This window comes from Candidatus Bipolaricaulota bacterium (assembly GCA_021159055.1).
Classification (GTDB): Bacteria; Bipolaricaulota; Bipolaricaulia; order UBA7950; family UBA9294; genus S016-54.
The window spans coordinates 1-44,299 of record JAGGSO010000091.1 but is presented as its reverse complement, the minus strand read 5'-3'; the positions used below and the strand labels follow the sequence as shown (position 1 = coordinate 44,299).

The window sequence follows — 44,299 nt, the reverse complement described above, 5'->3', positions numbered from 1 at the left end:
GCTAACCGTAGTATAGCACGAATCACTCCTTCTGTCAAGAGGCCGATCTTGGTGCACCAAGAACGACTGCTTGACAACCAGAGGAACGCGTGCTAAAGTTATGTCGCTATGGCGTATACATTGCAGTTAAGGAGCTGTGTTTGGGGACACTGATCCTTCCATCTGCCTGACCTGCCTCTTCGTCCCTCCGTTCGAGCCCTGGTGGCGTCGCTGATTCCTTTTCGCGGTTCATCAGATCAAATTCAATCCTGAATGAGAAAGGAGACGTCACTATGCAGAGAATATTTAATTTAGACCAACATGAGCTTCCTACCAGATGGTATAATGTGCTTGCCGACCTCGACCGGCCGCTCGATCCGCCGCTCGACCCGCGGACCCAGGAGCCGCTCTCGCCCGAGGCGCTCACCGCGCTCTTTGCCAAGACGTGCGTGGAGCAGGAGGTAGCGACCGATCGGTTCATCGACATCCCGGCTGAGGTGCAGGAGATCTACCGGCTGTGGCGGCCGACCCCGGTCTATCGGGCGCTGAACCTGGAGCGGGCACTCGCCACCCCGGCTCACATCTACTACAAGTACGAGGGAGCGAGTCCGACCGGCTCCCACAAGACGAACACCGCGGTCGCCCAGGCGTACTACAACAAGGTCGAGGGGACGAAGCGCCTCACCACCGAGACCGGGGCCGGGCAATGGGGGAGCGCCCTGGCGTTCGCCTGCCAGGCACTCGGGATCGATCTGACCGTGTTCATGGTCAGGATCTCCTACGATCAGAAGCCGTACCGGAAGGCGATGATCGAGACCTACGGTGGTCAGATCGTCCCGTCCCCGTCCGACCGAACGAACGCCGGACGAGCGGTGCTGGAGAAGGATCCGGATTCCCCAGGCTCGCTCGGGATCGCGATCTCCGAGGCGATCGAGGAGGCGATGGCGACCGGGGCGAAGTACTCGCTCGGGAGCGTCCTCAACCACGTGCTCCTTCACCAGACGGTGATCGGGCAGGAGGCGCTCGCCCAGATGGAACAGGCCGGCGAATATCCGGATGCAGTCGTCGGCTGCGTCGGCGGAGGATCGAACTTCGGCGGATTGATGCTTCCCTTCCTGTACGATTCTCAAAAACGTGGGCGAAAGGTGGAGTTCGTCGCCGTCGAGCCGACCGCCTGCCCGACGATCACCAAGGGGGAGGTTCGCTACGATTACGGCGACACCGCCAAGATGACGCCCATGCTGCGGATGCACACCCTCGGGCATGAGTTCGTCCCGCCTCCGATCCACGCCGGCGGGCTCCGCTACCACGGGATGGCCCCGATCATCACCCGGTTGGTGGAGGACGGGCTCATCCGTCCGGTGGCGTACGACCAGGTGGACGTGTTCAGCGACGCGGTCACGTTTGCGCGGCTCGAGGGGATCATCCCCGCCCCGGAGACGGCGCACGCGGTGCACGCGGCGATGGAGCTCGCCCGCGATGCGGCCCGCCGCGACGAGAAACGGGTGATCCTGATCGGCTTCTCCGGTCACGGCCACTTCGACATGGCGGCATACACCGCCTATCTCGCTGGTCGATTGGTGCGCACGAGCTGACTTTCCGCGGCCGGGTGGGTCTCCACCCGGCCGTTCCGTTCAGGCAGAGGGAATCTCCAGCTTGTGCTCAATCGCCTCCAGCCCGCGCGCTGCGAGCGAGACGAGCCCGAGGTAGATCAGCCCCACGACCAGGAACGCGTCGAAGAACCGGAACGTCTTGTAGGCGATCAACCTCCCCTCCCCGGTGAGCTCGATCACCGTGACGAGGTAGGCGAGGGAGGAGTACTTGATCAGGTAGATGAACTCGTTCGTCGAGCCGGGGAGGGCGCGGCGCACCATCTGGGGGATGATGACGAACGCGATCGTCTTGAGCCGTCCCATCCCGAGCGCGCGTGCCGCCTCCCACTGCCCGTGCGGGATGGACAAGAGCGCCCCGCGCATGTACTCGGAGTGATACGCACCGCTGCACAGGCTGAACCCGGCGATCGCGGCCGCGAGCGGAGAGAGGACGATCCCCGCATGGGGCAGCCCGTAATAGATGACAAACAGCTGCAGCAGGAGGGGCGTCCCGCGGAAGAGTATCTGGTAAGTGTAGGCAAACGGGGCGAGCAACGGGCCGCCGTAGACTTCCGCCAAGGCGACGCAGATTCCGATCAAGAACCCGGCCGGAGCGGCGGTGACGACCAGCTCCATGGTGACCCCCAGCCCGGAGAGGAGCTGGGGGAAGAAGCGCACGATTTCGTTCACTCCGGCCTCCTGCGGCGTGCTCCACTCATCCCCGGGATGCGGATCGCCCGTTCCGCCCCGCGGAAGACGAGGATCCCGCCGTAGGTGAGAAAGAGGTAGATCGCTCCCACCGTCCCGTAGATCGGGAGGACGGCGTAGGTGCGCACGGCGATGAACTTCCCCTGGGTGAAGAGCTCCACCACCCCTACAACAAACGCCAAGGCGGTGTCCTTGAGCAGGATCGAGTACTCGTTGGCAAGACCGGGAAGGGAGAAGTAGGCCGCTTGGGGGATGACGATGTAGCGCACCGCCTGTCCTCCAGTGAGTCCGATGGCCCGTGCTGCCTCCACCTGCCCCCGTGCCACCGCAAGCAGACTGCCACGATAGATCTGGGATTGGTAGGCGCCGCTCCGCAGCCCAAGCGCGAGGAGGACGGCGAGGGTGGGGGAGAGGTGAACACCAGGGAAGCTCCCGATCCCGAAGTAGAAGAGGAAGAGGAGGACCAACGCCGGAAACCCGCGGAAGACCCGATCGTAGACCGCGAGCACCGGGCGGGACCAGCGTGGGCCGTAGACGTGAAGGAGCGCGAGGGGAACGCCGATCCCAAACCCGATCCCGAGGCAGGCTCCGACCAGTTCCGCCGTCACCCGCGCCCCGCGCAGGAGGGCAGGGAGGGAGTCACGGATCAGTTGCAGGATATTGAGATCCATCGTGAAGTGGGCGGGGGGAGGAATCTCCTCCCTCCCGCCCGCAGGCGGATCACCCGCCGATCAACCACTTCTGCACCAACTTGTCCCACTCCGGGGACGCCTTGAGCCGGCGCAGTCCCTCGTTCAGGAGGGAGAGGAGCTTCGTGTCCCCCTTCCGCACGGCGTAGCCGTAGATCTCGCCGGTCTCGATCGTCCCCACTACCGCGGCTCTCTTCCCGGCGATCGCGGACCGCGCCGTCGGCTCGTCCATCACCACAGCGTCGATCCGACCGATGAGGAGATCCTCCAACGCGAGGAGGAAGTTGTCGTACAGCTTGAGCTTGATGCCGACCCCGGCGTCGATCAGGTTCTCGGTCAGCCAGTCCTGCGACGTGGTCCCGCGCTGCACCCCGATCGTCCGCCCGGGGGCGACGGCGGAGAAGATGTTGTACTGGGGGACGAGAGCGCCATCATCCCCTTTTACCTCTCGCACCACGACCGCGAGGTTGATCCGCCAGTATGGGTCGGTGAAATCGACCTGCTTTTGCCTCTCCGGGGTGATCGTCATCCCGGAGGCGATCAGGTCGATGTTCCCTGCCTTCAGCGTCGGGATGATCGCGTCCCAATCGACCGGCACGATCTTCACCTCGAACCCCATCTCGTTGGCGATCCATTGGATGGCCTCCACGTCGAACCCGGTCGGGTTCCCGTTCTTATCGATGTACGAGAACGGGGGAAACGCCGCGTCGATTCCGTCAACGTACACCGGCTTGTCCCCGCCGAATCCCGCTACGCATACGCCCATCACCAATACCGCAACCAGCACAAAGCGCTGAATAAGCATACTAACCTCCTAAGTTATTAAGTTATAGTTTTGCCTACGATCCAATCGGACCGAGACAGCGCAAGAAAGAAAAGTCTGAAATGGGTTTAGCTTAGATGGCCCCGGACCGGGGCGTGATGGGCGTGGAAGTGGACGGAAAGGATGATACGGGTGAAGCCGGTTCCTCTACTGCACGAGATCGTCTGCATGACGACCACCTCCACAATTTGAGATGCCCCTACTGTAGCAGCGGCGGATCGAATTGTCAAGTATGCGGGTGGAAGCGATGGTCGGAGCCGCCGCCGCGTACGGTCTCGACCGCGTGGGGAAGGGCGGGAAGGATGACCTCCAATCCCTCCGCCACCGCCTTCGGACTCCCGGGCAGGTTGATGATCAACGTCCGCCCCCTGATCCCAGCGGTGGCGCGGGAGAGGAGCGCGTGCGGGGTTATCCTGAACCCCTCCATCCGCATCGCCTCGGGGAACCCCGGCGTCTCGCGCTCGATCACATCCTTGGTCGCCTCCGGGGTGATGTCACGTGGTCCGAATCCAGTCCCGCCGGTTGTCAGAATCAGATCGAGTCTCTTCTCGTCGCACCACTCGATGAGCTTGTCCGCTATCTCTTCCCGCTCGTCCGGGACGAGCCCCTCGGCCTCCACCACGGCGTCGAGCTGCTCAAGCACCAGCCGCTTGATCGTCGGCCCGCTCTCATCGGCCCGCTCCCCGCGGAACGAACGGTCACTGACGGTGAGGATACCGACTCTGATCTTCATCACAGGCTCCCGAGCAGGATCACGCGCACCCGCGCTCCTTGATCGGCGCGGTCCCAGTCTTCGGGGATCACCGCCAGGCCGTCCGCCTTGACCATCGACGATAGGATCCCCGAGCCCTGATCCCCGGTGAGGTGCGCCACGTATTCTCCATCCCGGTCTTCGAGCCGCACCCGCACGTAGTGGCGGCGGGAGTCCTTTTGGGGGATCTCATCGGCGAGCCGGGCCCATATCACAATCGGATCGAGGTTGCGTGCCCCGAGGAGGCTCAGGATCGCCGGGCGGGCGAACATCTCGAACGAGACCATCGTCGACACCGGATTCCCCGGCGTCCCAATCACCGGGACCTCTCTTCCGTTGAAGTTCAGGTATCCGAACGCGAGCGGCTTTCCCGGCTTCATCCGCACCCGCCAGAACTCGATCCTCCCCTCGGCGGCGAGGACCTTCTTCACCACGTCGAAGTCCCCGACTGACACCCCGCCGGAGACGAGGAGGAGATCGACCCCCTGTTCGAGGCCCTTCCGCAGCTTCTCCGCGATCTCCCGTTCCCGGTCGCGGGCGATCCCGAGCATCACCGGGATCCCCCCGTATCTTTGCACCTGGGCCGCGTTGGAATAGGTGTTCGCGTTCCTGATCTTCCCCGGGGTGAGGGAATCGTCGATCCCGACGAGCTCGTCCCCGGTGGCGAGGATCCCCACCCGCGGGCGGCGGGTGACGGCGATCTCCCGGCACCCGAGCGCGGCGAGCATCCCGATCTCCGGTGGGCGGAGGATCGTACCCCGCGGGATGACGGTCTCCCCGGCCCGCACGTCCTCCCCTGCCGGCCGGACGTCTTTGCCGACCGGGACCGCGGTCATGATCTCCACGTAATCCCCGTCCTGCTTAGTCTGTTCGAACCGGACGACCGCGTCCGCTCCCGTGGGGATCGGGGCGCCGGTCATGATCCGGATCGCCGTCCCCGGGACGACCTCCTTGTCCGCGACGTAACCGGCGGCAAGATCGGCGATCACCCGCAGACGGACGGGGTTATCCGGGCTCGCCCCGATGGTATCCGCCGCCCGAACGGCGTAGCCGTCCATCGCCGTGTTCGCGTGCGGTGGAATATCGTACCCAGCAATCACATCCTCGGCCGTCACCCTCCCGAGCCCGTCCGTGATTCGGACGGGCTCCGCCGGTAACGGGCGAATCCGGGCGAGGATTCGGGCCCGCGCCTCCTCCACGCTCAGCATCGGGTAGATCCCGGTCACATCTCCGACTTCCATCTTATTCCCCTTTCTCCCACCTCTTTCTTCCAGATGGGGACTGTCTGTTTCAGCCGGTCGATCGCGTAGCCGAGGGCGGAGAACACCCCGCTTCGATGAGCGGCGCATACCCCGATCACCACCGCGATCTCCCCCACCGCAAGTTTCCCGATCCGGTGCACGATCGCCACCTGGCGGATCTCCGGCCACCGGTGTTTCACCTCGGTTATGATACCGCGCAGCGCCTCCTCGGCCATCTCGGTGTAGGCCTCGTACTCCAGGTGCGAGATCCTCTCCCCGTTCTCCTCGCCCCGCACCACCCCGACAAAGGTCGCCACCGCTCCGATTTCGGGGTGGGTGAGCAGGGAGACGATCTCATCGGGATCGATCGGGGACTCCGTTATCCTGATATGGTCATCCATCATCCACCTCCCACCGGAGGGAGGAACGCGACTTCATCGCCGTCGTGCAGGATCCTCGCCCCGTCAACGAGTCGGCGGTTCACCGCCGGCTTGGCGTGGGGGAGGTGAGCCGCCAGCCCCGGATGATCGCGCTCCAGGCGGGAGATCAGTCCGGAGATGGTGGTCCCGTCCGCGAGGTTGAGATCAAGCTCGCTCGTTCCCGCCGCCTCGCGCAACGCGGCGAACAGCAGCACCGTGACCTTCATCCCTCCTCCTCGAGCACGAGCTCCCCGCTCTTCCCCCCGCTCTTGCGCACCAGGCGGATATCGGTGATGCGCATCGTCCGCTCGACCGCCTTCGCCATGTCGTAGATCGTGAGCGCCGCTGTCGCAACCGCGGTGAGGGCCTCCATCTCCACTCCTGTCTTGCCCACGCACTTGGCGCGGGCTTCGATCTCGATGACCCCGGCGTCGGGGCGCGCGTCAAGCCGTACGTCGACATCGGTCAGAGGAAGGGGATGGCAGAGCGGGATCAGCTCCCCGGTTCGCTTCGCTGCCATGATCCCGGCGAGCTGAGCCGTGGTGAGGACGTTCCCCTTTTCGATCTTTCCTTCCGTGATCATCCGACAGGTCGCGGGGGACATCTCGATCCTCCCCCGCGCTACCGCCTCCCGCACGGTGTCGCCCTTGCCGCTCACATCGACCATCCGTACCCGTCCGGCATCGTCCAGGTGGGTCAGCCTGCGTTCATCCATCTCAACCTCCGATCTCGGACATCGCTCGATCGCGGGGAAAGTCGCGCACCATCCCGTGGGCATACGGCTTGCGCTTGATCCCCTCCTTCAGGAGCGCGGAAAGCTCCTCTTCGTCCGCTCCGGCGCGGAGCGGTCCCTTGAGATCGATCTCGACCGGGGAGAGGAGGCACGGGCGCAGCTTCCCGTCCGCGGTGATCCGCATCCGGTTGCACCGATCGCAGAACGGGGCGCTCAACGCGGTTATCAGACCGATCTCCCCTGCCGCCCCGGGTATTCGATAGACGCGCGCCGGGCCCTCGGCGCGCACCTCTACGAGCGGGCCGAACCGCTCCTCGATCCTCGCTTTGATCTCATCCCCGGGGACGAACTTGCCGGCGAATCCGGCGGGCACGCCCCCGATCGGCATCCACTCGATGAACCGCACGGTCAATCCCTCCAACGATTTTCCCGCCAGGTCGGCGATCTCATCGTCATTTATCCCGCGCATTACCACCGTGTTCAACTTCACCGGCGAGAGCCCCGTCCCCTGCGCCGCGCGGATCCCGGCCAGGGTCTCCTCCAGGTTTCCCACGCGGGTGATCTTTCTGAACCGATCCGCCCGCAGCGAGTCGAGGCTGATGTTCACCCGGGCAAGCCCGGCGGCGGCCAGGGCCTCCGCGTAGCGGGAAAGGAGCGCCCCGTTCGTTGTCATCACAATTTCATCGATTCCCGGGATCCGGTGGAGCTCCCGGACGAGCTCGACGATCCCCTCCCGCACGAGCGGTTCTCCCCCGGTGAGGCGGACCTTCCTTATCCCGATGCCAGCGGCGGCACGCGCGATCCGCACGATCTCCTCGTACCGCAGGATCTCGGCGTGGGGACGCCACGGCACGCCGGAGGCGGGCATGCAGTAGATGCAGCGGAGATTGCACCGGTCGGTGACCGAGATGCGCAGGTAGGTGATCCTCCTTCCAAACCGGTCGATGTTTTCCATCATTCCCCCTTAGAAGACGTGCACCGCCGACGCCTTGAACGATATGTATACCTCCATCCCGGCGTTCAGGTCCATTTGAGCGATCGACTGGCGGGTGACGGCGCAGATGAATTCCGGCGGCACATTCACCCGCACGTAGGAGATCATCCCCCGATCGACGATCTCGGTGATCCGCCCGCGGAACGAGTTTCTCGCGCTCGATTGAAGCGGGGCACGCGAGATCAGGATGTCCTCCGGCCGGACCGCGGCGTGCACCGGACCTCTGAGATCAGTTACGACGGAAACGGCTGTCCCATCGATGATGAACCTCGCTTCCCCACCTTCTCCCGCGATTACTTTCCCGGCGAATACGTTGCGCGCTCCCACGAACCGGGCGACGAACGGCGAATTGGGCCGCCGGAAGATCTCATGGACCGTCCCCGCTTGTACGATCCTCCCTCCCTCCATGACCGCGATCCGATCTCCGAGCGAGACCGCCTCCTCGAAGTCGTGTGTCACGTGCACGGTGGTCGGAGAGATCTCGCGGTGGATCCGGGCGAGCACCCGCTGCAGCTCCTCGCGGTGCTGGGGATCGAGCGCGGACAGGGGTTCGTCGAGGAGCAGCGCACGTGGGGAGACGACCAGGGCGCGGGCGAGGGCGACGCGCTGTTTCTCCCCGCCGCTGAGCCCGGCGATCGCCCGGGGGAGAAGGTCTTCGATCCCGATGAGACGCGCCATCGCTCTGACCCGGCGGTCGATCTCCGGTCTCTTCACCCGGCGGAGCCGCAGCCCGAACGCGATGTTCCCGAACGCGGAGAGGTGTGGAAACAGGGCGTAGTCCTGATACACGAACCCGATGCTCCGTTTCTCCGGCGGGAGGTGCGTCACGTCCTCCCCGGACAGGATGATCTTCCCTTGCCGCACCCGCCGTATCCCGGCGATCGCCTCCAGCAGGATCGTCTTCCCCGCTCCGGTCGGCCCGAGGATGACGAGGTACTCACCGCCGCTGGCGGAGAGATCGATCCCGTCGAGCCTGAACTCGCCCGCCTTAACCTCGAGACCCAGTACCGACAGCTCTCCGGCCCTCATTTCTTCCTCCTTCCCGCTACAGCCCGCAGCCCGACGAACACCACGAGCGAGGAGAGGATCACCCACACCGCCACCGGCCGGGCGTAGTTGAGGCCGTACGACTCGAACCTCTCGTAGAGGAGGACCGGAGCGACCATCGGGTGGTAGGCGAGGATCACGACCGCCCCGAACTCGCTCAGGCCCCGTGCCCACATGAGGATCGTCCCGGAGAGGATGCTCCGACGGGAGAGGGGGAGCGCCACCTTCCAGAACGCGGTCCACGGCCCGGCTCCCAGGGTGCGCGCCACCCGCTCCAGCCGCGGGTCGACCGCAGCAAACCCGTCGCGGGCGGCGTTCACCAAGAACGGCATGCTGACGAACAGCATCGCGATCACGATCCCGGGGACCGATGATACGAACCGCACTCCGATCGCCGCGAACGCCTTCCCCAGCGCCCCTGAACGGCCGAACACCATGAGAAGCGCGATTCCGACCGCGGTGTGGGGAACGACGATCGGAAGATCGATCAGCCCTTCGACCAGGCTCTTGCCCGGGAAGTCATGGCGGGCGAGGAGATAAGCGAGCGGAACCCCGGTCAGGATCGCGATGGCGGTGGCGATCGCCGAGGCATAGAACGTCAGCCCGATCGCGCCCCGCACCTGGGGGTCGAGTATCGTCTCCCATAGGGAGCGGGGAGAGGTGGAGAAGATCGTCCTGGCAAGCGGCCATAGGATGAACAGGAGCAGGGCTCCACCGAGGACGGCAAAGCCCGCTTTCATCCCCATCGATCGCATCGTTATCCCTCCGGCGCGGTGAGCGCGCGGAGCGCCGGCGGCACCTTGTCCCATCCGCGTTCTGCCACTGCGGGCACGATCGGCGGCTGGCCGAGCTCGGAGAGGATCCTTTGTCCCGGCGGGCCGATGACGAACGCGACGAACTCCGCTGCCAACGCCGGATGCGGGGCGTTCTTTGGGATGGTCATTCCGTAGACGATTGGCTTGCCGATCTTGGTGATCGTGGTTCCTGGTGCCTCTCCGCTGATGGGTACTTTCGCCTCGGCGTAGAAGTCGGCGTACTCCGCCCGGCTCAGGTCTATTTCGTCCGGGAGTTCTACGAACTTAAGTCCGTGTTGTACCGCCACCGAACGGTACTCGAACGCGTAGTCCATGTCCCCGGATTGAAGGAGAGCGATCAGCTCCACCGATTTTGGGCGCACGTTCCCCGGCGGACAATGATCAACCAGCTTCTGATAGAGTCCGGGAATCTGATAGTGTTTCTCCGCGAGCTGCCAGACCATCAGCGTGCGGTAGCCGCATGGATCGACGTCGGGATCCGAGTGCCCGTATATCACGCCCGGACGGGTGAGAACCTCGTACCAATTATCCGGTCTGATCTCATCGGCGTACGCCGACCTGTCGGTGTAGGCGATCACCATGGTGTTGCGGGCGAACTCGATGTTCCAGTCCGCGAACTCCGGGATCAACAGCTCGTCGATCACCGTGTAATCGGCCGACATGACGATGTCAGCAAGCCGGCCCAATTCGCTCACCTTGCGGGCGACGGTACGGCTCCCCGATCCCTCCGCGGCGAATCTAACCCCGGGATGCGACTCCTGGAACGCGCTCATCAGCCGGTTAAGCGGAACGGTGAGGCTGCCGGCGTGGAAGATGACGAGCGGTCCTGTGTTTGCCTGAGGGAACGAGACCTGAAACGACGCGAGAATCAACGCTCCGATGAGGAGCACCGTGTGGAGCTTCATGAAACCTCCTTTCCGAATACGGGAGGCGCAGCCGTTTCCCGCTACACCCTATCGCCTGCCTCCCATAGGCCCTATGCCCGTAGGGTCGACAGGTCGGAGATGTCCAAATAATACATGACGAAAAGCGACAAATAAAGATTCTGAAGCCGCTTGCCAAGCGGAACGGCGCTAGTTAAAACAGCGGCGTTCGGTATCTCTCAATCGCGGGTGCTCCATCCCCGCCAGACGACCGAGCGACCGGTGCCGATCCCGACTCCGGCGAACAGGAGCGTGATCAGAAACCACAGCCCCGCCGCCTGCCAGTAGTTGAGCGGCTTGAACAGCCCGAGGTGCCCGACGACGATGCTGTTCCACAGCATCTCGATCACCCAGCTGAAGAAGAAAAACGCGGCGATCCCACCGCCGGCGATGAACCTGCCCAATGTACGCATTTGCCTCACCTCCTCGTTCAAAAGTCCCAATCCGGATGTGGAACCGGAAGCCTGAGGACGCGATCGAGCCCTTTGATCAGCTCCTCCGGCCCGGCGAACTCATCGCTCACTGCCAAACCGCTTGCGGGAAGGACCCCGAACCACCCCCGCGTGAACGCCCCTACCGACGCCTGCAGTACCGGAAGGCCGGGGGCCTGGCCCGGATGGACGGTCGACTCCGGGCCGAGATGGACCACGTACTTTCCCCCGATCCCGCGCCACGGGGCATCGGGCGGGAGGTAATCGGTGATCGGATCGGAAAGCTCGAGGTTGAACTCGATCTTCTCCGGGATCCTGACCGCCCCGATGCATGCGTCAAGATCGAGGATCCGCACCTGCCAGTATGCGGTGGCGTTCGCCCGCGCCTCGAACCTCCCACCCCGGGTGAGCTGCCGCAGCCGGAACGGTCGGTCGATGAAGTCCTGCAGCTGCACCCCGGGAGGCTCGACCATCCGCACCGCCGGAATCTGATCCGACAGCGTCTTGATAAGCGCGAGGAGCTCACGCAGCTCCTCTCCACTTCGGTACGCCATCCACTGGACCGCGTACGGCCCGCTCTCCGGGCTCTCCGTCGACATCCACAGATGATGGGTCAACGCTCCGGACTCATCCGCGTACCCGAGCCCGAACCCGTTCTTCCCCCACACCATCTCCCCCCGCGTGAATCCAGGTGGGGTGATGTTGCATCCCCCGTGTCGCCGCAGGCGTGCGAGGCGATTTTCGTGGATCCTCTCCCAGTCATCCGGGCCGAGGCGAAGCGGGACACGGGGAGGAGCCGGTACCCGCAGGGCAGCGGGATCGAAGGTGAACGAGTGTTCGTAGGATCCGGTCCCAAACCCGAACCGCTCGTAATACCCCTGGTCGAACATTCCCAGGCCGCATACCGCTGCGCCGTCCTCGGCGGCGCGGGCGATCGCGTGTGCGACGAGCCGTGCCGTGAGGCCGCGGTGCCGGGCGATCCGACTCGTCGTCACCCCAGCGATCCCGGAGAACGGGAGATCACGGTCGAGGTAGAGGATCGTTCCGGTAAGGGTCGCGACGTGCGATTCCACACTCCCGGCCAGCTCCCCCACCCAGCTGCGCGCGACGGCCAGGAGCGCCTGCAGGCCCTCCTCCTCCCGCTTCTCCCCGCGAAACCATCCGACCTCGCTCCAGATCCGCTTTACGGCCTCGAAGTCGCGGGCTGGGTCGTACTCCCTGATGTCGGTCATCGCATGTAGATTCCGCCGTTGATGTTGATCGTCTCCCCGGTGATGTAGCCCGCCTCCTCGGAACAGAGGAACCCAACGAGAGCGGCGATCTCCTCCGGCTGAGCGGCACGACGGGCCGGAATCTTGGAATAGATCTGATCGCCCTTCTCGTCGAGCGTCCTCGCCGTCATGTCGGTGTAGGTGTACCCGGGCGAAACCGCGTTCACCGTGATGTTGGGGGCGAGTTCCAACGCGAGCGACTTGGTCAGCCCGATCAACCCGGACTTGGCCGCGGCATAGTGCGCCCCGTGGTCCGATCCGGTCATCGCCCGCAGGGAGCAGATGTTGACGATCCTCCCCCACGGCTCGCTCTTCAAGTAGGGAAGGGCGGCCTTCACCGTGTAGAACGCGGCGGACAGGTTCACCGCCACCGACCGCTCCCAATCGGCCACCGTCATCTCTTCCACGGTCCGGTGTTGGGAGAATCCGGCATTGTTCACCACGATCCTGATCCCCGAGAACCGCTTCACCGTCTCCTCGACGAGAGCAGCAACCTGCTCGAAATCGGAGACGTCGGCCTGGAACGGGAACGCTTCTCCACCCTCATCGGTTATCCGCTTCACGAGCTCCTCAGCGCGGGCGCGGTTATTGACGTAGTTCACGCATACTCCGTACCCCGCGGCGGCCAACCGCACCGCGATTGCCGCCCCGATCCCGCGCGAGCTTCCTGTTACAATGGCGCCTTTCTTCGTTTCGTTCATAGTTCCAGGATTATAACCTACAGGTACTTGAGCGCAGCGCGCGCTACCCGCACTCTCCGTTCATCCTCCAGCCAACGGGCGAGCTCGGGGCGCACGATCTCCGGGCGCTTGCGTCCGAGCTTCCACATTGCCGAGGCGACCGCCCGCCAGACGTAGCGCCGCTCATCGAGGGATAGCCGCCTCAGGACGATCAGCGCCTTTTTCACGAGCGGAACTGCCCCGGGGCCGGAGAACGACATCGCCACGTTCCACAGCACCTGCTCATCGTTCGCCGTCGACCACTTCACCAGGTATTCGAACGTCATCTCCGGATAGTAGCGCAGGAGACCTCCCCCGATCGCTACCGGACCGAGGCTCCGTCGCACCTCAGGGGCGCGGTCGGCCAGGAGGGGTTCGAGGAGCTTCAACAGAGGCTCGGCTCGCTCCAGCCGTCGCTCCTTTCCCGCGGTCATCGCCGCTAATGCCACCGCCCGGCGCACCCATGGTGAAGGGTCGGTGCGAAATTCGTACATCTCTTCCAGCATGCGAGAGAAATCCCGGCACAAGAGCCGCCCGCACTCCCGCCCCGCCGTGTCTCGTACCGACCGCTCCTCATCGGCGGAGAGCCGGTGCAGGATCTCCACCGCCTGCTTCCGCCCGGCCTTGTACCCCTGCACGGCGAGGCCGCACGCCAGCTGTCGCATCTCCGGTGCCGGATGCACAGCCCAATCAGCCGCCTTCGTCAACAGCTCAGCGGGATCGCCGACCGCGGCCATCCGCCGCAGCGCATACCTGATCCCTCCGGTTCCTGCCCCAGCGAGGATTTCAGGCAAAGTTTCGACCGCATCTCCCACCGCCCGATCGATCGCTTCGTGCATACCCCCTCCTCCTTCAATCTAGCGATAAATCAATTAAACCGATCCTTCTCCCTGCGGTCAAGCGTGCGCCGCCGCGGGACGGCTATCGGAGGTCGAGCAGGTCACGCAGCTCGATTACGCTTTTGACGACCACCTGAGCATGGGACCGGATGGCCGGATCTCCTTCCATCATCGCCACCCCGAGACCGGCCCGTTCGATCATGTCGAGGTCGCTCTCCTGGTCTCCGACTGCCACGGTGAGGGAGAGAGGGATTCCGAGGTGATCACACAGCCAGGCAAGCCCATCTCCCTTGGAGATCCCGGGAGGGAGGACCTCGACGTAGTTTCGCGCTGCCCGCACGGTCGTCACTTCGGGCACACTCTCCCGCAGAGTGGCGATGAGGTCAGGGATGATGTCCGCTTCCCCGATGAACAGGAGCTTCAGCGGTCCGGTGCTGAGGAGAGCATCCGGATTCGGTACCTCCTCGGCCCTGAGGTTTTCGTTGCTCACGAACGCCTCGATCGGCGGGGTGATCCGCGGGGTGTATACCGTTGGATCATCCACTGCACGGTAGATCTGCGGATGAACCGGAAAGCGCTGTGCGGTCGCGAACGCGCGGCGCGCCTCCCGGCCGGGGATATGCAGCTCGCGAAGAGGCCTGGCCTGAACCGGATCGTAAACGACCGCCCCGTGGTAGATGACCACCGGTGTCCTCACCTTGAGCTCTTCCATGTACGGCCGGGCTGAAGCGAGCGAGCGGCCGGTAGCGATGGTGACGCGAGCGGAGCGGGAAATCTCGAGGACGAACTGCCGGACGTCATCTGGGAGCGCGCCATCGGGCGCAAGCAGGGTCCCGTCGAGGTCGAACGCAAACAGGCGGTAGCGGGTCACGTCTCTTTCTTCAGGAGATGCAGACTCTTGCGGTGCAAGCGGAGCCCGACCACCGTCCCGATCGGAAGGAGCCCGCGCTCCTTCGGGTTCGCTACCTGGACCTCCATCCTGTTTCCGTCCGGAAGCTTCAAGGCATACAGCACTACCGAACCGGTGTAGTGGGAGAACAGGATCTCCGCATCGACATCCCCTTCCCCTACCCCGATGACGTCCACCGCTTCGGGACGCACCACCGTATCCACCTCCTCGCCCGGGGAGAACCGCGGGGTGTCTTGTTCCACCGTCAGATCGCGCTCGAACAGCCGAATCGTCACTTGCCCGTCCGACACCGCGGTGATGCGGGCAGGGAGGAAGTTCGCTTCACCGATGAAGTCGGCGACGAACCGATTCGCCGGACGGGAATAGATCTCCTCGGCCGGACCGAGTTGCTGCAGCCGGCCGGCGTTCATTACCGCGATCGCGTCCGAGATGCTCATCGCCTCAGCCTGGTCGTGGGTGACGTAGATGCTCGTGATCCCGAGTTCCTGCTGCAGCCGCCGTATCTGTTCTCTGGTCCCCTTGCGGAGCTTCGCATCGAGGTTGGACAACGGCTCGTCGAACAGGAGGACCTTAGGCTTGGTGACGATCGCTCGGCACAGGGCGACCCGCTGCTGTTGCCCGCCGGAGAGCTGGCCGACTGAGCGGCGCTCCAGCCCCTCCAACCCAACAAGGGATAATACCTCGGCCACCTGACGCTTGATCTGTACCTTGGGAACGTGCTTAACCTTCAGCCCGTAGGCAACGTTTTCGTACACCGTCATGTGCGGGAAGAGCCCGTACGACTGGAACACCATCGATGTATCCCGCTTCTGCGGTGGGATGTCGTTGACGCGCCTGTCCTCGATATAGACGTCACCGGAAGTCGCGAATTCGAAGCCGGCGAGGATGCGTAGGGTCGTCGTCTTCCCACATCCAGACGGGCCGAGGAGGGTGACGAGCTTCCCCCTCCCCACTGATAGGGAGAAATCGTCGACCGCTCTTACCTCACGGCTCGACCCCTCTGCGAATACCTTGACGATGTGTTCAAACCTGACAACGACGTCGTTCATCTTTCTCTCCTATTCCCGCGCGATCGGCGAAAATCCTTTCTGGAACAATTTCTCTACGACAAACCGCATCAACACAATGGCGGCGAGAACGATGGCGATGATCACGTACCCATATGCAGCAGCGGCCGACAGGTTAGCCTGATCGACTTCGTACAGTAGCGCCACTGTCAAAAGCTGCCAGCTCGCCGATACCACGAACACCACCGCCGAGATCGCGGTCATGCACCGGACGAAGATGTACACAAGCCCTGACAGGAACGCGGGCGCGACGAGCGGAAGAGTGACGCGGGTGAACGTGCGGAAGAAGCCCGCGCCCAAGCTGCTCGATGCCTCCTCGATGGAGGGATCGATCTGCTGTAGCTGCGCGATCCCGTCCCGTATCCCCACCGGCATGCGGCGGAAGATGAACACGAGGATGATGATCAGCGCCGTCCCAGTCAGCCGCAGGGGTGGGGTGTTGAACGCAAGGATGTAACCGATTCCGACGACGACCCCAGGGACGGCGAAGTTGAGCATCGAGACGAACTCCATCAGCCCCCGGCCGAGGAACCGCTTTCGAACGACGAGGTAAGCGATGATCATGGATAGGATCCCCCCGATCGGGGTGGCGATGAGGGCGATTTCGATCGTGTCAAGGACATACTGACCGCCGACGCTGAACACGTACTGGTAGTTCTTCAGGGTGAGGGTATGGTCGATCCCCCAGATCTTGGTGAACGAGCCGAACAGGACCACTCCGTAGAGCAAGATGATCACTCCGCTCAGCAGGATCATCAGCCCGAAGATAGGATACTTCACATGTGGCTCGGTCGACTTCAGTCCCACCCCGGACGGCTTTCCGGTCACGGTGACGTAGGAGCGGCGCGCGACGTAGTACTTCTGAACGACGAAGATCATCAGCGTCGGGATGAGCATGAAGATTGCCAGGGTCGCCCCGAGTGGCATGTTGTACATCCCAGTGACGGCGTGGTAGGCGGCCACGGTAAGGACCTGAAAATTCCCCTGGATCACGACCGGATTCCCGAAGTCCTCGAGCGAGCGGATGAACACCAGGAGCATCGCACTGGCAATCCCGGGGATGGCGAGCGGAAGGGTTACGGTGAGGAACGTCCGCAGCTTGGACGCCCCCATGTCGAGGGCGGCCTCCTCGATTGCGGGATCGATCTTGGACAGCACTCCCTCGAGGATCATGAACGCGATCGGAAAGTAGGCCAGGGTTTCCGTGAGGACGAGGCCGGGGAGACCGTAGATATCCCAATTCAAGTGCAGCGCCTCAGTGACGACCCCATGATGCCCGAGGAGCAAGATCGCGGCGAGGGCGATGAGAAACGGAGGGGACACGATCGGCATCATCGCGATCAGCCGGAAGATCCCCTTCCCGGGGATGTCGGTCCTGGTGATCCCGTAAGCGAAGATGAATGCGACGATCGTGCCGAACAGTGAGACCAGGGATCCGACGATCATGCTGTTGATCAACGGGCGCCAGTAGTAGCTCTTGCGGAAGAAGTTGAGGAAATACTTCGGGTTGAACTGCCCCCCGGGCCACAGGCTGAACTGGACCACCTTCACCAGGGGGAGGACGATGAACACGGCGAGGAGCCCGAAGACAACGAGCACGATGCCCAATAATACCGGATCATGGATCAGACGCCGGACTTCATTCCGAAGTTCGCGTTGGTAGCTGGAAATCCGCATAAGTCCCCATGTAAAAAAGCGCGCGGGGAAGCGCTGCCTCCCCGCGCTCGGGTTCGGCTTACTTGCCGGTCACCTCGTGCCAGTGATCGATGATCTCGTCCTTGTGCTCACCGTACCAGAGAAGGTCGATCGGAAGCACCTTGACATCGGAAGCAGTGACGCACCCCTCGGCCACCGTGGCCTCCGGGTTGAGCGGGATGCGGTAGAACTGCTTGTACAGGTCTTGCGCCTCCTTGGAGAGGGCCCAATTGTAGAAGATCTTGGCGAGCTCGGGCTCGGGGCCGCCCTTGATCAGAGCCATCCCGCCGATCTCGTAGCTCGTCCCCTCCTTGGGGAACGTCATGACGACCGGGAATCCTTTCGCAATCCCCTTCTTCAGGATGTCATGCGAGAAGGCGATCCCGATCCCCACCTCTCCCTGCCCGGCCTGAGTGATGCAGGCGCTTCCGGACTCGTTGTAATGGTGTACCTGAGCATCGAATGCCTTGATGTAGGCGTCGTCCTGAGGATCGAATCCGGGCTCAGGAGAGCCGATCGCAGTCAGCATCCCGCACAGGGTGGTGTAGGCAGTACCGGAGCTAAACGGGTAGGCGAGGGAGATCTCTCCCTTGAACTCGGGCTTCAGCAGATCCTGCCAGGAGGTTGGAGCCTCCGCTCCCACCTTCTTGAGGAACTCGGTGTTGGAGACGAACCCGATGTAGCCGACGTAGAGCCCGACCCAGAACCCATCAGGATCCTTGAACTGCTTGGGCATGAACTGCCAGGCGAGGGACTCCTTGTACGGAGCGAGGAGCCCGTCCTTGGCCGCCGCGATGTGGGAGGTGTTCGAACCACCGAACCACAGGCTTGCCTGCGGGTTGGCTGCCTCGGCGCGGATTCGGGCCAAGACCTGACCAGAGGATAGCCGCACCCACTTGACCTCGATATCCGGGTGGGACTGCTCGAACGCTTTGATGTAAACCTCAGCCTGATCGGCATCGAACGCCGTGTAGATGTGAAGGGTCTGTTTGGCCGCTCCAAGAGCGAACGCGGCCGTGAAGAGGACCAACGCCACCGAAAGGATCAACAACGCTTTCTTCATCTTTCAGCCTCCTTCGTTTTGTCGCTCAGTTTCCTCTTGTATCTGCGCTGCGAAAGACTGTTGTTCGGTGACCACCCCCTTTTGCGAACTGCTAGCGTTTGCGCAAACTCATTATACGCCTCGCGGTCGAACGTGACAACTCCTTGATCCCTGCCTCAGCGCGGAGGAATTTCCTCCCGCATGCGGGCTTCGACTTCCTCCAAAGACCCCCGAAACGGTCCCGGGCGCTCGAGCTTGATGGTGGTGAGGGCAGCGGCGAACCGGGCTGCGGCTGCGGGGGAGTCCCCGAGAAGCCTCCTCCCAAAGTAGGAGGAAAAGCAGGTGTCTCCCCGTCCGGTTCGTCCGGCAAGGGACTTAGGCCGGAACGGGGCCTCGACCACTTCATTCCCGGCGTTCACAAGCACCCCTGTTCGATGAGTGAGGACCACTTCCTTCGCTCCCCAGCTTCGCAGCACCTCCGCGGCCTTAAATCGATCCTGTTCACCGGTGAGAGCAGCCGCTTCCCGATCATCGACCTTGAGGTAATGGACGAGCGGAATCACTTCCCTCGCCTGGGGCCAGCCATTGCTTATGAGCTCTTCCCCCATCTCCTTGCGCATGTGCCCTTGCGGATCAAGGGCGATCGGTCCACGGGAGGCGATCTCCTTGATGAACGGCAGGTCCTCCTCGCCGGGAACGACCGTGCCGATATAGTAGATCCGCGCTCTTACAGGAGGGATGTCAGCGATCCGGAACGGCCCGGCAAACCCCAAGAGGCGGCATATTCGCCTGTCCGAATTCGGATCAGGGTGAAAATTCTCGATCCCTGAGGTCTGGGGTGCAGGCGATGCGTAGATCTTAGCCCCTGCCTCCTTGAGTTCGTCCAGAATATCGAAGTCCTCCTTCGCCAAGCGGGTCATCACCGCCACGCGGAGTCCGAGCCTAAGGAGGACCATCCCGCCGTAGTAGACTGCTCCACCAGCGGCGATCTCGCTCTTCTCTCCTACAATATTGCGGTCTTTCGCCACATGCCCGATCGCGAGCACGTCGAAGTATTCATCCATGCTCCATCCTCCCGTGGGGTAGATTACGGGAGATTATTCCCCAATTTGCCGGTCATTTACAAAGTTAGCAAAGCACGCTGCACCACCCGTTTTTTCGTCGGCGATCGGGGTTGTACTGGACCGAAGCGGCGGATAGGATTGCCGCATGATCGGGACGTGGATAAACATAGGTACGGTGCTCCTCGGGAGCGCGATCGGTCTCCTCGTCGGACGGAGGATTTCCGATCGGTTGAGCGGCTTTTCCACTACTGCGATCGGGCTCGTCACCATCGTTCTTGGAATCAAGCTTGCACTGGAGACGCAGAACGTGCTCGTCCTTCTCCTTTCCCTCATCATCGGCGGTGGAATCGGAACGCTGCTCTCGCTTGAGGACCGGCTGGCGAACCTGGGAAGGGCGATCGAGCGTCGCTTCCCCACGCTCGCGCACGGGACGATCCCGCAGGGGTTCGTGACAGCCAGCCTCCTCTTCTGCGTCGGACCGCTCTCGCTGATCGGGGCGCTGCGGGATGGGTTGTACGGCGACTGGCAGCTTCTCGGGATCAAGTCGGTGATGGACGGGATCTCGTCGGTGATCCTCGTCGCCGGGCTCGGACCGGGGGTGTTCTTCTCCGTTCTGGTGATCCTCGTGTACCAGGGCGGAGTGAGCCTGGCGGCGCGATTCTTCGCCGGAGCGACCATCTCCGCCACCGCGCCACCGCTCGCTGAGCTGGACGCTGTCGGCGGTGCCATCCTGCTTGCGTTGGCGTTCAAGCTCCTCGACCTGCGGGATCTCAAGGCGGGCAACCTCCTCCCCGCGTTGGCGGTCGCTCCTGCGCTCGCGGTCCTGTTCCACCTGTTCGGGGGCTGATCATGATCGCCCGGCTGCGCACACTGGTTGCGGGGTACGACCGCCGCTTGTGGACGCTGTTCGTTGTTCAGATGATTGTATCCGCCGGATTTGGGGCGGCGATGCCATTCGTCAGCCTGTATTTCTACCGGGTTCTCGGAGTGCCGATGCGGATCGTGGGGACGATCATGCTCGTCTCCGCCGGAGTGAGCGCCGCTGGCCGGATCATCGGAGGTGAGCTATCGGATCGGCTCGGGCGCCGGCCCCTCATCGCCTCCACCCTGGGGATACGGACCTTGCTCTTCCTCGGGATGGCCGGACTGGTCTACATCAAAGCCAATTACCTCGTCCTCGCGTTGATATTCCTCCTCGTCAGGTTCGCCGGTGCGGTGAGCCAACCGGCGCTGAGCGCGATGGTCGCCGACATCGTCCCGGCGGCCCGACGGGTGGAGGCGTTCGGGGTGCTGCGGATCGGCGGAAACGCAGGCTGGGCGATCGGCCCGGCATTGGGCGGGTTCTTGATCTCGATCTCCTACTCGCTTTTGTTCGTCCTCACTGCGGCAGCGACCGGCATCGGGATGGTCCTGATCCTCCTTTTCACCACCGAGTCGATCAAGACGCGGGAGACGGAGCGATTTGTGCTCCGCCAGGTCCTCGCGGCAGGACGAGATCGAAAGTTTCTTCTGTTCTGCCTGTTCAGCCTGTCGCTGTTCCTCGTCATGGGACAGTTCGCCAGCACCCTTTCGGTCTTTTCCACCACGATCGTCGGGATCACCGATGTTCAGCTCGGGTTCCTTTACACCCTGAACGGGATCGTGGTCGTACTGCTCCAGTGGCCGGCGGCGCGGGTCGCACGCCGAGTGGGAATCCGCCGTGCGTTGATCGCAGGGAGCCTGTTCTTCGCCGGCGGGTACTTCTTCGTCGGGCTCGCCCATTCCTATGCGATCCTCCTCCTGCTGATGATCGTGATCACCACAGGCGAGGTCCTGTTCTCCCCGAGCGCCACCACCGCGGTGGCGAACATGTCCCCGCCGGATCGGACCGGCAGGTACATGGGCTTCTTCGGCCTCGCCGAGTCCCTCGGCTGGTCGGCCGGGCCGTTCATCGGTGGATTTCTGTTCGACGCATTTGCGCATACGCCGATGATCCTGTGGGGAGCGATCGCCGGGCTCGGGCTGATCGCCGCCGCTGGGTTCGCCGTCACCGGAGACCGCGGCCCAGGTATTGACATGCCGGGTGATTCTCTCTATACTGGCAGACATGATGATGAGGCCAAAGGAGATTCTTGCCCGCACGAGTTTGATCACTGACGTCTCCTTTGGCTTTTATTATCGGTTTAGCAACGGCTTTTCCGCCCGTGCCTAGCAATTAGCACTAGGGTCCGCGGACGGAAAAGTCATGAGACGGCTACAGGGAAATCCTGTGGTCGTATTTTTTTGGAAAGGAGGAAAGATGAGCTGCCGTGGTGTACGCGGAGCGACGAGCGTGGAAGCGAATGATCCGGAGAGCATCGTCACGGCGACGCGGGAGTTGTTGGAGCGGATAGTAGCGGCGAATGATATGGCAGTCTCTGATATAGCCAGCGTCGTTTTCACCGCCACCGACGATCTCGATGCCGAGTACCCGGCGCGCGCCGCCCGGGAGATGGGGTGGAGTAGGGTGCCGCTTCTGTGCATGCAAGAGATGGCGGTGCGCGGGAGTCTTCCCCGCTGCATTCGGGTTCTCGTCCTGTGGAATACGGACCGATCAGCTGAGCGAATCAAGCACGTTTACCTTGGAGATGCTGTTCGATTGCGGCCGGACATGGCCGGGAAGGAGGGAGGATGAAGAAGGTGGCGTTTCAAGGTGCACCGGGGGCGTACTCCGCGGAGGCGATCGAGAAGTTCTTCGGGGCAGATGCCGATCCTGTTCCGTGCGATACGTTCGCTGATCTGTTCATCGCCGTGGAACAGGGCGACGCGGACTACGCGATGCTCCCGGTGGAGAACGCGGTCGCCGGGTCGGTCGCTCAGTCATATGAGCTTCTGATGGAGCACGACCTGCGCATCTACGCCGAAGTGATCCTCCGCGTGCGTCACATGCTCCTCGCCCCGACAGGGACGAAGCTCGCCGAGGTACGGCGAGTCCGCTCTCATCCGCAAGCGCTCTCCCAATGTCAGCGCTATATCAAGCGGCACGGGTTCATCCCGGAGGCGACCGAAGACACAGCGGCGAGCGCCGTCTCCCTTGCGGAGGCCCCGGAGCCAGGGGTGGCGGTGATCGCCAGCGCCCTCGCCGCGGAGATCGCGGGGTTGGAGATCATCGATCGGGACATCGAGGACTACCCGTTCAACTACACTCGGTTCTTCCTCCTTGGGACCGAGGATCCACCGCGGGCGCAACGGAACAAGACCTCGATCGTCTTCACGACCCCGCATCAGCCCGGCGCGCTGTACGAGTGCATCGGCGAGTTCGCGCGCCGGGGGATCAACCTGACCAAGATCGAGTCGCGCCCGCGCCTCAACCGGCCGTGGCAGTACATCTTCTACCTCGATTTCGAGGGCCATGTCAAGGACCAGGAGTGCGAGGCGGCGATGATGGGGTTGCTGCGTCGCTCCCTGTTCCTCAAGCTCCTCGGGTCCTATCCGGCGGCGACGACCCCGATCGGGGATGATCCCCAGCAGGAGGTGGAAGGATGATCGTCATCATGCAACATGGAGCAACAGAAGCCCAGATTAAGAACGTGATCGCCCGGGTCGAGCAGCGGGGGTGCCGGGTGCACATCTCGGAAGGGGAAGAACGGATGATTATCGGGGTAATCGGGAACGGCAGGCCGCTCGATCCTATCCAGTTCGAGCGGATGAGCGGAGTGGAGCGAGTCGTCCCGGTCCTGCGGCCGTTCAAGCTGGCGAGCCGGGAGTTCCATCCCCAAGACACGGTCGTGAAGGTAAACGGAGTGAGGATCGGCGGAGACGAGATAGTGGTGATGGCCGGTCCGTGCGCGGTGGAAAATCGCGATCAGATCCTGGAAGCGGCGCGGGCGGTCAAAGGGGCGGGGGCCAAGGTCCTGCGCGGCGGCGCGTTCAAGCCGCGCACCTCCCCGTACAGCTTCCAGGGACTGGGGGTGGAGGGGCTGCGCCTGCTGGCGGCGGCGCGCGAGGAGACGGGGCTGCCGGTCGTCACCGAGGTGATGGCCCCGGAGATGGTCCCGCTCGTCAGCACCTACGCCGACATCCTCCAGATCGGGGCACGCAACATGCAGAACTACGCGCTTTTGCACGCGGTGGGCGAGGCGCAGCGCCCGGTCCTGCTGAAGCGGGGGATGATGTCCACGATCGAGGAGCTGCTGATGGCGGCCGAGTACATCCTCTCCCACGGGAACGAGCGGATCGTCCTGTGCGAGCGAGGGATCCGCACGTTCGAGCCGTACACCCGCAACACCGTCGACATCAACGCCGTCCCGCTCCTCAAGCAGCTCACCCACCTGCCGGTCGTGGTCGATCCGAGCCACGGGACCGGCAAATGGGAGCTGGTCGGTCCGGTCTCCAAGGCGGCGATCGCCGCCGGGGCGGACGGCCTGATCATCGAGGTCCATCCCCATCCAGAGGAGGCGCTGTCGGACGGAGCGCAGTCCCTCAAGCCGGCCCGGTTCGCCGCGCTGATGCAGGAGCTGCGCCCGGTGGCCGAAGCGGTGGGAAGGACGCTATGAAGGCACTTGCGAATTCCCAGGTGGCGATCGTCGGGCTCGGGTTGATGGGGGGATCCCTCGCCGGGGCGCTGCGCGGGAAGTGCCGCGCCGTGGTCGGGGTGGCACGGCGGGACGAGACCCTCACGGAGGCCCGCGCCCACCGGCTGATCGATGAGGGGACGACCGAGCTCGCGGACGGGGTGGGCGACGCCGACATCGCGATCCTCGCGACGCCGGTGCGGACGATCATCGAGCTTGCGCGCAGCATCGGCCCGCTCCTTCCCGCCGGTGCCCTCCTCCTCGACCTGGGGAGCACCAAGACCGATATCGTGAGCGCGATGGCCGAGCTCCCGCCGCACGTCCAACCGCTGGGCGGGCACCCGATGTGCGGCAAGGAGCTCTCCGGGATCACCGCTGCCGATCCAAGGCTGTACCAAGGGAAGACGTTCATCCTCACCCCGCTTCCCCGCACCGCGCCGGATGCGCTCGCGCTGGGAAAGGAGTTAGTTGCGGCGATCGGTGCCCAACCGCTCGTCCTCGAGCCCGCCCGCCACGACCGCTTGGTCGGGGTACTGAGCCACCTCCCGTACCTGCTGGCGTGCGCGCTCGTGCGCACCGCCGACGCCACTACCTCCGCCGATCCGGCGGCGTGGGAGATCGTGGCCACCGGGTTCCGCGACACCTCGCGCGTCGCGGCGAGCGACGTGACCATGATGACCGACATCCTCCTCACCAACCGCGATGCGATCATCGGTGCCTTGGCTGCCTACCGCGACCAGCTGGACTTTCTGATGGAGCTCGTCCGGGCCGGGGACGAAGGGCGGTTGCGAGCGGTGCTGAGCGAGATCAGGGCGACGCGGAAGGAGATGTTCCCATGAGCCGGCTGCGCGTCTTCCCCTCCGGTCCGCTGCGCGGTGAGGCCCGCGTCCCCGGGGATAAATCGATCTCCCACCGGGCGCTTCTGCTCGGCGCGCTGGCGGACGGAGAACTCGAAATCACCGGGTTTCTGCCGTGCAACGACACCCACGCCACCCTTGGTTGCGTCCGCCGGCTCGGGATCGGGGTCGAGGTTCGTGATCCGACGTCGCTCGTCGTGCACGGCCGGGGATTGCACGGGCTCGCTCCGGCGGACGGCCCGCTCGACTGCGTCCGAGCCGGAACCGCGATCCGCCTCCTCACCGGGATCCTCGCCGGCCAACCGTTCGCCAGCGTCCTCACCGGGGATGCCCAACTGCGACGACGGCCGATGGGACGGGTCGTCGATCCACTCGTGCAGATGGGAGCGGAGATCGAGACGAGCGACGGGCACGCCCCGCTCACCGTGCACGGCCGACCACTGCACGGGATCGAGTACCGGATGCCGATCGCGAGCGCGCAGGTGAAGAGCGCGATCCTGCTCGCCGGGCTGTTCGCCGACTCCCCGACGACCGTGCACCAGCCCGGCCCGGCCCGCGATCACACCGAGCGGATGCTCGCCGCGATGGGGGCGGAGATAAAAATCGATGGTAACGCGGTGACGATCGCCCCGTCTGCGCTCTCCCCTGTCCCGATCTCCGTCCCTGGTGATTTCTCCTCGGCCGCGTTCCCGCTCGTCGCGGCGCTGCTCGTCCCCGGGTCACGGATCACGCTGCGCGGGGTGGGGATCAATCCCACCCGCACCGGCCTGCTCGACGTCCTCGCCGCGATGGGGGCGGAGATCGAGGTGCAGGAATTCCACCGGGAGGGGAACGAGCCGGTGGCCGACCTCAGGGTGCAGGCATCGCGGCTTCATGGAGTAGAGATTGCAGGGGAGACCGTGGTGCGGATGATCGACGAGTTCCCGATCCTGGCGGTTGCCGCGACACAGGCCGCCGGGACCACCGTGGTGCGCGACGCCGGGGAGCTGCGCGTCAAGGAGACCGATCGCATCGCCGCGGTGGTGGAGGAGCTGCGCCGGTTGGGAGCCCGCATCGAGCCGCGGCCGGACGGGTTCATCGTCCACGGGCCGACCCCGCTCCACGGAACCGCGGTCTCGTCCCACGGCGACCACCGGTTGGGGATGGCCCTGGCGGTGGCCGGGCTGATCGCCGACGGCACCACCGAGATCGACGACATCGCATGCGCCGACGATTCGTTCCCCGGGTTCGTCAGACTGATGCGCTCCCTGGGAGGAAACTATGATTGACGGACGGACGCGCCTGGTCGGGCTGATCGGCTGGCCGGTGGCCCACTCCTGCTCCCCGGCGATGCACAACGCCGCGTTTGCCGCGCTCAAGCTCAACTGGAGCTACGTTCCGCTCCCGGTGCGGCCGGAGGCGCTCGCCGCCGCGGTCGCCGGCCTGGCCGCGCTCGGCTTCCGCGGGGCGAACGTGACCGTGCCGCACAAGGAGGCGGTGGTCCCGCTCCTCGATTCGCTATCGCCGGAGGCGGCCCGGATCAATGCCGTCAACACGATCGTGGTCGAGGAGGACGGCCGGCTCGTCGGCCATAACACCGATGTCGCTGGATTCATCGCCGCCCTGCGCCAGAGCGGGTTCTCCCCGGAGGGGAGGGCGGCGGTCGTCGTCGGGGCAGGCGGAGCGGCCCGGGCGGCCGTGCACGGGCTCCTCGGCGCCGGAGCGGCCCGGATCCTGATCCTCAACCGCTCGGGTGCGCGGGCGGAAAAGCTCATCTCCGAGCTGGGAACGGATGACCGGGTTCAGGCGCTGCCGCTCACCCCGGAGGCGCTAGTCGAATCGGCGCAGGAGGCCGATCTTCTGGTGAACGCGACCCCGGTCGGGCTGTGGCCGAACGCGGAGGCATCGATCTGGCCCACCGCGGTTCCGATCCCGGCGCGGATCACCGTGTTCGACCTCGTGTACAACCCGGTCGAGACGCTCCTCCTGCGCCAGGCGCGGGCGGGGGGAGCGCGGACGATCCCCGGCCTGGGGATGCTCATCTCCCAGGGGGCGGCGGCGTTCCGGCTGTGGACCGGGATCGACCCGCCGCTGGATGTTATGCGCAAAGCGGCAGAGGAGGTGCTGTCATGACGCGACTGCGGTTTCTCACCGCCGGAGAATCGCACGGTCCGTGTCTGATCGCGATCGTGGACGGGATTCCCGCCGGGTTGGCGATTGATGCGGAGGCGATCGACCGCGAGCTTGCCCGCCGCCAGGGCGGATACGGCCGCGGCGGTAGGATGCGGATCGAGCGCGACCGCGTCGAGATCCTGTCCGGAGTGATCGCGGGGGTGACCACCGGCGCCCCGGTGGGGCTGCGGATCGAGAACCGCGATTGGGAGAACTGGCGTGACCGCTGGCAAGAGAACGACCTTCCGAAGCTCACCGTCCCCCGGCCCGGGCACGCCGACTACGCCGGGATGGTCAAGTACGGGCTTTCTGATGCCAGACCGATCCTGGAGCGGGCGAGCGCCCGCGAGACGGCGATGCGGGTGGCAGTTGGATCATTAGCTAAGCAGCTTCTCTCGCAGTTCGAAATAAAGATCGGAAGTTACGTCGAGCGGATCGGAGCCGTGACCGCCGCGATCCCCGATCTGCCGGTGGAGGAGCTGTGGGAGCGGGCAGAAGGGAGCGACGTGCGCTGCCCGGACGCGAACGCAGCGGCTCAGATGCGGGCGGCGATCGACGCCGCGCGGGCGGCCGGAGACACCCTCGGCGGTGTGTTCACGGTCATCGCCACCGGCGTCCCGGTCGGACTGGGAAGCCATGTCCAGTGGGACCGCCGACTCGACGCGCGGCTCGCGCGGGCGCTCGTCTCGATCCCCGCGGTAAAGGGAATTGAAATTGGAAGCGCGTTTGAAAATGCAGCCAGATCAGGGCGCGAGGTGCACGATGAGCTCTTCCCGGATGAAGAGGGCAATGTAACGCGCGTTACAAATCGTGCTGGAGGGATCGAGGGCGGGATGTCAAACGGTGCCCCGATCGTGGTCCGGGCGGCGGTGAAGCCGATCCCGACCACACTCTCGCCGCTGCGCTCGGTCGACCTGGCGACCGGTGCGGCAGCGCGCACCGAGTACCAGCGCTCCGACGTGTGCGTGGTCCCGGCGGCGGCGGTGGTGGGGGAGGCGATGGTCGCGTTCGTCCTCGCCGATGCGCTCCTGGAGAAGTTCGGCGGGGACAGCTTGGCGGAGATGAAGGCCCATTGGGAGGGAGCACGGGATGAGTAACCGGCGCAACATCGTCCTCACCGGGTTCATGGGCACGGGAAAAAGCGCGGTCGGGCGTGCGGTCGGGCGCCTCCTCGGGCGGGAGTTCGTCGATATGGATGAGTTGATCGCGGCCCGCGCGGGAAAGCCGATCCCCCGCATCTTCGCCGAGGACGGGGAGGAGGCGTTCCGCCGCATGGAGCGGGCCCTGTGCCGCGAGCTGAGCGCCCGGGACGGACTGGTGATCGCGACCGGAGGCGGGGCGCTCGTCGACCCGGAGAACCGTGCGCAGATGATGAAGTCCGGCATCGTGGTCTGCCTCACGGCGAGCCGGGACGAGATCGTACGCCGGTTGAGTGAGACGGACACTTCGGCCCGGCCGCTGTTGGGGGACGACCCGGGGGCGGCGGTCGATCGGCTGCTGGAGGCGCGCCGCGCCGCTTACGCGTCGTTCCCGTGGCGGGTCGACACGACCGGATTATCGATCGATGAGGTGGCACGGCGGGTGATTGCGATCGCCGCGGAGATCGCCCTTACCGTCCACTACCCCGGGGGAAGCTATCCGATCCGGATCGGCGCCGGGCTGCTCGACCGATTGGGCACACTCCTGCGGGAGGAGGTCGGGGCGGCCGGCCGGGTCGCCATCGTCACCAACACGGTCGTCGCGCCGCTCTACGGGGCCCGGGTGGAGGAGGCGCTGCGGGATGCCGGGTTCGCCCCGTTCGCCTGTGTCATCCCGGATGGGGAAGCCCACAAGCGACTGGACACGGTGGAGCGCCTGTACGAGCTGTTCCTTGCTGGCGGGCTCGACCGGAGCGGGACGGTCGTCTCCCTCGGCGGCGGGGTGACCGGGGACATCGCCGGGTTCGCCGCGGCCACGTTCATGCGCGGGGTGCGGTTCGTCCAGGTCCCGACGACGCTCCTGGCGATGGTCGACGCCAGCGTGGGGGGGAAGACCGGGGTCGACCTCGATCAGGGGAAGAACCTCGTCGGCGCGTTCAATCAGCCAGCGCTCGTCCTGATCGATCCGAACGCGCTTTCCACCCTCCCCGCCGATGAGCTCGCAAACGGGATCGCGGAGATGATCAAGCACGGAATCATCGGCGCCCCGGACCTGTTCGCCGCGCTGGAGCGCGACCCGGCCCCGCGGCCGATCCCTGCCGCGGGGATCGGCCGCGCCCTGCGGGTCAAGATCGAGATTGTAGAGCAGGACCCGTACGAGCAGGGACCCCGCGCGGTCCTCAACCTCGGCCATACCGTCGGCCACGCCCTGGAGCGGCTGAGCGGGTTCGAGCTGTCCCACGGGAGGGCGGTTGCGATTGGCATGGTCGCGGCGGCGCGGATCGCGGTGCAGCTCAAGCTGGCGGAGCCTGGGCTCGTCGATCGGATCGAGAACATCCTCTCCGCCTGGGGGCTCCCGATCCGCGTTCCCGAGTTCCCCCCGGATCGGGTGATCGCGGCGATGGCGCACGACAAGAAGAAGCGGCACGGGCGGCTGCGGTTCATCCTCCCCCGGAGGATCGGGGCGGTGGAGATCGTGGACGATGTTCCACCAGCGGTGATCCGGACCGTCCTTGATGAGATGAAAGCGAGGTGACGACGATGAACATCCTGATCCTGCATGGCCCCAACCTGAACCTGCTCGGGACGCGCGAGCCCGAGGTGTACGGGAAGACGACGTTGGAAGAGATTGACGAAGCGCTCCGTGGGTACGCGCGCGAACACGGCCTCGAGCTTCGGATCATGCAATCGAACCACGAAGGGGCGCTGATCGACGCGATCCACGCCGCGCGCGGCTGGGCGGACGGGATCGTGATCAACCCCGGCGGCTACACCCACACGAGCGTCGCGCTGCGTGACGCAATCGCCGCGGTCGGGATCCCGACGGTGGAGGTGCACCTGTCGAACATCCATGCCCGCGAGGAGTTCCGCCGCAGATCGCTCATCGCCCCTGTCTGCGTCGGCCAGATCTCCGGGTTCGGACCGCACAGCTACATCCTCGGGCTGGCCGGGCTGATGCGGTTTCTTGCCGCTGATTGATGGCGTTTCGCCATTGTGCATCCGGCGGCGCATGCAATTTATACTGGGTGCATAGTTGACGTTCGCCGACAAAATAATAAAATGTTAATTTACTAGTGTGCGAAGTCGGGAGGAAAAAGATGACGGTCATGAAAATTCGCATGAATCGCCAACTGACCATCCCCAAGGCCATCTTCGATGAACTCGGGCTCAGGGAGGGCGACTACGTAGAAGTCTGCGTGGAGGACAACAACATCGTCATCAGACCGAAGCGCCTCGTCCCGCTCGAGGATACCTTGAGTCCGGAGGAAGAGGCGCTGGTGACGAAGGGGTTCGAGCAACTCAAACGCGGCGAATATACCGCTTGGGAAGAACTGAAGCGTGAGTTGGACCTGTAATCTCGCCAATGAGGCGGCCAAACAGTTGCGTCGCCTGCCGCATGACCGACGCCGACAACTCGCCCGGGCAATCGAGGAGTTGACGGAAGACCCGATGCAGGGGGACGTCCGTCCGATAAAGAGCGGCAAATTCAAAGGGACGTTGAGAAAACGGGTTGGCCGCTATCGCATCATCTTCTCAGTCGATGCATCGGCACACCGCATCGATATCGCAGCGATCCTCCCGCGTACTGATAACACCTATCGTTAGCTGAGAGAGCGCTATCCATGGCACGCAGTCGGTGGGGGTTGACGCAGGAACGCCGCATTCTGTATCGTACCGGAAAACGTGCGTGTTATGAAAGGAGGGAACTGCTATGAGGCGGTGGGTGGCAATAGCGGCTCTGGTTGCGCTTTCGCTCAGTACGGTTACGGGATGGGGGCAGAGCACCGGTACGATCACGGTCAACCCGGGTGAGTCGATCCAGTCGGTGATCGATCGGGCACCGGACGGAGCGGTGATCTGCCTTCCTCCAGGGACCTGGCACGAGAACCTCACCATCAACAAGAGCATCACTCTACGCAGCGCATCCGGACCTGCCACGGCGGAACGTGTTTTGGTGTTCCGCGTTCTGGGAATAGACACCCTTCCCGAGGGCGAGCGTGCCGCGGCAGTGGAGCGCGTCATCCAGGCGTTTCAGGACCGAGCTGCGCTCTACGGGATAACCGGCGTCGAGGTCACAGCGACGGGCACAGATCAGGTGAGTGTTACTCTCCCCCTTGCCGTCGATCAGGAGCAAGTGATCGACCTCCTCAGCCGTTCCGGGAGGCTCGAGTTTCGCAGGGTGGTGGCAACTGCCACCGATCCTGCCGAGCTGAAAAAAGAGCAAGGAGCGGGCGAAGAGGTCCTTCCCAATAGGGATAAGTCTCTCTACTACCTGGTGGGCGAAGCTCTCCTCACCGGAGCCGATATCGCGGGAGCGCGGGCGCAGATATCGGAGCCACCCATCGGAGAGGGCAAGCCGTACATCGCCATCTCGCTGAGCGAAGCGGGGGCAAAGCGGTTTGTCCAGGTACTCGCCGATCTCAAGGTGGACGACAAGTTGGCGATCGTTCTCGACGGTATCATTTATACCGCCCCCAGAATCACCCAGTCGATCAAAGACGCCGCCGCCCAGGGCTGGCAGACGGTGCAGAACGCGGTCACAATCGCAGGGAACTTCACCAAGGACGAGGCAACCCGAATCGCCGCGGTGCTGCAATCCGGTGTTCTCCCCTATCCCGTGGAGATAGTGCACAAGCCGGAGTCCACCGCCGTCACCCTACACCAAGTCGACTACGGCCCGGCGATCAAGATCGGCACCGCGACCGCCGCGGGCTCAGTGCGCGTCGTACTGGCGGGACTGACCGTGAACGGGACCATTTCCGCTTCCGGGACCAGTGAACTGGAGATCAGAGACTGCATGATCTCCGGAGGGGAGGGAGACGGAATCGAGCTCGGCCAGGACGCGCACGTCGTCATCGACGGATGCACCGTCACGGGGAGTAACGGGGGGATCGTCCTGTGGAACAGGGCTCGAGCGACCATCAGCAACACCACCGTCTCCAAGAATGCACGGGGTGGGATCGAACTGTGGGATGAGACCGTCGCGACGATCCGCGGCTGCACCGTGATCAACCATCAACTCCCCGGAATCCTGATGCAGAACAGCGCCAACGCGACGATCGAGTCCTGCACCCTGCAGGCGAACGAGTACGGAGTGGCCCTGTCGAAGAGTGCTCGTGCCACGATCAAGGGGTGCAATATCACGAAGAACGAAATCGGCGTCGTGTGTTGGGACGACTCCACGGTCGATATCAACGGCTCTACCGTCGCGGATAACGGCGCGGGATTCGTCCTCGCCGACAGCTCACAGGCCACGTTGGTCGGAAACGAGATCAAACGCAACGATCAGGGAATCGCGTTGTTCGATCCAGCGTGCACCGACACCGACCAACACTTCCAGGGGCGTGTTACCGGCCACAGCAACGTGATCCCCGGTCCGGACGATCCGGACGGGAACAGCATGGTAGCTGTATGCCCCACCGATCTATCGTTCCTCACGAGCGAGGCGGGCGGGAAATTCGATCGACACCAGTGAGGCGGGCGGTTTGACATAATCGCCCTGCCTCGGAATAATTAGCCAAGACTGGCTATAGCCAAATCTGGCTAATAAAAGAGGGGGAGACATGGAACCGCCGTTTAAGGTGGGAGGACTGGTAGCGCCACCATATTTCGCGGATCGGATGCACGATCTGGAGGTGTTGGAGCGTTCCGCCCGGAGTTTGGATCAGCATTTCCTCATCCTCGCTCCGCGTCGATTCGGGAAGACATCTCTCCTGTTGAACCTGCGCCAACGACTCGCCGCGGAACGATCCCTCCTTGTCCCCTACGTCAACTGCCGTGACATAGCCGGCCCGGAGGATGTATACCGACTTATAACTCGCGCTCTGCTCGAAGAACTCGAACGCAAACGGCGGCTCACGGGAATCTGGACGCGGTTTCGCACCGTGTTCACCGAAGGAATCATGCGGGCGATGCGCGCCTTGGACGGGCTGGGGGGAGAAATCGGCGAGTGGGGGAAGGTGTATCTGCAGTTTCGCGAACAGGAGATCGATAAAAACGGGCTCGTGCGTGCCGCATTCTCGTTTCCCAGTCGGGTGGCGGCGGAGCATCAGGTGGGAGTGGTGTTCCTGTTGGACGAGTTCCAGGAGGTGGCACAGTTCGACGGTTACATATTCTCCGTGTTGAAGAAGGAGATGGATCAGGCGGGGGACGTGCGTTACTTCTTCTCTGGCTCATCTCTCGGGCTGATCAAGGAGATCTTTCTGCGGGAGGAGGCACCGCTCTACCTGATGGTGACCCGATACCGGTTGGGACCCTTGCCGCCCGCTGAGGCTCTGGAGTTCCTGCGTGAGCGATTCGTCGCCGGCGGATTGACCGCCGACCAAGAGGCGTTGGAGCACCTCTACTCCCTCACTGATGGAATCCCGTTCTATCTCCAGAAGCTGGGCCTAATCCTGTTCCAACGGGAACTGCTCACCCGCACGGGGCGGGTGGACACGCGCTGCGTGGAGGCAGCGTTCGGGCAGATGTTGGCTGAGCTGGACGGTGAGTTCGAGGTGCGGTGGCTCTCCCGCTTCAGCCCGCTCCAGCGGCGGATCCTGCGGGCGCTGGCGCACCTCGCTCCGGCGCGGGTAACGGACATAGCCAATCAGTTGGGAACGAAACCATCCGACATCTCGTCCTCCCTCGGCCGGCTCCGGGAGGCGATGGTGGTGGAAAAGACGAAAAATGCATATCGCATCGTCGATATCGTGTTCGCGCGGTGGATCCGCGACCTTTAGCCAAGATTGGCTATAGCCGCCTTTGGCTAACTTCCTGGGACATTTGCCATTTTGTCGGCACGCGATCCGGGACTGCATGCGATAAAATGCTGTACGAAAAAAGGAGGAAACCATGAAGACTAAGTCCGATCGCATCGCGAACATGCCGGACTATCCGTTCGCCCGCTGGGGGGAGAAGGTGCGCGCGGCCCGCGCCACCGGGATCGACGTGATCCGGCTCGACATCGGCAACCCCGACCTCCCTCCTCCGGATGCGGTGATCGAAACGCTCTGCTCGTCCGCCCGCGATCCAAGCTCGCATGGCTATCCCGGCTACCGCGGTCTCCCCGCGCTGCGGGAGGGGATCGCCGCCTACTACGAGCGCCGGTTCGGGGTGGAGCTCGACCCGACGACCGAGGTCGTCCCTCTGCTCGGATCCAAGGAGGGGATCGTGCATCTCGCTCTCGCGCTCCTCGACCCCGGTGATCTCGTCCTCGTGCCCGATCCGGGCTATCCATCGTACACGATGGGCGCGGTCATCGCCGGGGCGCGCGTCCACAAGTTCCCGCTCCTCCCGGACCGCGGCTTCCTGCCTGACCTCGATGCGATCCCGGCCGATATTGCGCACGAGGCGACGATGATCTGGCTCAACTACCCGAACAACCCGACTGCCGGCACCGCCGACCTCGAGTTCTTCACCGCTGCGGTCGAGTTCGCCCGGGAGAACGATCTCCTCCTCTGCCATGACGTCCCGTACTGTGAGGTGACCTACGACGGTTACACCCCGCCGAGCGTGTTGCAGGTCCCGGGGGCGAAGGAGGTGGCGGTCGAATTCAACTCCCTGTCCAAGACGTACAACATGGCCGGCTGGCGGGTGGGGATGGCAGTAGGCAACCGCGATGTGCTGAAGTCTCTGTTCGGGGTGGAATCGAACGTCGTTTCCGGCATCTTCCTCCCGGTGCAGGAGGCGGCGATCCGCGCCCTGTCGGTTCCACACGATTGGATCGAGGCCAGAAACCGGATCTACCAGGAGCGGCGAAAGATCGCGCTCGACGGGCTCGCCGCGCTCGGCTGGGATGTGCCGGCATCGCGGGCGACCCTGTACCTGTGGGCGCGGATACCGGAGGGATACGACTCGGAGGGGTTCGCCACGAAACTCTTGAACGAGGCCGGGGTGTCGGTCGCGCCGGGATCGTTCTTCGGAGAGGGCGGCGAGGGCTACGTCCGCATCTCCCTCACCGCCCCGGATGCTCGCATCGCCGAGGCGATGGATCGGCTCGGCGGCCTGTTCAAACAGGGCTAATCAAGATTAGCGGCGAACGCCTCGGCGAGGATCTCCATTCCCTCGTCGATCTGCTCGTCGGTGATCACAAGCGACACGAGGACGCGGATCACGTTCCCGTATAGCCCGGCTGTCGGGAATATCGCCCCGTTATGCAGGGCGTGCTGCGTGATCTTACTGGTGAGTGCCTTGGCCGGCTTCTTGGTCTTGCGGTCCTCGACCAGTTCCATCCCGACCATCGCTCCCAGCCCACGCACGTCGCCGACTACATCGTAGCGCTCCTGCAGGCGGCGGAAGTGCTCCTTGATCCTGGTTCCCACGTGTACAGCACGGTCGAGCAGGTTCGCGGAATCGATCGCCTTAATCACCTCGATCGCCGCCCGGCAGGCGAGCGGATTTCCGGCGTATGTCCCACCGATCCCGCTTGCCACCGGCGCGTCCATGATCTCCGCCTTGCCGATCACCCCGGAGAGCGGCAACCCGGCACCGAGCGACTTGGCAACGCAGATCAGGTCAGGAGTTACATTGAAGTGCTCAAACGCGAAGAACTTGCCGGTCCGGCCGATCCCGGACTGCACCTCGTCGAACACGAGGACGAACCCGTACTTGTCGGCCAATCCCCGCATCGCCGGGAGGAACCAATCCGGCGGGACGAGGAATCCACCCTCCCCCATCACCGGCTCGACGACCATCGCCGCCACGTCGGACGGGTCGACCAGGGACAGGAGGCGATCCTCGATATCCTGGGCGGTGACGTCGTTGCGGTAGGTGTAGGGATAGGGAAGGCGGTACACCTCGGGAGCGAACGGCCCGAATCCCATCTTGTACGGGTTCGCCTTGTGGGTCATCGTCATCGCGAGCAGCGTCCGGCCATGAAACGCGTTGTCGAACACAAGAACCGCCTTGCGCCTCGTGTAGGCGCGCGCGATCTTGACCGCGTTCTCCACCGCCTCGGCCCCGGAGTTGAAGAACGCCGCCTTCAGCTCCCCCGGGATCGGGGTGTGGGCCACCAGCAGCTCGGCGAGCTCGACGAGCGGGGCATAGGGGACGGCGGTGAAGTCGGTGTGCAGAAACCGATCGAGCTGATCGTGCAGCGCGGCGACGACGTGGTCGTTGCGCTGTCCCACGTTCAGGCACCCCCAGCCGCCGGAGAAATCGATGAACCTGTTTCCGTCAAGGTCCTCGACCAGTGCCCCTTTGCTCTCCTTGATGACAAACGGGGCGTATGTCTCAAGCGGTGCGGCCACGTACTTCGCCTTCTTCTCCAGAACCGCGGCCGATTTCGGTCCGGGAAGCTCGGTCTGAATGCGGGTGAAACGACGTTCGATCATGGTTCCTCCCTCTTACGCTGAGTTGCGCACAGATGGTACCGAAGGGATGACGGAGAACGCAACCGGAGCCTCTACCAAACGAACAACATGAAGACCCCGCCTAGAACCACTAACGCAAGCGCATTCCACCCCAGTGCCTCTCCGATGAACGCCAGGGCACTCTCCCGCCGTGATCCGTTGAGATAGAGGCTCAACCCGATCAGGTTGGCGAACGAAGCGACCATCGTACCCAGGCCGCCGATGTTCACTCCGTAGAACAAGCTGCGCCAATCGGCGGTAGTGTGCGAGAGCAGCATTGCCGCAGGAACGTTGCTGATCACCTGGGAGAGCCCGATACCTATTCCGTATACGCCGAGCGAGCTGGCGATCCCACCACCGAGGGCCCGAGTGACCAACTCTCCCAGCCCGCTCATCGTCGGGAACAGGAGGAAGAACGCCCCGAGGAGCCACCAATCGAGTCGCTGAAATCCAGGTCGATCCACTGTTGCCATGTATAAGACGAGGAGCCCGGCTGCGATATATACAGGGAGTAATCGCATGACGCTGAGGACAAGCAACGCGAACAAGCCCAACAGGATCGCTGACTTCCCCCACGCCACTTGCGGCGGCGTGACCGCTTCGGACGATGGGGCGGGTATAGCCTTTTTCCCATGCGCCAGTCCTATCACCATCAATGCGGCAAGTACAATGGAGCTGACAGCGGCTAACGGCGCGCTCGCCTGAAAGAACGTGGCCGGTAACAACTGGTAGTGGTGGTAGATGAACAGGTTCTGCGGGTTGCCCCATGGGGTAAACGCGCTGCCCAGGTTCACCGCCATGATCTCGTAGATCACCAACCGCCGCAGATTGAGCGGGGCACGCCGGGCCAACGCGAATGTAAGCGGGATGACGGCGAACAGCGCAGCGTCATTTGTGACGAGCATCGCCAGCGTGAACGCACTTGCCAACACGAGGGAATACAAGCCGACCAGTCCATGGGCACGGCGTGTGAGCGCGACGGCGACCCATTCTACGAATTCAGTCGATTTAAGCCCCTCGGCGACGAGCATGAACGAGCCAAGGAGTGTCAACAATCTCCAATCGACCGCGGCGAAAAAATCCTGCACTGGGATGATACGCAAAGCGAGCAGACCGGCCAGCACCACTGCAGTTATCCAGAACACAATCTGTGTTGCCGCGATCTTTCTCCGCTCCAATTCGAATTCACCTCATTTTGCCCGCGTGTTGCGTCCGTTTTGATCACCGACCCGGTCAACCGAGAAACGGTACGAAAGAATCCTTTGAACCGCAATCTCACCCAAGTTGACGCACGCGCCCTGGGGACGCAACCCCACCGCTTATTTTTCGACCTCACCGCGTCCTCCCGCGCCTCTTTCTTGTTGCAGGAGTGTGAGCCGGGTCTCCGATGCTCCTATTTTATGCTTGGCTATCGGCTCCCGGTCGATTAGTATCGGTAGAAGCTGATGCAGCCAACGGGAGGATTGATGCGACGATTTTTGATCGATACTGATACCGCGTCCGACGACGCGGTTGCACTCGTGATGGCGCTCCGAAACCCGGAGATCGAGGTGGAGGCGATCACCGTGGTCGCTGGGAACGTCCCGCGCGACCAGGGGGTGCAGAACGCCCTGTACACGGTCGAGCGGTGCGGGGCGAAGGTCCCGGTGTATGCCGGTTGCGCTAAGCCGCTCCTTCGACCGCTCGAGACGGCACAGTTCGTGCACGGAAAGGATGGGATGGGGGAGATCGGTCTTCCGCTCTCTGGACGGACGCCCGCACCTGGGCACGCAGTGGACGCGATCATCGGCACGATCCGCTGCTACCCCGGTGAGGTCACTCTGGTCACACTCGGGCCGCTGACGAACGTCGCCATCGCCCTGGCGCGTGACCCTGAGATCGCCGGCATGGTGGACCGATGCGTAATCATGGGCGGGATCGGCCTCGGCCACGGGAACGTCGTCCCGGCGGCGGAGTACAACATCTGGGTGGATCCCGAGGCGGCGAAGATGGTGTTCGAATCAGGACTTCCGATCACGATGGTCGGTTGGGACGTCTCACAGCGCTACGCCACCTTCGACGACGCAGCAGCGGAAGAGCTGCGCCGGGTCTCCCCGCTCGGGGAGTTCTGCGTTGCGATCCAGGCGTGCCTGCGCCGCTTCGGGATGGAGAAGCTCGGCCTTCCTGGGTTCGACCTCCCTGACCCGATCGCGATGGCGGTGGCGATAGATCCCGCAGTGGCGACAGAGATCAAGCACCTGTACGTCGATGTCGAGACAAAGGGGGATCTCACCCGCGGGGCGGTGGTAGTCGACCATTTGGGGATCACCGGGAACGCTCCGAACGTCGACGTGGTGCTCAAAGCATCGCGCGACCGGTTCCTGGAGCTCCTGTACGCCGCAGTGCGATGATCAGGCTCCCCCGCTTCGCCTCACCCTCACCACCACAGGAAATGACGCAAGTGCACGTAGACGATATCCCGACTCACGGGGTCGAACTCGACGATCCTGATTTGCTGGTGAAATTTAGGATCGGCTCCCCCGAATAAGTAGATTTTCCCGGAGCAGGCGACCGCCGCGAGGTCGGCTCCTGTGAACGGGAGGGTGGTCACCTCAGAGGAGGAAAGCGTGGTCGGATCGACAACGACGACGGTGTCACTCGATCCCCTGTTCCAGCCACCGAAGACGTAGATCGCCTTTCCCGTGCTCGCCGCGGCAGCGCGGGAGACGGGTTCGGGTAGCGTTCCGGTCCGCACGATCTTACCGGTGGCGGGGTCGACATCCACAATCTCGTGGATTGGCGCAGTGGAATCGTCTTCCCCTCCGATCACGTAGAGCTTATCGCCGGAAGCGGCCACCGCCGCGAACTCGCGCGCCGAAGAGAGGTGCCCGATGACAACCGCGGTCCCGGTGGCAGGGTTGAACTCGACGATCTCGTCCAATCGGCTGTGCCCGTCCCAGCCACCGATGTAGTAGATCCTCCCGGCCACGGCCGCCGCGGCGCCGAAGGCGCGGGGGGAAGGGAGACGGCCCACAAGCTGGCTCTTCTTCGTGCTTGGGTCGAAGCGAACGATTTCGTCGAGGTAGCCGCTTCTGTCCTCCCCACCGAGGACGAAAATCCCTCCGGAGCAACCTGCCGCTGCGACTCCGAACCTGGGGGTGGAGAGATGACCGACGGTGTTCGCCCGCCGGGTCGCCGGGTCGATCGCCAGGATCGCATCGAGGAGCTCACCGTCTGGGTTTGTTCCGCCGATGACGTAACAAACCCCGTCCACCGCCGCCGCAGCGACCCGATCGCGGGCCGTCCACGGCCGGTGGACCACGTAGCGCGAGGTGTAGAGCCCGAATACGATGATGAACAAGACTATCCCAAGGTAAACAACGAGGGTCAGCGTATTCCTTCGATCAGCCATTGCACGTGAATTCTACTACGTTATTCATGAGCCCTCGCTGGATACCGCACAGCTTGCTGCGGACCGCTTCACTAACATGCCTCCTATGATGTGTGCACGCGTTCGCGATACCAGTGATCCCGCACGCTCGAGAAACAATACCACCTTGGTTCATGCTCATCCTGGATGAGACAACTCTGGTCCTTGCACCGATCGACCGTAGATTGTAGAATGAATACTGTTCGGAGGGGTAGTCAAGCGGTCCAAGACAACGGTTTGCTAAACCGTCGAGGGGTGCATAGCTCCTCCGCGGGTTCGAATCCCGCCCCCTCCGCCAGATGCGCCCGTAGCTCAGTGGATCAGAGCGTCGCACTCCGGATGCGAAGGTCAGAGGTTCGAATCCTCTCGGGCGTAAACAAACCGCCCCAGGCCGCTGGCCTGGGGCGTTCTATCCGCTGGTTTAGAAGAAGGTCTTATCCGTCTCCGGGTCGAAGACGTGCATCCGATCCAGGGCGACGGCGAGCTTGATCTTGTCCCCGATATTAATCGTGATGTGGGGATCGAGGTTGGCCACGATCGGAGTCTCGCCGCATTTGGCGTAGACGAGGAGCTCACTCCCCAGCTGCTCAGTTACCGTAACTGTGGCGTCGAGGAGCTCCCCCTCCTTCCCGTCTGTAACCGGGCCGTTTAGGTCCTCGGGCCGGATTCCAACGATCACATTCGGTGGGAGATCGGTCGGACGCCCCTCCGGGACCATCAGCTTGAACCCGTCTCCGACCAGCATCACCTTGCCATCCGCGGACTCAACACGGGCGTTCAGGAAGTTCATCGCCGGACTCCCGATGAATCCGGCAACGAACCGGTCGGCGGGATGGTCGTAAGTCTGCTTTGGGGAGTCATACTGGTGGATCACCCCGTCGCGCATCACTGCGATCTTGTCGCCGAGGGTCATCGCTTCCACCTGATCGTGCGTCACATAGATCGTGGTCGTCTTGAGGCGGTGGTGGAGCTGCTCGAGCTCGGTGCGCATCTGCACGCGCAGCTTGGCGTCGAGGTTGGAAAGCGGCTCATCGAACAGGAACACCTTCGGGTCGCGGACGATCGCCCGTCCAACTGCGACCCGCTGGCGCTGTCCACCGGAGAGCTCGCGCGGCTTGCTCTTCAGCTTGTTCGCGATCCCGAGAAGCTCAGCCGCAGCGTGGACGCGCCGTTGGATCTCATCCTTCGGAACCTTGCGCAGCTTCAGCCCAAACGCCATGTTGTTGTACACATCCATGTGGGGGTAGAGGGCGTAGTTCTGGAAGACCATCGCGATATCCCGGTCCTTGGGCGGGACGTTGTTCACCACCCGGTCCCCGATCTTGATCTCCCCTTCCGTCACTTCCTCCAGCCCGGCGATCATGCGCAGCGTCGTCGTCTTCCCGCATCCAGACGGGCCGACCAAGACGGTGAATTTTCCGTCCTCAACCTGCAGATCGATCCCCTTCACCGCGGTGAAGTCCCCGAACCGTTTCGTCACTTTGTTCAGCGTTACCTCCGCCATGCTTCGATCCTCCCTTATCGAATAACTACAGAATTTCTCCCTCTAGCATACCAGAAAATTGCCCGTTTGTCTCGTTAGCGGGAAAGTGCGATCACGCCCCGTTTTCCCGCCCCATCGGCATAGACCACGAACCCCTCCTCCGCGCGCACGTGCAGCACCCCATCCTCGGAGGCGACGGCGGGGAGGCGGGAGAGGAGGTCCCGGTTGAACTGATCCCCCTCCTCCTCCCGGAACGGGAGGTAGAGGACCCCGCTCGCCACCATGTCGGCGTAGAAGTGCGTTCCGTAGGAGAGCTCGGGGGCGAACGATTCCGTTGCCATCTCCACGATCACCTCAGCCCCGGCAATCTCCCCGTACTGGACCGGGACCCCGAGCTGGGGGTTCGTCGTCCCCCACCGTCCCGGGCCGATCAGGATGTAGGGGGCCCCGTTCAAGGTCTGATCGATCTCCCCCACCCGCCGGGCGACCTCCCCAGCACGGGTGTAGTCGTAGGTACGCGGATCGACGAAGATCAGATCATTGATCCCACGTTTCTTTCCGTTTCCGAGCACGTTCCCGCACGAAAGGAGGATCCGCTCCTTCGGGATCTGCGGGATGCGGACCCGGCGATGCTCCGGCCTCCCGCCGAGGGGGCGCGCCTGGAGGAGGTAGAACCGCGGCTCTCCGGTCGCGCGGGAGAGGGGGAAGTCGACCGCAAACTCAATGTCGACCGGAAGCTCGAACAATCCCTCCAATCCGGCCAGAAGCTCACGCACAAGGGACGTGAACGGGAAGATGTCATCCCGGGCGATGAACCGGTTGAACGTCGCCACGTACCTCCCCTCCCCCACAATCCCACCGACCGGCTCGTACAGAGTCCCATCCGGGGAGACGACCGAGCAGACTTCAGCTAAGAGGGGATTGTCGAGCTGATGCAGCTTCCGCTGCCCGAGTCGACCGGATTGCATGTCGAGGACGTCGACGGTCTCCTGGGAATAGCGAATGATCGCCTTGGTATCCGATCCCTCCGGTCGCAGGCCGGGCATGACCGGCGAGAAAACACGGGCATACTCGCGGCCGACGGCCCTGGTTCCCACCCCGACCACGAGACGGACGACCCCATCCTCGGGGCGGAGGCGGTCGCTCCACGGGTAGAAGTTGAGGGAGAAGGCGACTCCGCCGATGAGTGGATAGAAGAGGCTGTGCGGGTAGTGACGTCCGATCATGTTCTGAACCAGGATCGCCATCTTCTCCTTTTCCCACGGGAGGCCGTGGCGCTTTCGGTAGGCGCGGGCGTTCCGACCGAAGGTGGAGGCGTACACTCGCTTCACTGCCCCGACCAGGGCTTCAAGCCGATCCGCGTCCGACCCGGTGTTCCCGAGGAACTCGGAGAGGTAGATCCCGGCGAACGAGTGGTTCGGATTGTCCTCCATCACCGATGACGAGCGGACGACGAGGGGCCTATGCTCCGCAGCGATGAACTCCGCCAGCCGTGCCCGGGCCTCATCCGGGAAATGAGCGGCAACGATCCGCGCCTGTAGCTCCTCCGTCGATATCTCCCCGGCGCAGCGGGCGAGGACCGATTCTCCCAACCGGTTTTCCTCCATGAACTCGTCGTACACGTCGGTGGTGATGATGAACGAGTCAGGAAATCCGATGAGGGGATCGTAATCGGTGAGCCGTCCGCCGTGGCGGAGGTGATCGATGACGAACAGAAGCCCGCGTGCCTTCCCCCCGAGCTGGCCGTTTCCGAGGAGACGGACGTTTTCGGGGAGTGCGTACGGATCGAAGTGGTAGCCACCGCGGTTGTCCTCGCCGAAGTGGAAGAAACGTGAGTTCATCCATTCACCCCGTTCCGCCAACTCAAGGCGATGAGCGTCTTCCCGTCGATGAGCTCACCGGTTGCGATCATCTTTGGAATGTCCCCTGGTGCGACGAGCTCGAGCCCCGCGATCTCCCCGGGCGCGGGCGATCCGACCCGCCGCAACCCGGTGGCGCGGAACAGGACGATCCGCTCGTTCGTGAATCCAGGCGATGTGTAGAACGTGCAGATCTCCTCCCAATCGGAGGCGACGTAACCCGTCTCCTCGCGCAGCTCGCGCGCCGCGCACTCCTGCGGTGACTCCCCTTCGACATCGAGCTTCCCGGCTGGGACCTCGAGGAGCTCCGCCCCGACGGCGTGGCGGTATTGGCGGACGAGGATGATCCGTCCGTCATCGAGGATCGGGAGGATCGCCACCGCGCCCGGATGGAGCACGAGCTCGCGACTCGCCTCGCTCCCGTCCGGAAGCTCGACCCGGTCGACGACGAGGCGGACGATCCGCCCGGAGAAGATCTCGTCCCGCGAAACGATTCGCTCAGACAGCTTCGTACCCCAGCTCGAGCGCCTTCTCATTCGCCGGGACGAACCTCCCCTTCCCGCCCTCCTCGAGCATCCGCGCCATCGCCCGTTTGACGACCTCGAGCGGGACGACCCCGGTCGCCTTCAGATAGGCCCCGAGCGCGACCATGTTGATCGCGCGTGAGCTCCCCGCCTCCTCCGCGAGGGAGTGGACGTCGACGAAATGGGCGCGGACGTCGCTCCGGGCGAGGTCCCGCTCGATCAGGGAGCGGTTCGCCACGATCGTCCCTCCCTTGGCCACCATC

General features: G+C 63.9%; 46 protein-coding genes, 2 tRNA genes and 1 riboswitch. Of the genes, 20 read left to right on the top strand and 28 right to left on the bottom strand.

Features of this window, described 5'->3' with window-relative positions:
• The first annotated feature begins 272 nt into the window (after nucleotides 1-272).
• Entirely contained in the window at nucleotides 273-1,574 is a 1,302-nt protein-coding gene (locus J7J55_04750; GenBank protein ID MCD6142007.1) for a TrpB-like pyridoxal phosphate-dependent enzyme, read from the top strand.
• A gap of 39 nt (nucleotides 1,575-1,613) precedes the next feature.
• Here J7J55_04750 and J7J55_04745 read toward each other — a convergent pair whose 3' ends face one another.
• The 21 genes from J7J55_04745 to J7J55_04645 form a co-directional block, all read right to left on the bottom strand.
• Nucleotides 1,614-2,207 carry an amino acid ABC transporter permease gene (locus J7J55_04745; GenBank protein ID MCD6142006.1) on the bottom strand — a complete coding sequence of 198 codons (594 nt, stop codon included), beginning with the start codon at nucleotides 2,205-2,207 and terminating at the stop codon, nucleotides 1,614-1,616.
• Nucleotides 2,208-2,257: 50 nt separating this feature from the next.
• Nucleotides 2,258-2,950 carry an amino acid ABC transporter permease gene (locus tag J7J55_04740; GenBank protein ID MCD6142005.1) on the bottom strand — a complete coding sequence of 231 codons (693 nt, stop codon included), beginning with the start codon at nucleotides 2,948-2,950 and terminating at the stop codon, nucleotides 2,258-2,260.
• Between the two features lie 49 nt (nucleotides 2,951-2,999).
• Nucleotides 3,000-3,773 (bottom strand): basic amino acid ABC transporter substrate-binding protein, encoded by a 774-nt coding sequence (locus tag J7J55_04735; protein MCD6142004.1) that lies wholly within the window; start codon nucleotides 3,771-3,773, stop codon nucleotides 3,000-3,002.
• A gap of 244 nt (nucleotides 3,774-4,017) precedes the next feature.
• Nucleotides 4,018-4,524: a molybdopterin adenylyltransferase gene (gene mog / locus J7J55_04730; GenBank protein ID MCD6142003.1), complete on the bottom strand. Its 507-nt coding sequence runs from the start codon at nucleotides 4,522-4,524 to the stop codon at nucleotides 4,018-4,020.
• Nucleotides 4,524-5,750, bottom strand: a complete 1,227-nt coding sequence (locus J7J55_04725) for a molybdopterin molybdotransferase MoeA (protein ID MCD6142002.1) — start codon at nucleotides 5,748-5,750, stop codon at nucleotides 4,524-4,526. The genes mog and J7J55_04725 overlap by 1 nt, the downstream gene beginning before the upstream one ends.
• 14 nt (nucleotides 5,751-5,764) lie before the next feature.
• Nucleotides 5,765-6,184: a molybdenum cofactor biosynthesis protein MoaE gene (locus J7J55_04720; GenBank protein MCD6142001.1), complete on the bottom strand. Its 420-nt coding sequence runs from the start codon at nucleotides 6,182-6,184 to the stop codon at nucleotides 5,765-5,767.
• The gene (locus J7J55_04715; GenBank protein MCD6142000.1) at nucleotides 6,184-6,429 is read right to left on the bottom strand and encodes a MoaD/ThiS family protein; all 246 of its coding nucleotides are present in this window, start codon (nucleotides 6,427-6,429) and stop codon (nucleotides 6,184-6,186) included. Before J7J55_04715 ends, J7J55_04720 begins: the two co-directional genes overlap by 1 nt.
• A complete protein-coding gene (gene moaC / locus J7J55_04710) occupies nucleotides 6,426-6,917 on the bottom strand; it encodes a cyclic pyranopterin monophosphate synthase MoaC (GenBank protein ID MCD6141999.1) in 492 nt (163 codons plus the stop codon). Before moaC ends, J7J55_04715 begins: the two co-directional genes overlap by 4 nt.
• A gap of 1 nt (nucleotide 6,918) precedes the next feature.
• Nucleotides 6,919-7,890 (bottom strand): GTP 3',8-cyclase MoaA, encoded by a 972-nt coding sequence (gene moaA / locus J7J55_04705; protein MCD6141998.1) that lies wholly within the window; start codon nucleotides 7,888-7,890, stop codon nucleotides 6,919-6,921.
• A 9-nt stretch (nucleotides 7,891-7,899) separates the two neighbouring features.
• Nucleotides 7,900-8,958, bottom strand: coding sequence for an ABC transporter ATP-binding protein (locus tag J7J55_04700; GenBank protein MCD6141997.1), 1,059 nt, complete (start codon nucleotides 8,956-8,958; stop codon nucleotides 7,900-7,902).
• On the bottom strand, nucleotides 8,955-9,731 hold the full coding sequence (locus J7J55_04695; protein MCD6141996.1) for an ABC transporter permease: 777 nt from the start codon (nucleotides 9,729-9,731) through the stop codon (nucleotides 8,955-8,957). Before J7J55_04695 ends, J7J55_04700 begins: the two co-directional genes overlap by 4 nt.
• Before the next feature lie 2 nt (nucleotides 9,732-9,733).
• Complete coding sequence (gene wtpA / locus J7J55_04690) at nucleotides 9,734-10,696, bottom strand: tungstate ABC transporter substrate-binding protein WtpA (GenBank protein ID MCD6141995.1); 963 nt, start codon at nucleotides 10,694-10,696, stop codon at nucleotides 9,734-9,736.
• Nucleotides 10,686-10,807: riboswitch (molybdenum cofactor riboswitch) on the bottom strand. Its footprint overlaps the gene before it by 11 nt.
• An 86-nt stretch (nucleotides 10,808-10,893) precedes the next feature.
• Nucleotides 10,894-11,127: a hypothetical protein gene (locus tag J7J55_04685; protein ID MCD6141994.1), complete on the bottom strand. Its 234-nt coding sequence runs from the start codon at nucleotides 11,125-11,127 to the stop codon at nucleotides 10,894-10,896.
• A gap of 17 nt (nucleotides 11,128-11,144) precedes the next feature.
• The gene (locus J7J55_04680) at nucleotides 11,145-12,377 is read right to left on the bottom strand and encodes a GNAT family N-acetyltransferase (protein MCD6141993.1); all 1,233 of its coding nucleotides are present in this window, start codon (nucleotides 12,375-12,377) and stop codon (nucleotides 11,145-11,147) included.
• Nucleotides 12,374-13,117: a 3-oxoacyl-ACP reductase FabG gene (locus J7J55_04675; protein MCD6141992.1), complete on the bottom strand. Its 744-nt coding sequence runs from the start codon at nucleotides 13,115-13,117 to the stop codon at nucleotides 12,374-12,376. The genes J7J55_04680 and J7J55_04675 overlap by 4 nt, the downstream gene beginning before the upstream one ends.
• 17 nt (nucleotides 13,118-13,134) lie before the next feature.
• Nucleotides 13,135-13,974 (bottom strand): DNA alkylation repair protein, encoded by an 840-nt coding sequence (locus tag J7J55_04670; protein MCD6141991.1) that lies wholly within the window; start codon nucleotides 13,972-13,974, stop codon nucleotides 13,135-13,137.
• A gap of 82 nt (nucleotides 13,975-14,056) precedes the next feature.
• Nucleotides 14,057-14,845, bottom strand: a complete 789-nt coding sequence (locus J7J55_04665) for an HAD family phosphatase (GenBank protein MCD6141990.1) — start codon at nucleotides 14,843-14,845, stop codon at nucleotides 14,057-14,059.
• The gene (locus J7J55_04660; GenBank protein MCD6141989.1) at nucleotides 14,842-15,933 is read right to left on the bottom strand and encodes an ABC transporter ATP-binding protein; all 1,092 of its coding nucleotides are present in this window, start codon (nucleotides 15,931-15,933) and stop codon (nucleotides 14,842-14,844) included. Before J7J55_04660 ends, J7J55_04665 begins: the two co-directional genes overlap by 4 nt.
• Nucleotides 15,934-15,942: 9 nt before the next feature.
• On the bottom strand, nucleotides 15,943-17,628 hold the full coding sequence (locus tag J7J55_04655) for an iron ABC transporter permease (GenBank protein ID MCD6141988.1): 1,686 nt from the start codon (nucleotides 17,626-17,628) through the stop codon (nucleotides 15,943-15,945).
• A gap of 58 nt (nucleotides 17,629-17,686) precedes the next feature.
• Nucleotides 17,687-18,709 (bottom strand): ABC transporter substrate-binding protein, encoded by a 1,023-nt coding sequence (locus tag J7J55_04650; protein ID MCD6141987.1) that lies wholly within the window; start codon nucleotides 18,707-18,709, stop codon nucleotides 17,687-17,689.
• Nucleotides 18,710-18,864: 155 nt separating this feature from the next.
• Nucleotides 18,865-19,752 (bottom strand): carbohydrate kinase, encoded by an 888-nt coding sequence (locus tag J7J55_04645; GenBank protein ID MCD6141986.1) that lies wholly within the window; start codon nucleotides 19,750-19,752, stop codon nucleotides 18,865-18,867.
• A gap of 145 nt (nucleotides 19,753-19,897) precedes the next feature.
• Between J7J55_04645 and J7J55_04640 the strand changes: the two genes are divergently transcribed.
• From J7J55_04640 to J7J55_04565, 16 genes are all read left to right on the top strand, one after another.
• Complete coding sequence (locus J7J55_04640) at nucleotides 19,898-20,599, top strand: DUF554 domain-containing protein (protein MCD6141985.1); 702 nt, start codon at nucleotides 19,898-19,900, stop codon at nucleotides 20,597-20,599.
• A 2-nt stretch (nucleotides 20,600-20,601) separates the two neighbouring features.
• Nucleotides 20,602-21,888: an MFS transporter gene (locus J7J55_04635; protein ID MCD6141984.1), complete on the top strand. Its 1,287-nt coding sequence runs from the start codon at nucleotides 20,602-20,604 to the stop codon at nucleotides 21,886-21,888.
• Between the two features lie 142 nt (nucleotides 21,889-22,030).
• A complete protein-coding gene (aroH, locus tag J7J55_04630; protein ID MCD6141983.1) occupies nucleotides 22,031-22,405 on the top strand; it encodes a chorismate mutase in 375 nt (124 codons plus the stop codon).
• On the top strand, nucleotides 22,402-23,256 hold the full coding sequence (gene pheA, locus J7J55_04625) for a prephenate dehydratase (GenBank protein ID MCD6141982.1): 855 nt from the start codon (nucleotides 22,402-22,404) through the stop codon (nucleotides 23,254-23,256). Before aroH ends, pheA begins: the two co-directional genes overlap by 4 nt.
• Nucleotides 23,253-24,266: a 3-deoxy-7-phosphoheptulonate synthase gene (aroF, locus tag J7J55_04620; GenBank protein ID MCD6141981.1), complete on the top strand. Its 1,014-nt coding sequence runs from the start codon at nucleotides 23,253-23,255 to the stop codon at nucleotides 24,264-24,266. The genes pheA and aroF overlap by 4 nt, the downstream gene beginning before the upstream one ends.
• Nucleotides 24,263-25,123: a prephenate dehydrogenase/arogenate dehydrogenase family protein gene (locus J7J55_04615; GenBank protein MCD6141980.1), complete on the top strand. Its 861-nt coding sequence runs from the start codon at nucleotides 24,263-24,265 to the stop codon at nucleotides 25,121-25,123. The genes aroF and J7J55_04615 overlap by 4 nt, the downstream gene beginning before the upstream one ends.
• On the top strand, nucleotides 25,120-26,409 hold the full coding sequence (gene aroA, locus J7J55_04610) for a 3-phosphoshikimate 1-carboxyvinyltransferase (protein ID MCD6141979.1): 1,290 nt from the start codon (nucleotides 25,120-25,122) through the stop codon (nucleotides 26,407-26,409). The genes J7J55_04615 and aroA overlap by 4 nt, the downstream gene beginning before the upstream one ends.
• Nucleotides 26,402-27,253: a shikimate dehydrogenase gene (locus J7J55_04605; protein ID MCD6141978.1), complete on the top strand. Its 852-nt coding sequence runs from the start codon at nucleotides 26,402-26,404 to the stop codon at nucleotides 27,251-27,253. Before aroA ends, J7J55_04605 begins: the two co-directional genes overlap by 8 nt.
• A 5-nt stretch (nucleotides 27,254-27,258) precedes the next feature.
• On the top strand, nucleotides 27,259-28,389 hold the full coding sequence (aroC, locus tag J7J55_04600) for a chorismate synthase (GenBank protein ID MCD6141977.1): 1,131 nt from the start codon (nucleotides 27,259-27,261) through the stop codon (nucleotides 28,387-28,389).
• Nucleotides 28,382-29,965, top strand: coding sequence for a 3-dehydroquinate synthase (aroB, locus tag J7J55_04595; protein MCD6141976.1), 1,584 nt, complete (start codon nucleotides 28,382-28,384; stop codon nucleotides 29,963-29,965). The genes aroC and aroB overlap by 8 nt, the downstream gene beginning before the upstream one ends.
• Before the next feature lie 5 nt (nucleotides 29,966-29,970).
• Nucleotides 29,971-30,408, top strand: a complete 438-nt coding sequence (gene aroQ / locus J7J55_04590; GenBank protein ID MCD6141975.1) for a type II 3-dehydroquinate dehydratase — start codon at nucleotides 29,971-29,973, stop codon at nucleotides 30,406-30,408.
• Between the two features lie 119 nt (nucleotides 30,409-30,527).
• Nucleotides 30,528-30,785, top strand: a complete 258-nt coding sequence (locus J7J55_04585) for an AbrB/MazE/SpoVT family DNA-binding domain-containing protein (protein ID MCD6141974.1) — start codon at nucleotides 30,528-30,530, stop codon at nucleotides 30,783-30,785.
• Nucleotides 30,769-31,035: a type II toxin-antitoxin system RelE/ParE family toxin gene (locus J7J55_04580; protein MCD6141973.1), complete on the top strand. Its 267-nt coding sequence runs from the start codon at nucleotides 30,769-30,771 to the stop codon at nucleotides 31,033-31,035. Before J7J55_04585 ends, J7J55_04580 begins: the two co-directional genes overlap by 17 nt.
• A 106-nt stretch (nucleotides 31,036-31,141) precedes the next feature.
• Nucleotides 31,142-32,905: a right-handed parallel beta-helix repeat-containing protein gene (locus J7J55_04575; protein MCD6141972.1), complete on the top strand. Its 1,764-nt coding sequence runs from the start codon at nucleotides 31,142-31,144 to the stop codon at nucleotides 32,903-32,905.
• 88 nt (nucleotides 32,906-32,993) lie between these two features.
• On the top strand, nucleotides 32,994-34,151 hold the full coding sequence (locus J7J55_04570; GenBank protein MCD6141971.1) for a MarR family transcriptional regulator: 1,158 nt from the start codon (nucleotides 32,994-32,996) through the stop codon (nucleotides 34,149-34,151).
• 112 nt (nucleotides 34,152-34,263) lie between these two features.
• Entirely contained in the window at nucleotides 34,264-35,433 is a 1,170-nt protein-coding gene (locus J7J55_04565; protein MCD6141970.1) for an LL-diaminopimelate aminotransferase, read from the top strand.
• Here the strand turns inward: J7J55_04565 and gabT are convergent.
• Both gabT and J7J55_04555 read right to left on the bottom strand, forming a co-directional pair.
• Nucleotides 35,430-36,743, bottom strand: coding sequence for a 4-aminobutyrate--2-oxoglutarate transaminase (gene gabT, locus J7J55_04560; GenBank protein MCD6141969.1), 1,314 nt, complete (start codon nucleotides 36,741-36,743; stop codon nucleotides 35,430-35,432). The genes J7J55_04565 and gabT overlap by 4 nt on opposite strands.
• A 71-nt stretch (nucleotides 36,744-36,814) precedes the next feature.
• On the bottom strand, nucleotides 36,815-37,939 hold the full coding sequence (locus J7J55_04555; GenBank protein MCD6141968.1) for a hypothetical protein: 1,125 nt from the start codon (nucleotides 37,937-37,939) through the stop codon (nucleotides 36,815-36,817).
• Between the two features lie 288 nt (nucleotides 37,940-38,227).
• Between J7J55_04555 and J7J55_04550 the strand changes: the two genes are divergently transcribed.
• The gene (locus tag J7J55_04550) at nucleotides 38,228-39,151 is read left to right on the top strand and encodes a nucleoside hydrolase (GenBank protein ID MCD6141967.1); all 924 of its coding nucleotides are present in this window, start codon (nucleotides 38,228-38,230) and stop codon (nucleotides 39,149-39,151) included.
• A 26-nt stretch (nucleotides 39,152-39,177) separates the two neighbouring features.
• On the opposite strand, the gene J7J55_04545 is transcribed toward J7J55_04550, so the two are convergent.
• Nucleotides 39,178-40,152, bottom strand: a complete 975-nt coding sequence (locus J7J55_04545) for a hypothetical protein (GenBank protein MCD6141966.1) — start codon at nucleotides 40,150-40,152, stop codon at nucleotides 39,178-39,180.
• 223 nt (nucleotides 40,153-40,375) lie between these two features.
• On the opposite strand from J7J55_04545, the gene J7J55_04540 reads away from it, so the two are divergent.
• A tRNA-Ser gene (locus J7J55_04540) sits at nucleotides 40,376-40,468 on the top strand.
• Nucleotides 40,469-40,471: 3 nt separating this feature from the next.
• Nucleotides 40,472-40,545 (top strand) — tRNA-Arg (locus J7J55_04535).
• Between the two features lie 46 nt (nucleotides 40,546-40,591).
• Here J7J55_04535 and ugpC read toward each other — a convergent pair.
• The 4 genes from ugpC to J7J55_04515 all read right to left on the bottom strand — a co-directional run.
• Complete coding sequence (gene ugpC, locus J7J55_04530) at nucleotides 40,592-41,674, bottom strand: sn-glycerol-3-phosphate ABC transporter ATP-binding protein UgpC (GenBank protein ID MCD6141965.1); 1,083 nt, start codon at nucleotides 41,672-41,674, stop codon at nucleotides 40,592-40,594.
• A gap of 74 nt (nucleotides 41,675-41,748) precedes the next feature.
• Nucleotides 41,749-43,494, bottom strand: a complete 1,746-nt coding sequence (locus tag J7J55_04525) for a phosphoenolpyruvate synthase (protein ID MCD6141964.1) — start codon at nucleotides 43,492-43,494, stop codon at nucleotides 41,749-41,751.
• The gene (locus tag J7J55_04520) at nucleotides 43,491-44,048 is read right to left on the bottom strand and encodes an NUDIX hydrolase (GenBank protein MCD6141963.1); all 558 of its coding nucleotides are present in this window, start codon (nucleotides 44,046-44,048) and stop codon (nucleotides 43,491-43,493) included. The genes J7J55_04525 and J7J55_04520 overlap by 4 nt, the downstream gene beginning before the upstream one ends.
• On the bottom strand, nucleotides 44,011-44,299 hold a 289-nt coding region (locus J7J55_04515), incomplete at its 5' end, for a 2-oxoacid:acceptor oxidoreductase family protein (GenBank protein ID MCD6141962.1). The genes J7J55_04515 and J7J55_04520, both read right to left, overlap by 38 nt.

What these genes read in the sequence shown, in the direction of transcription:
- J7J55_04735 (MCD6142004.1), bottom strand. Translation starts at nt 3,773, where the DNA reads ATGCTTATTCAGCGCTTTGTGCTGGTTGCGGTATTGGTGATGGGCGTA.
- J7J55_04575 (MCD6141972.1), top strand. Translation starts at nt 31,142, where the DNA reads ATGAGGCGGTGGGTGGCAATAGCGGCTCTGGTTGCGCTTTCGCTCAGT.
- J7J55_04525 (MCD6141964.1), bottom strand. Translation starts at nt 43,494, where the DNA reads ATGAACTCACGTTTCTTCCACTTCGGCGAGGACAACCGCGGTGGCTAC.
- aroQ (MCD6141975.1), top strand. Translation starts at nt 29,971, where the DNA reads ATGAACATCCTGATCCTGCATGGCCCCAACCTGAACCTGCTCGGGACG.
- mog (MCD6142003.1), bottom strand. Translation starts at nt 4,524, where the DNA reads ATGAAGATCAGAGTCGGTATCCTCACCGTCAGTGACCGTTCGTTCCGC.
- J7J55_04585 (MCD6141974.1), top strand. Translation starts at nt 30,528, where the DNA reads ATGACGGTCATGAAAATTCGCATGAATCGCCAACTGACCATCCCCAAG.
- moaC (MCD6141999.1), bottom strand. Translation starts at nt 6,917, where the DNA reads ATGGATGAACGCAGGCTGACCCACCTGGACGATGCCGGACGGGTACGG.
- J7J55_04640 (MCD6141985.1), top strand. Translation starts at nt 19,898, where the DNA reads ATGATCGGGACGTGGATAAACATAGGTACGGTGCTCCTCGGGAGCGCG.
- moaA (MCD6141998.1), bottom strand. Translation starts at nt 7,890, where the DNA reads ATGGAAAACATCGACCGGTTTGGAAGGAGGATCACCTACCTGCGCATC.
- J7J55_04725 (MCD6142002.1), bottom strand. Translation starts at nt 5,750, where the DNA reads ATGCTGAGCGTGGAGGAGGCGCGGGCCCGAATCCTCGCCCGGATTCGC.
- gabT (MCD6141969.1), bottom strand. Translation starts at nt 36,743, where the DNA reads ATGATCGAACGTCGTTTCACCCGCATTCAGACCGAGCTTCCCGGACCG.
- J7J55_04550 (MCD6141967.1), top strand. Translation starts at nt 38,228, where the DNA reads ATGCGACGATTTTTGATCGATACTGATACCGCGTCCGACGACGCGGTT.
- J7J55_04645 (MCD6141986.1), bottom strand. Translation starts at nt 19,752, where the DNA reads ATGGATGAATACTTCGACGTGCTCGCGATCGGGCATGTGGCGAAAGAC.
- J7J55_04650 (MCD6141987.1), bottom strand. Translation starts at nt 18,709, where the DNA reads ATGAAGAAAGCGTTGTTGATCCTTTCGGTGGCGTTGGTCCTCTTCACG.
- J7J55_04685 (MCD6141994.1), bottom strand. Translation starts at nt 11,127, where the DNA reads ATGCGTACATTGGGCAGGTTCATCGCCGGCGGTGGGATCGCCGCGTTT.
- J7J55_04715 (MCD6142000.1), bottom strand. Translation starts at nt 6,429, where the DNA reads ATGAAGGTCACGGTGCTGCTGTTCGCCGCGTTGCGCGAGGCGGCGGGA.
- J7J55_04605 (MCD6141978.1), top strand. Translation starts at nt 26,402, where the DNA reads ATGATTGACGGACGGACGCGCCTGGTCGGGCTGATCGGCTGGCCGGTG.
- J7J55_04700 (MCD6141997.1), bottom strand. Translation starts at nt 8,958, where the DNA reads ATGAGGGCCGGAGAGCTGTCGGTACTGGGTCTCGAGGTTAAGGCGGGC.
- J7J55_04680 (MCD6141993.1), bottom strand. Translation starts at nt 12,377, where the DNA reads ATGACCGACATCAGGGAGTACGACCCAGCCCGCGACTTCGAGGCCGTA.
- J7J55_04720 (MCD6142001.1), bottom strand. Translation starts at nt 6,184, where the DNA reads ATGGATGACCATATCAGGATAACGGAGTCCCCGATCGATCCCGATGAG.
- J7J55_04615 (MCD6141980.1), top strand. Translation starts at nt 24,263, where the DNA reads ATGAAGGCACTTGCGAATTCCCAGGTGGCGATCGTCGGGCTCGGGTTG.
- ugpC (MCD6141965.1), bottom strand. Translation starts at nt 41,674, where the DNA reads ATGGCGGAGGTAACGCTGAACAAAGTGACGAAACGGTTCGGGGACTTC.
- pheA (MCD6141982.1), top strand. Translation starts at nt 22,402, where the DNA reads ATGAAGAAGGTGGCGTTTCAAGGTGCACCGGGGGCGTACTCCGCGGAG.
- J7J55_04520 (MCD6141963.1), bottom strand. Translation starts at nt 44,048, where the DNA reads ATGAGAAGGCGCTCGAGCTGGGGTACGAAGCTGTCTGAGCGAATCGTT.
- aroH (MCD6141983.1), top strand. Translation starts at nt 22,031, where the DNA reads ATGAGCTGCCGTGGTGTACGCGGAGCGACGAGCGTGGAAGCGAATGAT.
- J7J55_04655 (MCD6141988.1), bottom strand. Translation starts at nt 17,628, where the DNA reads ATGCGGATTTCCAGCTACCAACGCGAACTTCGGAATGAAGTCCGGCGT.
- J7J55_04545 (MCD6141966.1), bottom strand. Translation starts at nt 40,152, where the DNA reads ATGGCTGATCGAAGGAATACGCTGACCCTCGTTGTTTACCTTGGGATA.
- J7J55_04675 (MCD6141992.1), bottom strand. Translation starts at nt 13,117, where the DNA reads ATGAACGAAACGAAGAAAGGCGCCATTGTAACAGGAAGCTCGCGCGGG.
- aroA (MCD6141979.1), top strand. Translation starts at nt 25,120, where the DNA reads ATGAGCCGGCTGCGCGTCTTCCCCTCCGGTCCGCTGCGCGGTGAGGCC.
- J7J55_04740 (MCD6142005.1), bottom strand. Translation starts at nt 2,950, where the DNA reads ATGGATCTCAATATCCTGCAACTGATCCGTGACTCCCTCCCTGCCCTC.
- J7J55_04570 (MCD6141971.1), top strand. Translation starts at nt 32,994, where the DNA reads ATGGAACCGCCGTTTAAGGTGGGAGGACTGGTAGCGCCACCATATTTC.
- J7J55_04660 (MCD6141989.1), bottom strand. Translation starts at nt 15,933, where the DNA reads ATGAACGACGTCGTTGTCAGGTTTGAACACATCGTCAAGGTATTCGCA.
- aroF (MCD6141981.1), top strand. Translation starts at nt 23,253, where the DNA reads ATGATCGTCATCATGCAACATGGAGCAACAGAAGCCCAGATTAAGAAC.
- J7J55_04750 (MCD6142007.1), top strand. Translation starts at nt 273, where the DNA reads ATGCAGAGAATATTTAATTTAGACCAACATGAGCTTCCTACCAGATGG.
- J7J55_04565 (MCD6141970.1), top strand. Translation starts at nt 34,264, where the DNA reads ATGAAGACTAAGTCCGATCGCATCGCGAACATGCCGGACTATCCGTTC.
- J7J55_04745 (MCD6142006.1), bottom strand. Translation starts at nt 2,207, where the DNA reads ATGGAGCTGGTCGTCACCGCCGCTCCGGCCGGGTTCTTGATCGGAATC.
- J7J55_04670 (MCD6141991.1), bottom strand. Translation starts at nt 13,974, where the DNA reads ATGCACGAAGCGATCGATCGGGCGGTGGGAGATGCGGTCGAAACTTTG.
- J7J55_04635 (MCD6141984.1), top strand. Translation starts at nt 20,602, where the DNA reads ATGATCGCCCGGCTGCGCACACTGGTTGCGGGGTACGACCGCCGCTTG.
- wtpA (MCD6141995.1), bottom strand. Translation starts at nt 10,696, where the DNA reads ATGAAGCTCCACACGGTGCTCCTCATCGGAGCGTTGATTCTCGCGTCG.
- aroB (MCD6141976.1), top strand. Translation starts at nt 28,382, where the DNA reads ATGAGTAACCGGCGCAACATCGTCCTCACCGGGTTCATGGGCACGGGA.
- J7J55_04695 (MCD6141996.1), bottom strand. Translation starts at nt 9,731, where the DNA reads ATGCGATCGATGGGGATGAAAGCGGGCTTTGCCGTCCTCGGTGGAGCC.